At 71.4% G+C, this 57,671-nt stretch carries 51 protein-coding genes and 2 pseudogenes (2 of these 53 cut by a window edge); 18 read left to right on the top strand and 35 right to left on the bottom strand.

Translation table 11 applies throughout. The annotated features are described in order from the left end of the window. Positions 1-840: the 3' portion of a PrsW family intramembrane metalloprotease gene (locus SA2016_RS10665; protein WP_066497919.1), read on the top strand. The gene continues 456 nt to the left of window position 1, outside the view; 840 of the gene's 1,296 nt are visible here — the last part of the coding sequence; the start codon falls outside the window, past its left edge; the stop codon is at positions 838-840. A 27-nt stretch (positions 841-867) separates the two neighbouring features. Here the strand turns inward: SA2016_RS10665 and nusB are convergent, their stop codons facing one another. The 14 genes and pseudogenes from nusB to SA2016_RS10735 form a co-directional block, all read right to left on the bottom strand. Next, a complete protein-coding gene (nusB, locus tag SA2016_RS10670; protein WP_066497921.1) occupies positions 868-1,278 on the bottom strand; it encodes a transcription antitermination factor NusB in 411 nt (136 codons plus the stop codon). Further along, positions 1,278-1,841, bottom strand: a complete 564-nt coding sequence (gene efp / locus SA2016_RS10675) for an elongation factor P (RefSeq protein WP_066497923.1) — start codon at positions 1,839-1,841, stop codon at positions 1,278-1,280. Before efp ends, nusB begins: the two co-directional genes overlap by 1 nt. 71 nt (positions 1,842-1,912) lie before the next feature. After that, entirely contained in the window at positions 1,913-2,422 is a 510-nt protein-coding gene (locus SA2016_RS10680; protein ID WP_066497924.1) for a tetratricopeptide repeat protein, read from the bottom strand. Beyond that, positions 2,419-3,522 carry a 3-dehydroquinate synthase gene (gene aroB / locus SA2016_RS10685; protein ID WP_066497925.1) on the bottom strand — a complete coding sequence of 368 codons (1,104 nt, stop codon included), beginning with the start codon at positions 3,520-3,522 and terminating at the stop codon, positions 2,419-2,421. The genes SA2016_RS10680 and aroB overlap by 4 nt, the downstream gene beginning before the upstream one ends. Then, positions 3,519-4,081 (bottom strand): annotated as a pseudogene (locus tag SA2016_RS22640) (shikimate kinase). The gene aroB and the pseudogene SA2016_RS22640 overlap by 4 nt, the downstream one beginning before the upstream one ends. After that, positions 4,078-5,277 (bottom strand): chorismate synthase, encoded by a 1,200-nt coding sequence (gene aroC, locus SA2016_RS10695; protein ID WP_066497928.1) that lies wholly within the window; start codon positions 5,275-5,277, stop codon positions 4,078-4,080. The pseudogene SA2016_RS22640 and the gene aroC overlap by 4 nt, the downstream one beginning before the upstream one ends. A 26-nt stretch (positions 5,278-5,303) precedes the next feature. After that, the gene (locus SA2016_RS10700) at positions 5,304-6,179 is read right to left on the bottom strand and encodes a shikimate dehydrogenase (RefSeq protein ID WP_229710866.1); all 876 of its coding nucleotides are present in this window, start codon (positions 6,177-6,179) and stop codon (positions 5,304-5,306) included. After that, a complete protein-coding gene (gene mltG, locus SA2016_RS20895; protein ID WP_229710867.1) occupies positions 6,170-8,212 on the bottom strand; it encodes an endolytic transglycosylase MltG in 2,043 nt (680 codons plus the stop codon). The genes SA2016_RS10700 and mltG overlap by 10 nt, the downstream gene beginning before the upstream one ends. A gap of 5 nt (positions 8,213-8,217) precedes the next feature. Further along, a complete protein-coding gene (gene ruvX / locus SA2016_RS10710; RefSeq protein WP_066497932.1) occupies positions 8,218-8,769 on the bottom strand; it encodes a Holliday junction resolvase RuvX in 552 nt (183 codons plus the stop codon). A 12-nt stretch (positions 8,770-8,781) separates the two neighbouring features. Next, entirely contained in the window at positions 8,782-11,460 is a 2,679-nt protein-coding gene (alaS, locus tag SA2016_RS10715) for an alanine--tRNA ligase (protein WP_066497938.1), read from the bottom strand. 114 nt (positions 11,461-11,574) lie between these two features. Then, positions 11,575-11,787, bottom strand: coding sequence for a hypothetical protein (locus SA2016_RS10720; protein ID WP_066497939.1), 213 nt, complete (start codon positions 11,785-11,787; stop codon positions 11,575-11,577). 38 nt (positions 11,788-11,825) lie between these two features. Further along, on the bottom strand, positions 11,826-12,206 hold the full coding sequence (locus SA2016_RS10725; RefSeq protein WP_066497941.1) for a DUF948 domain-containing protein: 381 nt from the start codon (positions 12,204-12,206) through the stop codon (positions 11,826-11,828). A gap of 121 nt (positions 12,207-12,327) precedes the next feature. Then, entirely contained in the window at positions 12,328-12,951 is a 624-nt protein-coding gene (gene rpsD / locus SA2016_RS10730) for a 30S ribosomal protein S4 (RefSeq protein WP_066497943.1), read from the bottom strand. A gap of 160 nt (positions 12,952-13,111) precedes the next feature. Then, entirely contained in the window at positions 13,112-14,548 is a 1,437-nt protein-coding gene (locus tag SA2016_RS10735) for a replication-associated recombination protein A (protein WP_066497945.1), read from the bottom strand. 357 nt (positions 14,549-14,905) lie between these two features. Between SA2016_RS10735 and SA2016_RS10740 the strand changes: the two genes are divergently transcribed. Beyond that, positions 14,906-17,014 carry a hypothetical protein gene (locus SA2016_RS10740; RefSeq protein ID WP_066497947.1) on the top strand — a complete coding sequence of 703 codons (2,109 nt, stop codon included), beginning with the start codon at positions 14,906-14,908 and terminating at the stop codon, positions 17,012-17,014. Positions 17,015-17,087: 73 nt separating this feature from the next. Here SA2016_RS10740 and aspS read toward each other — a convergent pair whose 3' ends face one another. Together aspS and hisS are read right to left on the bottom strand one after the other, a co-directional pair. Then, the gene (gene aspS / locus SA2016_RS10745; protein WP_066497948.1) at positions 17,088-18,866 is read right to left on the bottom strand and encodes an aspartate--tRNA ligase; all 1,779 of its coding nucleotides are present in this window, start codon (positions 18,864-18,866) and stop codon (positions 17,088-17,090) included. 54 nt (positions 18,867-18,920) lie between these two features. Next, on the bottom strand, positions 18,921-20,267 hold the full coding sequence (hisS, locus tag SA2016_RS10750; RefSeq protein ID WP_066497949.1) for a histidine--tRNA ligase: 1,347 nt from the start codon (positions 20,265-20,267) through the stop codon (positions 18,921-18,923). A 68-nt stretch (positions 20,268-20,335) separates the two neighbouring features. Between hisS and SA2016_RS10755 the strand changes: the two genes are divergently transcribed. The 3 genes from SA2016_RS10755 (at position 20,336) to SA2016_RS10765 (ending at position 23,420) form a co-directional block, all read left to right on the top strand. Next, positions 20,336-21,151 (top strand): peptidylprolyl isomerase, encoded by an 816-nt coding sequence (locus tag SA2016_RS10755; protein ID WP_229710868.1) that lies wholly within the window; start codon positions 20,336-20,338, stop codon positions 21,149-21,151. A gap of 64 nt (positions 21,152-21,215) precedes the next feature. After that, a complete protein-coding gene (locus SA2016_RS10760; RefSeq protein WP_229710869.1) occupies positions 21,216-22,622 on the top strand; it encodes a DUF349 domain-containing protein in 1,407 nt (468 codons plus the stop codon). Positions 22,623-22,763: 141 nt separating this feature from the next. Then, the gene (locus SA2016_RS10765; protein WP_066497953.1) at positions 22,764-23,420 is read left to right on the top strand and encodes a hypothetical protein; all 657 of its coding nucleotides are present in this window, start codon (positions 22,764-22,766) and stop codon (positions 23,418-23,420) included. Here SA2016_RS10765 and SA2016_RS10770 read toward each other — a convergent pair. The 9 genes from SA2016_RS10770 to pdxT form a co-directional block, all read right to left on the bottom strand. Then, on the bottom strand, positions 23,417-25,849 hold the full coding sequence (locus SA2016_RS10770) for a RelA/SpoT family protein (protein ID WP_084249452.1): 2,433 nt from the start codon (positions 25,847-25,849) through the stop codon (positions 23,417-23,419). The two genes, SA2016_RS10765 and SA2016_RS10770, sit on opposite strands and share 4 nt — an antisense overlap. 41 nt (positions 25,850-25,890) lie before the next feature. Continuing rightward, the gene (gene secF / locus SA2016_RS10775; protein WP_066497956.1) at positions 25,891-26,886 is read right to left on the bottom strand and encodes a protein translocase subunit SecF; all 996 of its coding nucleotides are present in this window, start codon (positions 26,884-26,886) and stop codon (positions 25,891-25,893) included. Next, entirely contained in the window at positions 26,886-28,655 is a 1,770-nt protein-coding gene (secD, locus tag SA2016_RS10780) for a protein translocase subunit SecD (RefSeq protein WP_066497957.1), read from the bottom strand. The genes secF and secD overlap by 1 nt, the downstream gene beginning before the upstream one ends. A 72-nt stretch (positions 28,656-28,727) precedes the next feature. After that, on the bottom strand, positions 28,728-29,168 hold the full coding sequence (gene yajC / locus SA2016_RS10785; RefSeq protein WP_084249765.1) for a preprotein translocase subunit YajC: 441 nt from the start codon (positions 29,166-29,168) through the stop codon (positions 28,728-28,730). Positions 29,169-29,298: 130 nt separating this feature from the next. Beyond that, positions 29,299-30,369, bottom strand: a complete 1,071-nt coding sequence (ruvB, locus tag SA2016_RS10790) for a Holliday junction branch migration DNA helicase RuvB (protein ID WP_066497959.1) — start codon at positions 30,367-30,369, stop codon at positions 29,299-29,301. Further along, complete coding sequence (gene ruvA / locus SA2016_RS10795) at positions 30,362-31,003, bottom strand: Holliday junction branch migration protein RuvA (protein ID WP_066497960.1); 642 nt, start codon at positions 31,001-31,003, stop codon at positions 30,362-30,364. Before ruvA ends, ruvB begins: the two co-directional genes overlap by 8 nt. Before the next feature lie 147 nt (positions 31,004-31,150). Beyond that, the gene (gene ruvC, locus SA2016_RS10800) at positions 31,151-31,735 is read right to left on the bottom strand and encodes a crossover junction endodeoxyribonuclease RuvC (RefSeq protein ID WP_066502344.1); all 585 of its coding nucleotides are present in this window, start codon (positions 31,733-31,735) and stop codon (positions 31,151-31,153) included. 54 nt (positions 31,736-31,789) lie between these two features. Next, entirely contained in the window at positions 31,790-32,545 is a 756-nt protein-coding gene (locus SA2016_RS10805; protein ID WP_066497961.1) for a YebC/PmpR family DNA-binding transcriptional regulator, read from the bottom strand. Positions 32,546-32,547: 2 nt separating this feature from the next. Then, positions 32,548-33,186 (bottom strand): pyridoxal 5'-phosphate synthase glutaminase subunit PdxT, encoded by a 639-nt coding sequence (pdxT, locus tag SA2016_RS10810; RefSeq protein WP_066497963.1) that lies wholly within the window; start codon positions 33,184-33,186, stop codon positions 32,548-32,550. Positions 33,187-33,354: 168 nt separating this feature from the next. On the opposite strand from pdxT, the gene asnB reads away from it, so the two are divergent. The 3 genes from asnB (at position 33,355) to SA2016_RS10825 (ending at position 39,629) form a co-directional block, all read left to right on the top strand. Next, entirely contained in the window at positions 33,355-36,018 is a 2,664-nt protein-coding gene (gene asnB / locus SA2016_RS10815) for an asparagine synthase (glutamine-hydrolyzing) (protein WP_066497964.1), read from the top strand. A 135-nt stretch (positions 36,019-36,153) separates the two neighbouring features. Further along, complete coding sequence (locus tag SA2016_RS10820; protein WP_066497965.1) at positions 36,154-38,166, top strand: M3 family metallopeptidase; 2,013 nt, start codon at positions 36,154-36,156, stop codon at positions 38,164-38,166. 128 nt (positions 38,167-38,294) lie between these two features. Next, positions 38,295-39,629, top strand: coding sequence for a phosphoribosyltransferase family protein (locus SA2016_RS10825; protein WP_066502345.1), 1,335 nt, complete (start codon positions 38,295-38,297; stop codon positions 39,627-39,629). A gap of 51 nt (positions 39,630-39,680) precedes the next feature. On the opposite strand, the gene SA2016_RS10830 is transcribed toward SA2016_RS10825, so the two are convergent. From SA2016_RS10830 to SA2016_RS10855, 6 genes are all read right to left on the bottom strand, one after another. After that, positions 39,681-39,935 carry a phosphopantetheine-binding protein gene (locus SA2016_RS10830; RefSeq protein WP_066497966.1) on the bottom strand — a complete coding sequence of 85 codons (255 nt, stop codon included), beginning with the start codon at positions 39,933-39,935 and terminating at the stop codon, positions 39,681-39,683. Further along, positions 39,932-41,230, bottom strand: coding sequence for a dihydrolipoamide acetyltransferase family protein (locus SA2016_RS10835; protein WP_257125747.1), 1,299 nt, complete (start codon positions 41,228-41,230; stop codon positions 39,932-39,934). The genes SA2016_RS10830 and SA2016_RS10835 overlap by 4 nt, the downstream gene beginning before the upstream one ends. 7 nt (positions 41,231-41,237) lie before the next feature. Continuing rightward, a complete protein-coding gene (locus SA2016_RS10840; protein WP_066497970.1) occupies positions 41,238-42,218 on the bottom strand; it encodes an alpha-ketoacid dehydrogenase subunit beta in 981 nt (326 codons plus the stop codon). After that, the gene (gene pdhA / locus SA2016_RS10845) at positions 42,215-43,210 is read right to left on the bottom strand and encodes a pyruvate dehydrogenase (acetyl-transferring) E1 component subunit alpha (RefSeq protein ID WP_066497972.1); all 996 of its coding nucleotides are present in this window, start codon (positions 43,208-43,210) and stop codon (positions 42,215-42,217) included. The genes SA2016_RS10840 and pdhA overlap by 4 nt, the downstream gene beginning before the upstream one ends. Further along, positions 43,207-45,009, bottom strand: a complete 1,803-nt coding sequence (gene acsA / locus SA2016_RS10850; RefSeq protein ID WP_066497974.1) for an acetate--CoA ligase — start codon at positions 45,007-45,009, stop codon at positions 43,207-43,209. The genes pdhA and acsA overlap by 4 nt, the downstream gene beginning before the upstream one ends. Positions 45,010-45,331: 322 nt before the next feature. Then, positions 45,332-46,081: a FadR/GntR family transcriptional regulator gene (locus SA2016_RS10855; RefSeq protein WP_066497976.1), complete on the bottom strand. Its 750-nt coding sequence runs from the start codon at positions 46,079-46,081 to the stop codon at positions 45,332-45,334. A 156-nt stretch (positions 46,082-46,237) separates the two neighbouring features. On the opposite strand from SA2016_RS10855, the gene SA2016_RS10860 reads away from it, so the two are divergent. The 9 genes and pseudogenes from SA2016_RS10860 to SA2016_RS10895 all read left to right on the top strand — a co-directional run bounded on the left by SA2016_RS10860 (position 46,238) and on the right by SA2016_RS10895 (position 54,410). Continuing rightward, on the top strand, positions 46,238-46,546 hold the full coding sequence (locus SA2016_RS10860; protein WP_066497978.1) for a UxaA family hydrolase: 309 nt from the start codon (positions 46,238-46,240) through the stop codon (positions 46,544-46,546). Beyond that, the gene (locus SA2016_RS10865) at positions 46,525-47,688 is read left to right on the top strand and encodes a UxaA family hydrolase (RefSeq protein WP_066497980.1); all 1,164 of its coding nucleotides are present in this window, start codon (positions 46,525-46,527) and stop codon (positions 47,686-47,688) included. Before SA2016_RS10860 ends, SA2016_RS10865 begins: the two co-directional genes overlap by 22 nt. A 69-nt stretch (positions 47,689-47,757) precedes the next feature. Next, a complete protein-coding gene (locus SA2016_RS10870) occupies positions 47,758-49,182 on the top strand; it encodes an NAD-dependent succinate-semialdehyde dehydrogenase (protein WP_066497981.1) in 1,425 nt (474 codons plus the stop codon). A 64-nt stretch (positions 49,183-49,246) separates the two neighbouring features. Beyond that, positions 49,247-50,560 (top strand): annotated as a pseudogene (locus tag SA2016_RS22230) (MFS transporter); the annotation flags it as partial. A gap of 169 nt (positions 50,561-50,729) precedes the next feature. Beyond that, positions 50,730-51,602 carry an NAD(P)-dependent oxidoreductase gene (locus SA2016_RS10875; protein WP_218030634.1) on the top strand — a complete coding sequence of 291 codons (873 nt, stop codon included), beginning with the start codon at positions 50,730-50,732 and terminating at the stop codon, positions 51,600-51,602. After that, the gene (locus SA2016_RS10880) at positions 51,599-52,279 is read left to right on the top strand and encodes an NAD(P)-dependent oxidoreductase (RefSeq protein WP_066497983.1); all 681 of its coding nucleotides are present in this window, start codon (positions 51,599-51,601) and stop codon (positions 52,277-52,279) included. The genes SA2016_RS10875 and SA2016_RS10880 overlap by 4 nt, the downstream gene beginning before the upstream one ends. Beyond that, positions 52,189-52,572 carry an NAD(P)-dependent oxidoreductase gene (locus SA2016_RS21990; protein ID WP_066497984.1) on the top strand — a complete coding sequence of 128 codons (384 nt, stop codon included), beginning with the start codon at positions 52,189-52,191 and terminating at the stop codon, positions 52,570-52,572. Before SA2016_RS10880 ends, SA2016_RS21990 begins: the two co-directional genes overlap by 91 nt. Further along, a complete protein-coding gene (locus SA2016_RS10890) occupies positions 52,569-53,615 on the top strand; it encodes an Ldh family oxidoreductase (RefSeq protein WP_066497985.1) in 1,047 nt (348 codons plus the stop codon). Before SA2016_RS21990 ends, SA2016_RS10890 begins: the two co-directional genes overlap by 4 nt. Before the next feature lie 408 nt (positions 53,616-54,023). Further along, positions 54,024-54,410 (top strand): hypothetical protein, encoded by a 387-nt coding sequence (locus SA2016_RS10895; RefSeq protein WP_066497987.1) that lies wholly within the window; start codon positions 54,024-54,026, stop codon positions 54,408-54,410. Between the two features lie 132 nt (positions 54,411-54,542). Here the strand turns inward: SA2016_RS10895 and SA2016_RS10900 are convergent, their stop codons facing one another. Further along, entirely contained in the window at positions 54,543-55,301 is a 759-nt protein-coding gene (locus SA2016_RS10900; protein WP_169803069.1) for an MmyB family transcriptional regulator, read from the bottom strand. Between SA2016_RS10900 and SA2016_RS10905 the strand changes: the two genes are divergently transcribed. Continuing rightward, positions 55,212-55,772, top strand: a complete 561-nt coding sequence (locus SA2016_RS10905; RefSeq protein ID WP_229710779.1) for an SDR family oxidoreductase — start codon at positions 55,212-55,214, stop codon at positions 55,770-55,772. The two genes, SA2016_RS10900 and SA2016_RS10905, sit on opposite strands and share 90 nt — an antisense overlap. A 60-nt stretch (positions 55,773-55,832) precedes the next feature. Here the strand turns inward: SA2016_RS10905 and pdxS are convergent, their stop codons facing one another. The 3 genes in view from pdxS to SA2016_RS10920 are tightly spaced (at most 58 nt apart) and all read right to left on the bottom strand, a layout consistent with a single transcriptional unit that may run on beyond the window. Then, positions 55,833-56,741, bottom strand: a complete 909-nt coding sequence (pdxS, locus tag SA2016_RS10910) for a pyridoxal 5'-phosphate synthase lyase subunit PdxS (protein ID WP_066497992.1) — start codon at positions 56,739-56,741, stop codon at positions 55,833-55,835. A gap of 58 nt (positions 56,742-56,799) precedes the next feature. Next, positions 56,800-57,411 carry a phosphatidylinositol phosphate synthase gene (pgsA, locus tag SA2016_RS10915; RefSeq protein WP_066497994.1) on the bottom strand — a complete coding sequence of 204 codons (612 nt, stop codon included), beginning with the start codon at positions 57,409-57,411 and terminating at the stop codon, positions 56,800-56,802. Next, on the bottom strand, positions 57,401-57,671 hold the 3' portion of the coding sequence (locus tag SA2016_RS10920; protein WP_066502347.1) for an HIT family protein. Its footprint extends 281 nt past the window's final position; 271 of the gene's 552 nt are visible here — the last part of the coding sequence; the start codon falls outside the window, past its right edge — the gene reads right to left on this strand; it ends in the stop codon at positions 57,401-57,403. Before SA2016_RS10920 ends, pgsA begins: the two co-directional genes overlap by 11 nt.

A 57,671-nucleotide genomic window follows, 5' to 3' on the forward strand; every position in this document is an offset into this window, starting at 1 on the left:
CAGCCGCTGTTCCTCGACGCCTTCGGACCGCGCTCCGGCGCCGCCGCGACGCTGCGGTTCCTGGCCACGGTCGAGGCGCCCGTCGTCGAGGAGAGCGCCAAGGGGCTGGGTCTGCTCATCCTCATGCTCGCGGCGCATAAGTATGTCGACGGGCCGGTGGACGGGATCGTCTACGGCATGACGATCGCCGCGGGGTTCGCCTTCACGGAGAACATCCTCTACTTCGGCCGGTTCTTCAGCGAGACCTCCGGGTCCGCCGCGTCGCTGGCCGTCATCTTCACGATGCGCGGAGTGCTCTCCCCGTTCGCCCACGCGATGTTCACGGGGACGCTCGGGCTCATCATGGGGCTCGCCGCCCGGCGCTGGAGCCCGGGCCTGGTCGTGGGCGCGTTCCTCGTGGGCCTGGCCCCGGCCATGCTCCTGCACAACATCTGGAACAGCGGCGGGGAGGACTTCTTCCTCCTCTACGTCCTGGTCCAGATCCCGCTGTTCGGGGCGGCCGCGCTGGGGGTGTACTTCCTGCGGCGGGCCGAGGCGCGGCTCACGCACGCGCGCCTCGTGGAGTACGCCCAGGCCGGCTGGTTCTCGCCCCTCGAGGTCGAGATGCTCGCGACGCCGCGGGGCCGCAGCGCGGGCCTGAGGTGGGCAGGCGGCGTGGGCAGGCGCCCCGCGATGCGGTCATTCATCCGCACCGCGACGGACCTCGCGGCGGCGCGCCAGCGCGTGCTCAGCGGTCGCGACGTGCGCGGCTACGCCGCGGCCCAGCAGGAGCTCCTGGACCGCATAGGCCGCGAACGTGACGCGCTGCTCGGGGTGTCCGGCGGCCGCCCGCAGCTGTGAACCGGGCGGCCGCCGAACTGGGGCCGGTCAGGCCAGCAGCGTCGGCTTGAGCTCCTGGAGGCGCCCGAGGAGCCCGTTGACGAAGCTCGGGGACTCGTCGGTGGACATGGTCCGGGCCAGGGCCACGGCCTCGCTCACGGCGACTGCGTCCGGGACGTCGTCGTTGAAGAGCAGCTCCCACAGGCCGATGCGCAGGATGATGCGGTCGACCGAGGGCATGCGCTCGAGCGTCCATCCCTGCGCGTAGGTCCTCAAGATCTCATCGATCTGGGGCTGCCTGGCGGTCACGCCGTCCACGATCTCGACGGTGTAGGGGTTGATCACCTGCTCGGTCCGGTCCCGGCGGCCCTGGATGGCCACCGACGCCGGAACACCGCGCTGCTCGGCCTCGAAGAGGATGTCGAGGGCCCGCGCACGGGCCTTTCCACGGGCGCTCACTAGTCGTTGACACGTCCCAGGTAGCCGCCGTCACGGGTGTCGACCTTGACCCTGGTGCCGGTCTCGAGGAAGAGCGGAACCTGGATCTCGTAGCCGGTCTCGACGGTGGCGGGCTTGGTGCCGGCGGACGAGCGGTCGCCCTGCAGGCCCGGCTCGGTGTAGGTGATCTCGAGCGTCACGCTCGGCGGGAGCTCGACGTAGAGCGGGTTGCCCTCGTGCAGCGCGATGAGCACCGTCTGGTTCTCGAGCATGAAGTTGGCCGCGTTGCCGACGGTCTCGCCGGCGACCGTGATCTGGTCGTACGTGTCCGTGTCCATGAACACGAAGTCGGCGCCGTCCTTGTAGAGGTACTGGAAGTCACGGCGGTCCACCGTGGCGGTGTCGATCTTGGTGCCGGCGTTGAAGGTCTTGTCGACGACCTTGCCCGAGAGCACGTTGCGCAGCTTGGTGCGCACGAAGGCACCGCCCTTGCCCGGCTTCACGTGCTGGAACTCGATGACGTTCCACAGCTGGCCGTCCAGGTTCAGCACGGTGCCGTTCTTGATGTCGTTGGTGGTTGCCACGTGGCGCCTCTCGTTGCGTTCGTCTCGTCAAATCCGCAGACCATTCTAACCAGAGCGCGCCCCGTGGGCCGTCACTGCTCGCGGCTGCGCAGCTCCCGGGCCCGCCCGAGGGCCACCGTCGAGGAGTAGATGAGGCTCGCATCGGCCGAGGCGGCGACCCGGAGCTCGAGCGCCTGGGAGAAGGCCTTCTCCGCCGCGGCGTAGTTCCCGCGGGAGAACTGGATCTTGCCCAGGTACTGCAGGACCATCGCCTCGTTGGGCGTGCCCTTCGACTCGCTCAGGAGCTGCTGTGCCCGCTCCACGGCGCGGTCGTTGCGGTTTCCGGCGCGCAGCACGTCGAGTTCGAGCACCTTCAGACGGAAGGACTCCGGGTCGGTGTAGCGGGCCTCCACGAGGATCTCCGCGGCCGCGCTGACGTGCCCGCGGGCCAGCTCGACGAGCGCGTGGTCGCGGGGGTCGCTGCTCGCGGCGAGGGCGTCGGCACAGCGTTCCTCGTCGACGACCTCTGTGTCCAACGTCTCCGGGTTGACCGCGACGCCGGGGAACCCCGCGTCCGGCCACTCGCGGCGGTCGCTGATCATTCTGCGGCTCCCTGCGCGATCTCCTGGTAAGCGGCGAACAGCAGCGACGCATCGGGAACCTCGAGGATCCCGGGCTTGGCGACGTCGTCGAGCACCACGAAGCGCAGGAGGTCGCCGCGGGCCTTCTTGTCCCGCCGCATGCCGTCCAGGAGGGCCTGCCAGCGGTCGCCGCGGTACGTGGTCGGCAGCCCGAGCGAGGTCAGGATGGTGCGGTGGCGGTCCGCCGTGGCATCGTCGAGCCGTCCCACGCTGCGCGCCAGCTCGGCGGCGAACATCATGCCCACGCTCACCGCGGCGCCGTGCCGCCACGAGTAGCGCTCCGCCAGCTCGATCGCGTGGCCGAGGGTGTGGCCGTAGTTGAGCACCTCCCTCAGGCCGGACTCCTTGAGGTCCGCCGAGACGACCTTGGCCTTGACCGCGATGGAGCGCTCGATCAGCTCGCGCACCACGTCCGAGGCGGGGTCCGCGACGGCCTCGGGGTCCTTCTCGATGAGGTCGAGGATCGCGGGGTCCGCGATGAAGCCGCACTTGACCACCTCGGCCATGCCGGTGAGCAGTTCGTTGCGGGGCAGGGTGGCCAGCGCGTCGAGGTCCGCCAGGACGGCCGCCGGCGGGTGGAAGACCCCGACGAGGTTCTTGCCCTCGGCGGTGTTGATGCCCGTCTTGCCGCCCACTGCGGCGTCGACCATGCCGAGCAGGCTCGTGGGCAGGTGCACCACCCGGACGCCGCGCAGCCAGGTTGCCGCGACGAAGCCCGCCACGTCGGTGACCGCTCCCCCGCCCACCGAGACGATGGCGTCGGAGCGGGTGAAGTCGTTCTGGCCCAGCACCTGCCAGCAGAACGCCGCGACCTGGATGTGCTTCCCCTCTTCGGCGTCGGGGATCTCCGCCGTGAGGGCGGTGAACCCGTCGGCCTCGAGCGACTCGCGGACGGCGTCTCCGGTCGCCCTCAACGCCCTGGGGTGGATCACCAGCACGCGCCGCACCCGCTCGCCGAGGACCGGGGCGAGCCGGCCGAGCAGGCCGTGTCCGACCACGACGTCGTAGTTCTCGGCGGGCGTGCTGCCCGTGACCTTGATGACCCCAGCGTCGCTGCTCATGCGATGACTCCCTCGGTGGCACGGCGGCTCCCGGCCGCGAGCGTGCCCGCAATCTGGGCGGCCACTTCGGCCGCGGTGTTGTGCCCCGTGTCCACGCTCAGCGTCGCGAGCGCCTCGAAGACGGGGCGCCGGCGGTCCATGAGGGCCTTCCAGCTGTTCTCTGCGTCGCCGTGCAGCAGCGGTCGGTCGGCGCTGCCGACGAGCCGCGGGGCGACGTCGTCCCATGATGCCCGCAGGTACACGCGGTGCACGTCGGTGAGGAGTGCCCGGGTCTCGTGCCGCAGGACGGACCCTCCCCGAGGGCGAGCACGAGCCCCTCGGGATGCCTCTGGGCGAGGACCTGTGCGATGACGTCCGCCTCGGCCTGCCGGAACGCTTCCTCGCCGTGAGCGGCGAAGATCTCGGGGATGGGCCCGTGCTGGGCGACCACGAGGGCGTCGGTGTCGAGGAAGCGCGCGCCGAGGAGCTCTGCGAGGGCCGCCCCCACCGAGCTCTTGCCCGAGGCCATCGGGCCGAACAGCACGATGGGACGGTCCAGCCGGCCGCGGGCGGCGGTCATCCCGCCACCGAGTCGAGCGCTGCCGGGATGGCGGCGAGGAACGACTCGAGGTTGCGGCGGGTCTCCCCCACGGAGTCGCCGCCGAACTTCTCGAGGACGGCCTGCGCGAGGACGAGCGCGACCATGGCCTCGGCGACGACGCCCGCGGCGGGCACCGCGCAGACGTCCGAGCGCTGGTGGTGCGCCTTGGCGGCCTCGCCCGTGGCCACGTCCACCGTGCGCAGGGCGCGCGGGACGGTGGCGATGGGCTTCATCGCGGCACGGACGCGCAGGACGTCGCCGATGCTCATGCCGCCCTCGATCCCGCCGGCCCGGTTGGTGGAGCGGACGATCTTGCCGTTCGGCTCGCGCACGATCTCGTCGTGGGCCTCCGAGCCGCGCCGGGCCGCAGTGCGGAAGCCGTCGCCGACCTCGACTCCCTTGATCGCCTGGATGCCCATGAGGGCGCCGGCGAGGCGCGCGTCGAGCCGCCGGTCCCAGTGCACGTAGCTGCCGAGGCCCGGCGGGAGGCCGTAGGCGAGGACCTCGACGACGCCGCCGAGGGTCTCGCCCTCCTTGTGGGCGGCGTCCACTTCGGCCACCATCGCCCCGGAAGTCTCGGCGTGGAAGCAGCGCAGCGGGTCGGCGTCGAGCGCCTCGACGTCGCCGGGGAGCGGAAGCGGGGCGTCGTCGGGGACGGCGACGCCGGCGATCTGGGTCGTGTGGCTCACGAGTTCGATGCCGAGCTCGGCGAGGAACGCCGCCGCGGCGGTGCCGAGGGCCACGCGCGCCGCGGTCTCGCGGGCGGAGGCCCTCTCCAGGACCGGACGGGCCTCGTCGAAGCCGTACTTCTGCATGCCCGTGAAGTCCGCGTGGCCGGGGCGAGGCCGGGTGAGCGGCGCATTGCGCGCCTGGCCCTCGAGCTCGGCCGGATCGACCGGGTCGGAGGCCATGATCTGCTCCCACTTGGGCCATTCCGTGTTGCCGACCTGGATGGCCACGGGGCCGCCCTGGGTCTTGCCGTGCCGCACACCGCCGAGGATCGTGACCTCGTCGGCCTCGAACTTCATGCGCGCGCCGCGGCCGTAGCCCAGGCGGCGGCGCGCGAGGGCCTGGCGGATGTCCTCGCTTGTGAGGGCGACGCCGGCGGGGAGCCCCTCGAGGATGCCTACGAGTGCCGGGCCATGGGACTCACCGGCCGTCAACCAACGCAACATGACATCAATCCTGCCACGCGGCGGCGCTATGCCGTGTGCTGGGGTGCGCCCACTGAGGCGCACATCACATCTATGACGGCCTGCGACCGGGCGTCCTCCCGCCCGGTGAACAGCACGATCTGCTCGACGGCCTGGTAGACGAGCATCTCGAGCCCGTGCAGCACGAGGCCTCCCCGCGCCTGCCACGCGGCGGCCAGCCGGCTGGGCCACGGATCGTAGGCGACGTCGAGCAGGACGTGCGCGGCGCCGTCGTCCGTCGGCACGGCAGTCAGCTCCGCGGCGAGCCCGTCGGCGGCGCGCGGCGGCAGGGTGCTGACGACGGCATCTGCCGCGGCGAGCCGGGCGGCTCCCCCTTCGAGCGGCGAGACGGCCACCTGCAGGCCGAGCCTGGCAGCCAGCGCGGCGGCCTCCCCGGCCCGTGACGCATCACGCGCGAGGAACTCGACGCGGCGGGCGCCGAGCCTCGCCAGGGCGGCGACGGACGCCAGGGCCGTGTTCCCGGCACCGACGACCACGGGATCGCTCACGGCATCCAGTCCCGCGTGCCGGAACGACTCGGTGATGCCGAGGACGTCCGTGTTGTGCCCTACGAGGACTGGGCCGGCGGCCGAGTCCTCGACCACCACCGTGTTGAGCACGCCGAGCTCGGCCGCGAGGCCCTCGACGCGGTCCACGAGCGGCACGAACGCGGCCTTGAGCGGCATCGTGACCGACAGGCCCCGCCATCCGGGCTCCCGCCGCACGCGGGCGGCGAAGGCCGGGAGCTGGTCCTCGGTGAGGTCGAAGGCGCCGTACTCCATGTCGATGCCCAGCACCCGGTAGGCGGCGCGGTGCAGGGCCGGGGACTTCGAGTGCCCGATGGGGTGGCCGAGGACGGCGGCGCGGGCCACGGTCACTGGCACTTGCCCGGGTTGGCGGTGCACCACTGCTCGTACTGGGCCACGTAGCCCTGGTGCTCGGCGTAGGTCTTGGCGAACTTCGTCTCCCCCGTGTCGAGGTTGACCGTGACCCAGTACAGGTAGTCGTTCGGGGTCGGGTGCGCCGCCGCGGCCACGGCCTTGGACCCCGGCGAGCCGATCGGCCCAGGCGGGAGGCCCGGATGGACGTACGTGTTGTACGGGTTGGACGCGTCCTGCTTCTGCGCCTCGGTCAGCTGCACGGTCTTCGTGCCCAGCCCGTACGTCACCGTCGCATCCGACTGGATCAGCCCGTTGGTCTGGTCGTTGGGCTTGAGCCGGTTCTCGATCGCCCCGGCCACGTTCCCGTAGTCCGCCTGCCCGCCCTCGGCCTGCACGATGCTCGCCACCGTCAGGACCTGGTACTGCTGGTCCGGGTCGGTGATGCCGTCCTGCTTGAGCTCGTCCACCGTGGTCGAGACCAGCTTGGCCAGGATGTCCTTGGCCGAGGTCCCCACCGGGAACCGGTACTCCCCCGGCGCCAGGTAGCCCTCCAGGCTCTTCGCCTTCGCCGGCAGCCCGAAGTCCCCCGGCTTGGAGTTGAGCGCATCGAGGTCCTTGCGGTCCACCGAGGCAGCCTTCGCGATCGCATCGAGCGAGTCACCCACCCGCATCCCCGCGCTCAGGGCGAAGTAGATCACCTTCGCACTGTCCGAGCCGGCCAGGATCGCCGCCGCGTCCGAGGCCTTCATCTCCTTCTTGAACGTGTAGTCACCGGGGTGGAGATCGCCGCCCGCCGCCGCAAAGGCCTTGAGGAAGGTGCCCGCGTCGGCGATCACGTCCTGCTGCTGGAGGGTGCTGGCCACGGCGGCAGGCCCGGAGCCGGGCTGGACGGTCACCACGACCGAGCCCGAGCCCGGGCCGGGGAAGTCCTTGACCTGGTCGATGCCCAGGAGCGGCTTGAGGAACTGGACCCCGATCAGGGCCGCTCCGACGAAGAGGCCCAGGGCGAGGGTGAGCCCGATGACGACCCTGAAGCGGCGGGACCGCCGGGAGGGCTTGGGCGCGACCGGCTCGCCGAAGACTCCGTGGCCCGCGTCGAGCGGCAGGGCGATGTCGAGCGGGTGGTCGTCGACGGCCAGGCCGTGGTGCCCGTGCTCAGCCGCGTCGAGGAAGTCTGCGTCGTGGGCGTCGTCGTGCACGCCCAGGGAGTGTGCACCGTCCCAGGCAGGATGGCCGGCCGGCTCGGCGGGTGCGGGCTCCGGTTCGAGGACGGCGGGGGCCGCCGCGCCGCGGGTGAAGGCCTGAGCGGCGGCCGGGAAGACGTTGCGGCGGATCGGTGCGTCCTCGGACGGCGCCGAGACCCGGTCCACGAGCCTCGTGGCGGGCTGGGCCTCGGGCACGGCGGGGAGATACGACGTCGCCGCCGGGTCGCCCGTGCCGGAGGGCGCAGCTCCGCCTTCGGACGGGAGGTGGTGCAGGGAGGCATCCGCTGCGGGGCGTGCCGCCGGAACGGGTGCTGGCAGCACCGAGGGGGCGCCCGACTCGGCGGAGGGGATCGCAGAGGGCGGGGAGTAGGCGGGCGCGTGCGGGCCGGACGACGGCGGGTAGGCGCCCCAGCCCATCGTCGCGGAGGTGGGCGGGACGGCCGCGTCCGCCGTCTCGAAGGAGCGGGCGCGACGGCGCCCGTGGGGGGTCCCCGCGCGGGGACCGCCGCCGTCCGGAGAGGGGGCAGCGCGGTCCTCGGAGGTCGCGGCTGGCGTGGACGGTCGGCCGGACTGCGGCGGGCGGACCTGGGAGGGCACGGTCTCCCACGACGCGGCCGGGCCGCGCTGGGGTGCGGAATCCGCGGGCGGCGACGTCCCGTCGGAGGCGGCAGCGGTCCGGGGGAAGGCGGACGGAGGGGACGTCGAGGCGCGCCGCTGCGGGGCGAGCATGCGCTGCTGCTCCTCCTGACGGGCGCGCTCACGCTCACGGATCTCGCGGCGGGTCAAGGGCCGGTCAGGCACGGCCGGGGTCGTGTTGTCCTGGGGGTCCATTCTCGCTAGCCTCTCACATCCGAGTCGTCGCTGCGGATCTCCCCAGTCCGCACCTCCGGGACACCCACAGGGTCGCCGGCCTCACCGCGGCCACGGATCAGGTCCAGCGCGTGCTGGAGTATACCGACCGCCGCCATCTGGTCCACCACTCTACGTTGCTCGCGGGCGTCCATGCCGGCCGCCCGCAGGCTGCGCTCCGCCTCGACGGTGCTGAACCTCTCGTCCACGAGCCGCACGCCGCAGGCGGTCCCAGCCGCGTCGAGGGCGACGGCCAGTCGCTCGGCGAAGGACCTCGCGAGTGCCGCGGACTGGGTCTCCCGGCCCGCGAGCGTCCGCGGCAGGCCGACGAACACCTCGACCGCGCCGCGGGCGGCGGCCTCCTTGGCGAGGACGGCGATGTCGCTGTTGCGCTTGGGATCCCGGGACAGGGTCTTGAGCGGGGTGGGGAGGATGCCGTCGGGGTCGCACACGGCGACTCCGACACGCACGGTTCCCACGTCCGCGGCGAGCCGCACGCCGCGCGGGAAGGGTCGTTCCGGGTGATGGGGGGCAGTCATAGGCGGCCCCCGCTAGCGCTGGGCGACCGCGGTCGCGACCGCGCCCAGCGCCTCGACGATCTTCGACGGGTCGGTCCCGCCGCCCTGGGCCACGTCGTCCTTCCCGCCGCCGCCTCCTCCGAGGATCCCGGCGGCGGTGCGCACGAGGGCACCTGCCTTGACGCCGGCAGCACGTGCCTCCTCGTTGGTGGCGACGAGGACCGCGGGGCGGCCCTTCGCGACGCCGGCCACCGCGACGGCGGCCGGCCCGGAGCCGAGGCGGGCGCGGAGGTCGAGCGCGAGCGCCCGCAGCTCGTCCGCGGAGCCGAGCTCGCCGGCGTCGTGCGTGATGAGGCGGACCCCGGCGACGTCCTTCGCGCTGCCCACGAGGGCGGCCGCGGAGGCGGCGAGCTTCTCCTTGCGGAGCCGCTCGAGCTCCTTCTCGGCCGTCTTGAGCTTCTCGAGCGTCGCGGAGATGCGGTCGGTGAGCTGCGCCGAGGGCACCTTGAACATCTCGCTGAGCTCGGACACGAGCGCCCGCTCCGCCGCCTGGTGGCGGAACGCGTCGAGGCCCACGTAGGCCTCCACGCGGCGGTTGCCCGAGCCGACCGACTGCTCGCCGAGCAGCGTCAGGCTGCCGATGAGCGCGGTGGTGCCGACGTGGGTGCCGCCGCACAGCTCCATCGACCACGGACCGTTGATCTCGACCACGCGCACGCGGGAGCCGTAGTTCTCGCCGAACAGGGCCATGGCCCCCGCCGCCCTCGCCTCGGCGAGCGGCATCTCGGCGGTGTTGACGGAGAAGTTGTCGCGGATCGCGAGGTTGGCCACCTCTTCGATCTCGCTCCTGGCCGCGCCGGAGAGCTGCTCGCCCCAGGCGAAGTCGAAGCGGAGGTAGCCGGCCTTGTTGAACGAGCCGCGCTGGACCGCCTCCGGGCCGAGGATCTGGCGCAGGGCGGCGTGCACGAGGTGCGTTGCGGTGTGCGCCTGCTCGGCGCCGTGGCGCCGTTCGCGGTCGACGGCGGTGCGCACCAGGGCGTCGGCGCTCAGCTCGCCCTCCCGCACGATCGCCTTGTGGACCGACAGGCCCTTGATCGGGCGCTGGACGTCGAGCACCTCGACGAGGACGCCGTCGGCGCTGATGAGGCCACGGTCGGCCGCCTGGCCGCCCGCCTCGGCGTAGAACGGGGTCTCCTCGAGGACGATCTCCACTTCCTCGCCCGCCGACGCGCGGTCCACGCGGGAGCCGCCGGCGACGAGGCCGCGGATCCGGGACTCGCCGCCGAGTTCCGTGTAGCCGGTGAAGACGGTGTCCCCGGCGGCGTGCAGCTCCTGGAACAGCGTCAGGTCGGCGTGGCCGGACTTCTTCTCCTTGGCGTCCTTGCGGGCGCGCTGGCGCTGGTCTTCCATGAGCGCCCGGAAGGCGGTCTCGTCGACGGAGACCCCGGCCTCCTCGGCCATCTCGAGGGTCAGGTCGATGGGGAAGCCGTAGGTGTCATGGAGCGTGAAGGCCTCCTCGCCGGAGAGGGGCGAGCCAGCCGACTTCGAGGCCTTCACGGCCTCGTCGAGGCGCGCGGTGCCGGCGGCAATCGTGCGCAGGAACGCCTTCTCCTCGCCGTACGCGATCCGGCTGATGCGGTCGAAGTCCTTCTCGACCTGCGGGTAGACGCCCTTCATGGCATCGCGGGAGGCCGGCAGGAGCGCAGGGAGCACGGGCCTGTCGACGCCGAGGAGGCGCATCGCGCGGACAGCGCGCCGGATGAGGCGGCGCAGCACGTAGCCACGGCCCTCGTTCGAGGGCGTCACCCCGTCGGCGATGAGCATGAGCGCGCTGCGGACGTGGTCGGCGACGACGCGCATGCGGACGTCGTCGGCGTGGTGCGGATCGTCGGCGGCCTCGGCGGAGGTGTACTCCTTGCCCGAGAGCTCGGCCGCCTTGTCGATCACGGGGCGGACCTGGTCGGTCTCGTACATGTTCTCGACGCCCTGGAGGATCATCGCGAGGCGTTCCATGCCCAGGCCGGTGTCGATGTTCTTCTTGGGCAGCTCTCCGACGATGTCGAAGTCGACCTTCGAGCGCACGTTCTCGATCTGGTACTGCATGAACACGAGGTTCCAGATCTCGATGTACCGGTTGTCGTCCGCGGCGGGGCCGCCCTCGATGCCGTAGGCGGGGCCACGGTCGTAGTAGATCTCGGAGCAGGGCCCGGCGGGGCCGGGCTGGCCGGTGGACCAGTAGTTGTCGCTCTTGCCCATGCGCTGGATGCGCTCGGCGGGAATCGAGGTGTGCGCCAGCCAGAGGTTGGCCGCCTCGTCGTCGTCCTCGTAGACGGTGACCCACAGCTTCTCGGCGGGCAGGCCGTAGCCGCCGTCGTCGACGCCCTTCGTCAGGAGGTCGAACGCGAAGCGGATCGCGTCCTCCTTGAAGTAGTCACCGAAGGAGAAGTTGCCGCACATCTGGAAGAACGTGCCGTGGCGGGCGGTCTTGCCGACCTCCTCGATGTCCCCGGTGCGGATGCACTTCTGGACGCTGGTCGCGCGCGGGAAGGGCGGCTCCTCGCGGGCGGTGAGGTACGGGATGAAGGGGACCATGCCCGCCACCGTGAACAGCAGGGAGGGGTCGCTCGAGACGAGCGATGCCGAGGGCACCGCCGTGTGTCCCTTGCTGACGAAGTAGTCGATCCAGCGTCGGGTGATCTCGTGCGACTTCATGGGCGTGTTCTTCAACCTTCTCTACGAGTGGACGCGGCGCGCCGCGGCGCCGGACGGCCAGCAGATCCGGGCACTGGTGGGCCCGGATGCCTTCATCAATTCTAGGCGCGGCAGCTAGTCCTGCAGGCCGAGGCCCTGGCGCAGCTCGCCTTCGCGCTCGGCCATCCCTGCGCGCACCTGGTCCGCGAAGTGGGCCACGCTGTCCGCGAGCGAGGCGACGGCCCGGTTGATGCCCCCGGGTGAGGCGAGCGAACGGGCCGCGGCGATCTTCTGGTAGGCGACGGCGCCGAGCGCCACGCCCACCGACAGCCACACGATGCGCTTCACGACGGTTTCCCTTCCTTGGTTGCTGCCGGACGTGCCGGTCAGCGGCTGCGGCGGCCGGAGGCGCGGGGCGTCCTCTGCCGCTGGGCGAAGGCCGAGCGGACGCCGTAGGAGAAGGCGGCCACCTTCACGAGCGGCGAGCCGACCGTGGCCGCGACGAGCGAGGAGAGCGCCGAGACGTTCGCGGTGGTGTCGGAGACGTTGGAGGCGATCCCGTCGACCTTCTTGAGCTGCTCGTGCGTGGTGGAGACGGTCATCGTGACCTCGTCCATCAGGGGGGTGGCGCCGTCGGCGAGGGTGCGGATCGAGGCGCGGAGCTCGTCGAGCACGCGCCCGAGCTTCAGGATCGGCACGGCCAGCAGGGCCACGAGCACGGCGAAGACGCCTGCTGCGATGAGTCCTGCGATGTCCCCTCCGGACACGGTTCCTCCTCCCGGCGCGCGGCTGGCCCGCGCACCCTCTGGCTACCTTACACACGCGAGGAGCCCGCGGCGCGCGCCGCGGGCTCCTCGTCACTGCCCGTCCGCCCGGGGGCGGAACGGATCAGCGGGCGTAGTACTCGACGACGAGCTGCTCTTCGCAGGTCACCGGGATCTCGGTCCGCTTGGGGCGGCGCACCAGGCGGGCCTGGAGGGCCTCGAGCTTGACGTCGAGGTAGCCGGGGACGGCGGGCAGGACGTCGCGGTGGGCGCCGGCAGCGGCGACCTGGAACGGCGTCATCGTCTCGGAGCGCTGGTGGACGCCGATGAGCTGGCCCTCGGCGACGCGGAAGGACGGGCGGTCCACGCGAGCACCGTCGACGGTGATGTGGCGGTGCACGACCAGCTGGCGGGCCTGGGCGATCGTGCGGGCGAACCCGGCGCGGAGCACGAGGGCGTCGAGGCGCATCTCGAGGAGCTCGATGAGGTTCTCACCGGTGAGGCCCTTGGTGCGCTTGGCCTCCTCGAAGGCGCGCGTCATCTGCGCCTCGCGGATGCCGTACTGGGCGCGGAGGCGCTGCTTCTCGCGGAGGCGGACCGCGTAGTCCGAGTCCTGCTTCTTGCGGGCGCGGCCGTGCTCACCGGGGCCGTACGGGCGGCGCTCCATGTACTTGGCGGCCTTGGGGGTGAGGGCGAGGCCGAGAGAGCGCGAGAGGCGCGTCTGACGGCGGGCACGAGTGCTCGACACGTGTGTCCTTTCATTGTGCCGCGGCGTGTGGATTCCTGGCCTCCCGAGGTGGAGAGCATTGGCCCGCGACTGCCTTCTGCTACCGACGGGCGCACCCCACGCAGGGGGCAGCGGCCCGGACGTGCCAGACGGTCATCCAGCCTAGCACGGATGCGGGGCGTCAGCTGCCGCGGACGATTCCGCGCAGGCGCTCGACGCGGGCCTGCAGCTCGCGCTCGGCGCCGTTGGCCGTGGGCACGTAGTAGTCCTTGCCCACCAGGTCGTCCGGCGGGTACTGCTGGCGGGCCACCGAGTGCGGCGCATCGTGCGCGTACCGGTAGCCCTTGCCGTGGCCGAGCCGCTCGGCGCCGGCGTAGTGGGCGTCGCGCAGATGCGGCGGGATGCCGGTCCCGAGGCCGGCCCGCACGTCTGCGATGGCGGCGTTGATCCCCATGTAGGCGGCATTGGACTTCGGGGCCGTGGCGAGGTGCACCACGGCCTCCGCGAGCACGATCCGCCCCTCCGGCATGCCGATGAGCTGGACCGCCTGGGCCGCGGCGACCGCCGTCTGGAGCGCGGTGGGGTCCGCCATCCCGATGTCCTCGGCGGCGGAGATGACGATCCGGCGCGCGATGAAGCGCGGGTCCTCCCCCGCCTCCACCATCCGTGCCAGGTAGTGCAGCGCCGCATCCACGTCGGATCCGCGGATCGACTTGATGAACGCGCTCACCACGTCGTAGTGCATGTCTCCGGCGCGGTCGTACCGGACGGCGTGGGCATCGACCGCCTTCTCCGTGTGGGCCACCTCGACGGTGACCGGTTCGGCGGGGTCCTGCCCGTCGTCACGCGCCTGCCCGAGCGCGACGGCGGCCGCCGCCTCGAGCGCGGTCAGGGCGCGGCGGGCGTCGCCGCCGGCCAGGCGCACGAGGTGGTCCGCGGCGTCGTCCGCGAGCCGCACCGCGCCGCCGAGGCCGCGCGGGTCCGCCGCCGCCCGCTCCACGAGGCCGCGGATGTCCTGGTCCGTGAGGGGCCTGAGCGTGAGCAGGAGGGAGCGGGAGAGCAGCGGCGAGACCACCGAGAACGACGGATTCTCCGTGGTCGCCGCGACGAGGACGACCCAGCGGTTCTCGACGCCGGGGAGGAGCGCGTCCTGCTGCGCCTTCGTGAACCGGTGGATCTCGTCCAGGAACAGCACGGTCGTGGTGCGGTGCAGGTCGCGGGCGGTCAGCGCCTCGTCCATGACGCGGCGGACGTCCTTGACGCCGGCCGTGATCGCGGACAGCTCGACGAACTTGCGGCCCGGACCGCGGGCGATCACGTGGGCCAGCGTCGTCTTGCCGGTCCCGGGAGGGCCCCAGAGGATCACCGAGCTCGGTCCGGTCACGGAGCCGCCGGCGGCGGCGCCCTCGGCGAGCTGGCGCAGCGGGGACGCCTCCCCCAGCAGATGCTGCTGCCCGACGACCTCGTCGAGGGTGCGCGGACGCATGCGGACGGCGAGCGGGCTGCGCTGGGCGTCCCGGGCCGCCTTCGCGGCGCGCGCGTCAGAGGCGGCCGACGGCGCGCCCTCCTCGCCGCCGTCCGCGTAGCCGCCGTCGCTGGAACCGAACAGATCTTCCATCGCCACTACGCTACCCCGCGCCGCCGACACCGCGGGACCGGTTATCCACAGGGCCGGCGATCGACGGGCGCGGAGCAGTCCCCCGCTGCTACGTTCGCAGCGGGCGGCCGGAATGGGCCGCCTTCCGCACACCCATCCGGGGGGATCATGATTCGCTCGCGCCCTACGCCCGCCATGCTCAGCCGCTTCAGGAGATCGGTCGCCTCGGCGGCCTTGCTCGGACTCGCTCTGGGCGCGGCGGGATGCAGCCCTGAGCGGGCCCCTTCTGTCCCCGTCGACAGTGCCGCCGTCACCACCGACCTCTCCCGCGTTCCGCGGCACTTCACGGGGGCACGGTCTCCGGCAGCCCGTGGGGCCATGGTCGGCGTCGTGGTCTCGTCCGGCGTCGGTGTCGGCGGCCCAGGGCGGATCTCGCTCTCCGATGACGGCGGTGCCACGTGGAAGGATGCCACCATCGACGGCCAGCCGGCCACCGAGGCCTCGCTCGAGCGCCTGGTCGCCGGGCCGGCAGGCTGGCTCGCCCTGGGCCGAACGGCTACGGCGCAGAGGGACCGCCTCGCGGTCTTCACGAGCGCCGACGGCCGCGCATACGCCCAGTCCGGCGAAGGGATCGCGATTCCCGAGGGGGGGACGGTGCTCGCCGCGGGCACCACGTCCGGATGGACCGTCATGTTCCGCAAGGACGAAGCGCCATGGCAGGTCGCCACCAGCGCCGACGGGATCGTCTGGGACGTCGGCACGGCATCCTCGCGGGGACTCGCCTTCCCAGGCGAGCTGTTTCTGAACGACCTCGCCTCGTCCGGTCGCGAGCTCATGGTCGTGGGCCAGAACGAAATCCCATCGTCCTCCGGGGGCACGGCCATCTCGTCGGTGATCGCACGTTCCACCGACGCCGGCCTGACGTGGAAAACCGAGCGGCCCGCCAGGACGGAGTACGGGTCCGGATACAACGATGGCTTGCGCGCGGCGACATGGTCTCCGCAGGGATTCGCCGCCGTCGGCTGGGCCTGGGTTGATCCGGGAACCACGGCGCCGCAGGCGGCCTTCCTGCGGCCCCGAGGCTCCTCCGGGCTGGTCGCGACCCTCGAAACGGCGCTGCGCGACGGAACCCAGCGCAATCAGGGCGCCGACACCCTCGAAGAATCGGAGGGCGCGTACCTCGCGGCCGGCAACGACGGTGAGCCGACGGCGGTGACCCAGAGTCTGCGAGTCGGCACCCCCGGCTCATGGAAGACCGTGTCCCTGCCCGGGCTGCCAGAGCACACCCACCGGTTTGCTGCAGGCAACGTCGCCGTGCCAGGCGGCTTCCTGTCCTTCCACGACGTCAGCAATTCCCTGACCGCCGACACCGAGGTCTACTACGTGGAGCCGTCGGGGAAGGCCACACTCCGCTCCTCGATCCCCGCGCCCTCGGCACCCACGACGGAACTCACATCGATCGCCCCTGTGGGCACGGGCATCGAGGCGCTCGGACACGCGGGCGCGCAAGCCGCGGTCTTCCGGCGCTCCGAGGGCGGATCCTTCGGCTCGCCGACCCTTCTGCCATCGGATCCACCCGTGCGCTTCGGGGGCCTGCGCGCCGCAGAGGGTGCCCGGCTACTGTTCGGCCAGAGGCAGCTTTCCACCAGCACCCATGGTGTTGCCTGGACGAGCACGGACGGCTCCCAGTGGAACACCGGGTCCGAGGCCGTCCTCAGCCCCGGCCCGCAGGACAAGACGGTGATCCGGGACGGGCTCGTCGCCCAGGGGACGTTCTTCGTCGCGGGCGAGGTCGACGACCGCCAGGGCACCGTCAGCGGCGCGATTGCGGTCCGGGGGCACGATGACATGCAGTGGACTCGGCCGAGCACGGGCGCCTTCGCCGGAACGAAGGGCACTTCTGTCACGGTGCGCAGGCTCGCCGAGGCCCCGGACGGGTCCATCATCGCGATCGGGACGGCGACCACGGCGGGCACCGCGCGGCTGAAGGCCTGGCGGAGCACCGGCGGATCGGCGTTCGCCGAGGTGCCCGTGCCTGCGGCCCCGGAAGGGACAGACCGGACCGTGGGAGGCCTCGTCCGCGTCGGCACGAGGCTCGCCCTATCCGTCACCGACGAACTCGCCGACCGCACGCGGCGCGTCGCGGTCTACGAGAGCAGCGACAGCGGCGCGACCTGGTCCGCCGCGCCCCACGATGCGCTCGAGGGGAACGAACCGATCGCCACGGATCTGGCCTCGGACGGCGAGGATGCCGTCCTGGTCGCCACGGTGGGGACCAGGACGCGGTCGCATGCCGCAGCGCTGCGCCGCGGGGCCGACGGCGCGTGGCGGGCCCTCGGGCTCGACAGCCGCGCGCTCGCGTCCGGCAGCACCACCGTCCTCGACAGCGCACTGTCCGGGGGCCACCTCGTGATCTCTGCCGAGACGGGCCCGGCGGCTGAGCGCAGGGGCGCGGTCGTGGACATCCCGCTGCCGGACCGGCCCTGAGCAGGCACGGCGAAGGCGCGGCCCCAGCGGGAGCCGCGCCTTCGCCGTCGTGCGCGTCGAGCGAGTGCGGGGACTACGCCTCGGCGCCCTTCTTCGGCTCGGGCTTCGCGTCGACCCCGGCCTCCTTGCGCTGCTCCGGGGTGATCGGGGACGGCGCGGCCGTGAGCGGATCGAAGCCGCCGCCCGTCTTCGGGAAGGCGATGACCTCGCGGATGGAGTCGACGCCCGCGAGGAGCGCGACGACCCGGTCCCAGCCGAACGCGATGCCGCCGTGCGGCGGCGCACCGTACTTGAAGCCCTCGAGGAGGAACCCGAACTTCTCCTGGGCCTCCTCGGCCCCGATGCCCATGACCTTGAAGACGCGCTCCTGGATGTCGCGCCGATGGATACGGATCGAGCCGCCGCCGATCTCGTTGCCGTTGCACACGATGTCGTAGGCGTAGGCGAGGGCCTCGCCCGGATCGGTGTCGAAGGTGTCGAGGAACTCGGGCTTGGGCGAGGTGAAGGCGTGGTGTACCGCCGTCCACGCGGAGTAGCCGAGGGCCACGTCGCCCGATGCCTTCGCATCGGCAGACGCCTCGAACAGCGGGGCGTCCACGACCCAGACGAAGGCCCAGTCATCCGGGTCGATGAGGCCCGTGCGGTGGCCGATCTCCACGCGCGCGGCGCCGAGGAGCGCCCGCGAGGGGCCCTGCTCGCCCGCGGCGAAGAAGATGCAGTCCCCGGGGTTCGCCCCGACGGCCGCTGCGAGCCCCTCGCGCTCGGCGTCGGTGAGGTTCTTGGCGACCGGTCCGGCGAGCTCGCCGTCCTCCTTGTACAGGACGTAGGCCAGTCCCTTCGCGCCGCGCTGCTTGGCCCACTCCTGCCAGGCGTCCAGCGTGCGGCGGGGCTGCGAGGCGCCGCCGGGCATGACGACCGCACCGACGTACGGGGCCTTGAAGACGCCGAACGTCGTGTCCTTGAAGTACTCCGTGAGATCGGTCAGCTCGAGCCCGAATCGCAGGTCCGGTTTGTCCGAGCCGTACTTCGCCATGGCCTCCGCGTAGGTCATTCGGCGGATCGGGGTCGGGACCTCGACGTCGATGAGCTTCCAGAGGGCCGCGACGATCCGCTCGCCGAGGGCGATGATGTCGTCCTGCTCGACGAAGCTCGCCTCGATGTCCAGCTGGGTGAACTCGGGCTGCCGGTCCGCGCGGAAGTCCTCGTCGCGGTAGCAGCGGGCGATCTGGAAGTACTTCTCGATCCCGCCGACCTGGAGGAGCTGCTTGAACAGCTGGGGGGACTGCGGGAGGGCGTACCACGAGCCGGGCGCGAGGCGGGCGGGCACGAGGAAGTCACGGGCGCCCTCGGGGGTGGAGCGCGTCAGCGTCGGCGTCTCGACCTCGAGGAAGTCCTCGGCGTGCAGCAGCTCCCGGGCCACCCGGTTGGCCTCGGAGCGCAACCGCATGGCCCGGGCGGGGCCGGGGCGCCGCAGGTCGAGGTAGCGGTGGCGCAGGCGCGCCTCCTCGCCGACCTCGACGTGCTCGTCGACCTGGAAGGGCAGCGGATCGGCCGTGTTGAGGACGATCACCTTCGCGGCCATGACCTCGATCTCGCCCGTGGCGAGGTGCGGGTTCTCGTTGCCGGCCGGCCGGCGCTCCACGGTGCCGACCACCTGGAGGACGAACTCGTTGCGCAGTCCGTGGAAGACCTCTTCCTCGCGGACGACGACCTGGGCGACCCCCGTCGAGTCGCGCAGGTCCACGAAGGCCACCCCGCCGTGGTCTCGGCGGCGGGCCACCCAGCCCGCGAGGGTGACGGTCTGTCCGATGTGCTCGGGACGCAGTGTTCCGAGGCCGTGTGTGCGCAGCACAGCTCTTCTTTCAGTAGGGACGAGTTGGTTCGGATCGAGTTTACCCGCAGGGCCTCAGGCCGACGGCGCCGCGGCGATCTGCGGCACGAGGTCCTCCGCGGGCGGCATCCACGAGTCGGGGTCGGCGGCGACCTGCTCGCCGGAGCGGATGTCCTTGACCTCGTGGGTGCCATCGGCGTGGGTGAACCACACGAAGGGGATGCCCCGGCGGTCCGCGTACTTGATCTGCTTGCCGAACTTCTCCGCCTTGGCGGCGACCTCGACCGCGATCCCCCGGCTGCGCAGCCTGGCGGCGATGCCCTGCGCGGCCGCCCACGCGCCGTCGTCGACGAGCGTCACGAGCACCGCCGTCGGCACCGACCGGCTCGCCGTCGCCAAACCCTGGCTGAGGATCCGGGAGACGAGCCGGGTGACGCCGATCGACAGTCCCACGCCGGGGAACTTCCGCGTACCCTTCGTGGCCAGGGCGTCGTAGCGGCCGCCGGAGCAGATCGAGCCGAGCTGCTCGTGGCCCACGAGCACGGTCTCGTAGACGGTGCCCGTGTAGTAGTCCAGGCCGCGGGCGATGCTCAGGTCGGCGACCACCTTGCCGGGGGCGACGGCCGAGGCCGCCGCGATGACCTCCTCGAGCTCGGCGAGCCCTTCGGCGAGCAGCTCGTCCTCCACCCCGAGGGCGCGCACCTGCTCGACGAAGGACGTGTCCTCGGTGCGGATGGAGGCCAGTTCGAGCGCGGCCTTCGCCTGCTCCGCGGTGGCTCCGAGCTCCTCCTGTAGGAGCTCCGCGACCCGTTCCGGGCCGATCTTCTCGAGCTTGTCGATGCTGCGCAGCACGCCCGCCGTGTCGGTCAGGCCGATGCCGCGGTAGAAGCCCTCGGCCAGCTTGCGGTTGTTGATCCGCAGCCGGAACGGCGGGATCGGGAGCGCGGAGAGCGCCTCCGCGATGACCAGCGCCAGCTCCACGTCGTAGCGGAAGGGGAGATCGCCGTCGCCCACCACGTCGATGTCCGCCTGGGTGAACTCGCGGGCCCGGCCCTCCTGGGGACGCTCGCCGCGCCAGACCTTCTGGATCTGGTACCGGCGGAACGGGAACGCGAGGTAGCCGGCGTTCTCGACGACATAGCGCGCGAAGGGGACGGTGAGGTCGAAGTGGAGGGCCAGCGCATTCGCGTCGTCCCGGCTCGCCGAGTCCTCGTCGTCCTGGAGCCGCGAGAGGCCGTAGACCTCCTTGTCGATCTCGCCCTTGCGCAGGAGCTGGCCGACGGTCTCCACCGCCCGGGTCTCGATCGACGCGAACCCGTGCAGCTCGAAGGTGCGCCGGAGGGTGTCGAGCACGTGGAGCTCCACGAGCCTCTCCTGCGGAAGCCACTCGGGGAATCCGGACAGCGAGGCGGTACGTGCCATGGGTGACAAACTCCTTGTGCGTAGACTGACTGCTGCACAAGTTTATGCGCCTGTTCAGGCACCCTGAGATGAGCGTGCGGATGGAGGACTGCCCGGTGGCCAAGCGGAACGTGCGTGAGGACCGCCGTCGCATCCAGCTCATGGACGCGAAGGCCGAGCTGCGCAGGGGCAAAGAGAGACGGCGCCGTCGCGACAACACGATCGCCGCCACAGCCACCGCGGCCGCGGTCGTCCTCGCGGCCGTGCTGCAGGGAACGGTCTTCGCCTCCAACCCGACCGCGTCGGAGTACGCCGCCGCCCAGGCCGGGCTCGAGGCGCCCACGCCGTCGGCCACGCCGAGCGCCGCCCCGAGCAACGGCCCCCAGATCCCCAAGCCCGCAGCGGCCGCTGGGAAGACGTTCACCGGCAGCCTCGTCCTCAACGGCAAGCCCGTCGGGTTCGAGCTCGACGGCACGAAGGCGCCCCAGGCCGCCGCCGTCTTCTCGTCCCTCGGGCAGGCAGGCACGCTGAACGGCCGGCAGTGCGGCCGGCTCACGACCGGCGCGTCCTTCGCCCTCCTGCAGTGCGGCCAGAAGGCGGACGGGTCCGCCGACCCCTCCTACACCTGGGGGCCGCTGGAGAACACGCCGGCGGACGGCAAGTACCCCGCGGGCACGATCGCGGTCGCGCGGACCGCGGGCAACGCCTACGGGAACGGCCAGGAGTTCTTCATCGTGTACAAGGACACCACCATTCCCTCGGACAGCGCCGGCGGCTACACGGTCGTGGGCCACGTGACCTCAGGCCTCGACGTCGTCCAGGCGATTGCCGCCCAAGGCGTCAAGACCGGCAATGACGGGGCTCCCGTGACGCCAGTCACGATAGACTCGTTCACGGTGAAGTGACGCGGGCTGCCGGTACCCCGGCAGCCCCTCCGAAGGACAAACCACAATCGAAAGAGTTCTAGCGGTGACCGAAAGTCAGAAATCCGACGACACCACGGCCGCAACGGCCGCGTCCGTACCGTCCCCCGCCGCCTTCGCGGCCAAGCTCAAGCCAGCCGCGCCGGTGGCGCCGTCCCCGGCCCCCGCCGTCGTCGCCGCCCCCGTTGCGGCGCCCGTCTCGCTTGCCGAGGCCTCGAAGTGGGGAAGAGTCGAGGGCGATGGGCACGTCTTCCTCACCATCGACGGCGAGGAGCACCCGGTCGGGCAGTACCCGGGGGTCTCCGCCGACGAGGCGCTGGCCTACTTCGCGCGCAAGTTCGAGGACGTCCTCGCCCAGATCGGGCTCCTCGAGCAGCGGGTCGCCTCCCACGCCGCCGTCGCCGACGTCCGCAAGGCCGCCTCCCATCTGCGGGCCCAGCTCGCTGAGCGGGCGATGGTCGGGGACCTCCGCGCGGCCGAGGGCCGCCTCGACGCCCTCGAGCAGTCCCTCGTCCAGGCGGAGGCCGCCGAGAAGGCCCAGCATGAGGCTGCGCGGGCCGAGGAGCTCGCGCGGCGCGAGGCCATCGTCTCCGAGGCCGAGCAGATCAGCGGCCAGGACCCCGAGCGGACCCAGTGGAAGTCGAGCGGGGCCCGGATGAACGAGCTCTTCGAGGAGTGGAAGTCGTCCCAGAAGTCGGGGCTGCGCCTCGGGCGCGCCGCCGAGGACGCCCTGTGGAAGCGCTTCCGCGCCGCCCGGACCCAGTTCGACCGGCACCGCCGCGCGTACTTCTCCCAGCTGGACAGCATCAACGCCCAGGCGAAGACCGTGAAGGAGCGCCTCATCGCCGAGGCCGAGTCGCTCCAGACCTCCACGGACTGGGGCTGGGCCGCCGGTGAGTACCGCCGCCTCATGGATGAATGGAAGGCCGCTCCGCGCGCCAGCCGCAAGGAGGACGACGCCCTCTGGGTCCGCTTCCGGGCCGCGCAGAACGTGTTCTTCGAGGCACGCCAGGCCGCCAACGACGCGGTGGACCGGGAGTACTCGTCGAACCTGAAGGCCAAGGAGGCCCTCCTCGCCGAGGCCCAGCAGATCCTGCCGGTGCAGGACCTGAACGCGGCCAAGAAGGCGCTCCAGTCCATCCGGGAGCGGTGGGAGGAGGCGGGCCGCGTCCCGCGTGCCGACATGGGGCGCATGGAGTCGGGACTCCGCCGCATCGAGGACGCGGTCGCGCAGGCCGAGCACGAGAACTGGCGCCGCACGGATCCGGAGACGAAGGCCCGTACCGACTCGGCCCTGAGCCAGCTTGAGGCCTCGATCACGAGCCTCGAGGAGGAGCTCGCCGCGGCCCAGTCGAAGGGTGACGCCCGGGCGACCGCCAAGGCCCAGGAGGCCCTGGATGCGCGGCGCCTGTGGCTCTCGACGCTGCAGAAGTCGGCGGACGAGCTCGGCTGATCCGGCTCCGCCCATCCTCCTGAGGGCCCGGCACAGCCATCGTGCGGTGCCGGGCCCTCAGTGCGTCCGCTCCGCGGGGCGTTGTCCACAGGCATCGGCCCGGGCGCGCGCACAGCCCGCAGGCCGGGGCATGATGACCGTATGCCAGATTCCCTCTTCCCCCGCGGCGCGGGCCTCGGCGGGCCGCCCGTGCTCACGGCCGGGTGCCCGTTCAGCGCCGTCGAACTGCAGGCGATGGAGTCCGACGGGGTGGTCCGGCGGATTCTCGCCCAGGTGTATGTGCCCGCGGCGGCGCGTGCCACGGCCCAGCTGAGGGCGCGGGCGCTGGCGCAGACGCTCACTCCGCGGGTGCGCGAGCGGACCGTGGCGGGGCGGATGACCGCAGCCTGGGTCCTGGGCTGCGCGCCGGCGCCGGAGCGGCCGGTCATGCTCGTCGAGAGCACCCGGCGGCTCGCGCGGCTCGGCACCGGAGACAGGCTTCTGGTCCACGAGGTGCGCTTCGGGGACCTCGACGTCGTCGACATCGCGGGACTGAGGGTCACGAGCGGCCTCCGCACGGCGATCGACCTCGCGCTCCACTCCGAGGAGCGCACGGCGCTGCCCGTGCTGCGGCGACTGCTGGACCATCCCGGCCTGGGACTCACACCGGCCCTCGTGTCCGCGGGCCTCGAGGCGATGCCCAGGCAGCCCCACAAGGAGAGGGCGCGACGCGTGCTCGGCTGCCTCGGCTCTCCTGAGGGCGCCACACCGGAGGGCCGCCCGGCGGGCGGACCGCTCGAGCGGGGGCCTTCCTGCTAGGTGCGGCGCCGGTTGCCGGTGGTGCGGTAGACGTCGAACACGCCGTCGATGCGGCGCACCGCACCCAGCACATGGCTGAGGTACTTGGGGTCCCCCATCTCGAACGCGAAGCGAGAGACGGCCAGCCGGTCGGTGGACGTGTGCACGTGCGCGGAGAGGATGTTCACGTGGTTCTCGGAGAGCACGCGGGTCACGTCGGAGAGCAGGCTCTTGCGGTCGAGCGCCTCCACCTGGATCTCGACGAGGAACACGCTGGACTGGGTGGGCGCCCATTCGACGTCGACCATGCGGTCCGGCTCGGCACGGAGCGTGGCGATGTTCGTACAGTCCGTCCGGTGCACCGAGACCCCGGAGCCGCGCGTCACGAAGCCGATGATGGGATCCGGCGGCACGGGCGTGCAGCAGCGGGCCAGCTTGACCCACACGTCGCCGACGCCCTTCACGATCACGCCGGAGTTCGAGTACTTGGGCGGGGTGCTGCCCTTGGTGGGCGCGATCGTCTCGGCGATGTCCTCGGCCGCCCCGGCCGCCCCGCCGAGGCTGTCGACCAGCTTCTCGACCACCGACTGGGCCGACGCGTGGCCGTCGCCGATGCCGGCGTAGAGCCCCGCGATGTCCTGGTAGCGGAACTCCTGGGCCACGGCGAGCAGCGCGTCGTGGCTGAGCAGGCGCTGCAGCGGGAGGTTCTGCTTGCGCATCGCCCGGGTGAGCAGCTCCTTGCCCTTGTCGATCGCCTCCTCGCGGCGCTCCTTCGAGAACCACTGCCTGATCTTGTTGCGGGCCCGGGCGCTCTTGACGAAGTGCTGCCAGTCCTGGCTCGGGCCGGCGCCCTCGGCCTTCGAGGTGAAGATCTCGACCCAGTCGCCGTGGTTGAGCTCGCTGTTGAGCGGGACGAGCTTGCCGTTGACCCGGGCCCCGATGGTCCGGTGGCCCACCTCGGTGTGCACCGCGTAGGCGAAGTCCACCGGGGTGGATCCGGCCGGCAGCGCCATGACCTCGCCCTTGGGCGTGAACACGAAGACTTCCTTCGCGTTGATCTCGAACCGGAGCGAGTCGAGGAACTCCCCCGGGTCCGAGGTCTCCTGCTGCCAGTCCACGAGCGAGCGGAGCCAGCCCATTTCGGAGGCCTTGCCGCTGGGCGTGTGGCTCTGGGTGCGCGGCTGGTCCTTGTACTTCCAGTGGGCCGCGACGCCGTACTCGGCCCGCCGGTGCATGTCGTGCGTGCGGATCTGGATCTCGACCGGCTTCCCGCTCGGCCCGATCACGGTCGTGTGCAGCGACTGGTACATGTTGAACTTGGGCATCGCGATGTAGTCCTTGAACCGGCCCGGAAGCGGGTTCCACCGCGCATGCAGGGTGCCCAGCACCGCGTAGCAGTCGCGCACCGTGTCGACCAGGACGCGGACGCCCATGAGGTCGTTGATGTCGTCGAATTCCTTCTGGCGGACGATCATCTTCTGGTAGATCGAGTAGTAGTGCTTGGGGCGGCCGGTGATCTCGGCCTTGATCTTCGCCGCGCGCAGGTCGTCAGCGATCTGGGCGCGGATCACCGAGAGCTGCTTCTCCCGTTCCGGGGTGCGCGCCCCCACCATGCGCACGATCTCCTCGTACACCTTGGGGTAGAGGGCCGCGAAGGAGAGGTCCTCGAGCTCCCACTTGATGGTGTTCATGCCGAGCCGGTGCGCGAGGGGCGCGAAGATCTCGAGCGTCTCGCGGGCCTTGCGGGCCGAGGATTCTGGTGAGACGAAGCGCCAGGTGCGCGCATTGTGCAGCCGGTCCGCGAGCTTGATGACGAGTACGCGGATGTCCTTGGCCATCGCCACGACCATCTTGCGCACGGTCTCCGACTGGGCCGCCTCGCCGAACTGGACCTTGTCGAGCTTCGTGACGCCGTCCACGAGCATCGCGACCTCGGGCCCGAAGTCCTTCTTCAGCTGCTCGAGCGTGTAGGAGGTGTCCTCGACGGTGTCGTGCAGGAGCGCCGCGGCAAGCGTCGTCCCGGTCATCCCGAGCTCGGCCAGGATGGTGGCCACCGCGACGGGATGGGTGATGTAGGGGTCGCCGCTCTTGCGCTTCTGCCCCTGGTGGCTGCGCTCCGCGACCTCGTAGGCCCGCTGGATGAGGTCGAAGTCCTCCCGCGGGTTGTTGGCGCGCACGGTGCGCAGCAGCGGCTCGAGGATCGGCGAGTGGGCGCTCGGCCCGCGGCCGGTCAGCCGTGCCAGCCTCGCGAAGGACCAGTCCCGGCGGCCGAGCGTAGGGCGCTCGAGCAGGCTGTTCCCGCCCGCGCCGGCAGGTGCCGGGGCGGCCTGCGGTGCGGGGGACGCCGTGCGCGCGGGCGACGACGGGCCCCCGGCGCCGCTCCCCGCGGCACCGGGCGCCCCTGCCGGGGCCTGGGACGTCGGACGCTCCACCACCGAGGGGACCTCCATTCGTTGACGGGATTCCCTCAGTGTATGCCCCGCGCGGCCGCTCAGACGGCCGCGTTCGCCGAGGAGCGACGCGCCTCGACGCGCTCCGCCTGCTTGCGGAGGCCGGGCTCCCGTTCGCGCAGCCACGCGTACATCGGCGCGGCGATGAAGATCGTCGCGGCGGTGCCGATCAGGATGCCGACGAACAGCGCGAGCGAGAGGTCCCGCAGCGTCCCTGCGCCGAGCAGGCCGGCACCGATGAAGAGGATCGCGGCGACGGGCAGCACGGCGACCATCATGGTGTTGATGGAGCGCACGAGGGTCTGGTTCACGGCGAGGTTGACCTCCTCGACGAAGGTCCTGCGCGTCGACGCCGTGATGTCCGCCGTGTTCTCGCGGATCTTGTCGAAGACCACCACGGTGTCATAGAGCGAATAGCTGAGGATGGTCAGGAAGCCGATGATGGCCGACGGGGTCACCTCGAACCCGCTGGCCGCGTACACCCCGGCGGTGATGATCATCGTGACGAACATGCCGGTGAGCGCGGACAGCGACATCTTCCAGGTGCGGAAGTACAGCGCCATGAGCACGGCCGCGAGGGCCACGAAGATGACGAAGCCCAGCAGGGCCTGCTTGGACACGTCCGCTCCCCACGTCGGCCCGACGAAGGATGACGTCACATGGTCGGCGGCGACCCCATAGGCGGTCGCGAGCTTGCCCTTCACCTCGAGGGTCTGGGTATCGCTGAGCCGTTCCGTCTGGACCCGCATCGTCCCGGGCGCGATGTTGCTCACCCGGGGCTGGTTGCCGGGCGCCACGGAGTCCACGGCCTGCTCGCCGCGGTGGACGTCGGTGGAGGCCGTGTCCGAGACCCGGAACTCGCTGCCGCCCCGGAACTCGATGCCGAGGTTGAACCCGCCGGTGAATACCGGGATGAGGATCGAGACGAGGACGAGCACCGCGGCCGCCCCGAGCCAGATCTTCTTGCGCTCCACGAAGGGGTAGGAGCGCTTGCCCGTGTAGAGCTCGTTGCCGAAGCGTGCGAAGAAGTTGGACATCAGTTCTCCTCCCCCGCGCCCTTGGACGCGCGGCCGCTCCGCCCGGAGGCAGCGGTCATCTCGGACTGCTTCTGGGCCTCGGCGGCGCGGCGCTCGGCGATGGTCATGCGCCGGCCGGCTTCGCGCGCGGCGGCGGCGTTCTTGGGCTTGAGGTTGGCCCTGGCGGCCTCGGAGGCCTCGCGGAGCCGGCCGGCGCCCCGATAGAGGGGCACGGCGCCGAGCCGTTCCGGGTCGAGGCCGGAGAAGCGGTGGCCCTCGCCGAAGAAGCGCGTGCGTGCGAGCACCTGCAGCATCGGGTGGGTGAACATGAAGACGACGATGAGGTCGGCGATCGCGGTGAGTCCGAGGGTGAACGCGAAGCCGCGGACGTTGCCGACCGCGACGAAGTAGAGCACCACGGCGGCGAGGAGGTTCACGGCCTTGGAGGCAAGCACGGTCCGCTTGGCGCGCTTCCACCCGTTCTCGACGGCGGAGACCAGGCCCCGGCCCTCGCGGAGCTCGTCGCGGATGCGCTCGAAGTAGACGATGAACGAGTCGGCCGTCTGGCCGATCGCGACGATGAGGCCCGCGACGCCCGCCAGGGACAGGCGGTAGTTCTCGGTCCAGCCGAGGATGGCGATCGCGAGGTAGGTCAGCGCGCCGGCGACCACGAGCGAGGCGATGGTGACGAACCCGAGCGCGCGGTACTGGAAGAGCGAGTACACCACCACGAGGAGCAGGCCGATCGCACCGGCGAGGAGGCCCATCTCGAGCTGCTGGGTGCCCAGCGTCGCCGAGATCTGGTCCTCGCTCTGGATGTCGAAGCTGATGGGCAGCGCGCCGTAGCGCAGCTGGTCCGAGAGCGCCTGGGCGCTCTGCTGGGTGAAGTTGCCGGTGATCTGCGGCCGCCCGTCAGTGATGACGGCCTGCGTCCGGGGCGCCGAGAGGACCTTGTCGTCCAGCACGATCGCGAACTGGGCCTTGGGGTCGTTCTGATTGGCCACGTAGTAGCCGTTGAGGCGTTCCGTCACGGCCTTGAACTTCTGCGTGCCCGCGTCGTTGAACTGGATGTTCACGGCCCACTCGTTGGTGACGGCACCCTGGCGGCCCTGCTGCAGCTGGAAGGAGGATCCGGCGATGTCCGTGCCGACGACCTCGACCGGGCCGAGGATGTACTTCACCGCGGGCTGGGTCCCGTTCGCGGCCTCGCAGGTCACGAGGGGCTTGCTGGGGTCGGACCGCTGGGTGCTCTCCGGCTGCGGCTTCGTGCAGTCGAGCGCCTCGTACTGCTTGTAGACGTCGGCCGTGATCCAGTTGGTGTCGCTGGCGTTCTTGGGCGCCGCCGTCGGCTTCGGGAGCTTGTCGGCCGTGAGCTGCTGGTCGGCCGGGACCGCCGCGGGATCGCCGGTCGTGAGCACGGGCCGGAAGTTCATGTCGGCGGAGGCCTGGATCAGCTGGCGCGTCTCCGCGGACGGTGTGCCCGGGAGGCTCACCACCACGTTGCGCCCCGACTGGGTGCTGATCTCGGCCTCGGACACACCGGAGCCGTCGACGCGCTGCCGGATGATCTCGACCGCCTGGTTGAGCTGGTCCTGGTTGATCTGAGACCCGCCCGAGACCTTCGGGGCGAGGATCATCTCCGTGCCGCCCTGGAGATCGAGGGCGAGCTTCGGCGCCCAGGATGCCTGGCCCGCCAGCTTTCCGCCGCCGAGGATGCCGACGAGGGCGAGCAGGATGACGCCGAGTGAGATGAGGGTCTTCAGTCCCGGCCGCGTGCGGGATCGTGCCATGGTGGTCCTTCGATGGGGGACGGCGCCCAGTGGGCGCGGAGCCGCCCGGCGGTGGCCGGGCGGCGCGTTCGGCTACTTGCTGGTGTTGCCTTCGTCGTTGAGGCGGCGCAGGGTCTCCTCCGGCGTCTCGTCGAGCCGGTCCTCAGGACGGGGGGCCGCCTCCTCGGACTTGCCGAGCGTGATCCCGGACGACGGCGCCGCGCCGGCCTCGGGGGCGGCCTCGCCCGCCAGCGGGGCAGCGGGCTCGCCGGCCGCGGGGGCGGCGGGCTCGATGACCTTGGTCACGGCCTGGCGGTGGACGGTCGCCTCGTTGCCGGGGCTCAGTTCGAGGACCACCTTGTTCTCGGCGTCGTTCACCGAGACGATCCGGCCGTAGAGGCCGAAGCTCGTCATCACCTCCACGCCGGGCGAGAACTTGGACTGCATCTCAGCCTGCTGCTGCTGCGTCTTCTTGTTCCGCCGGAACATGGTGAAGATGAAGAAGGCGAAGACCGCCAGCAGGAGGATGGTCATCAGGTCCATACAAGGTCCAATCTGTGTGGGGCTCGGGTAGCGTTCGGGCGGGTCCCGGGCGCGGCATAGGGGCCCTCGGCCACGCGAGGGTGTGATCCCAGTCTAAGGGCACGCTGCAGGGCGGCCCCGATCAGTCCAACGATCCATCGGCCTCGTCCGAGCCCGGACCGAACAGCGTTGCGCTCTCGGCGAACGGGGCGCTGGCCGGGACCGGGAGGCCGAGGTGCTCGTAGGCCAGCGGCGTGGCGATCCGCCCGCGGGGCGTCCGGCCCATGAGGCCCTCGCGGACCAGGTAGGGCTCGGCGACCGTCTCGACGGTCTCCGGTTCCTCCCCCACCGCGATCGCGAGGGTGGACAGCCCCACGGGGCCGCCCCCGAACTTCGTCACGAGTGCGGACAGGACCCCCCTGTCGAGCCGGTCAAGCCCCCGCGCGTCGACCTCGTACATGTCCAGCGCCGCGCCCGCCGCGCGCGCGTCGATCTGCTCGATGCCGTGGACGAGTGCCCAGTCCCGCACCCGGCGCAGGAGCCGGTTCGCGATGCGCGGGGTGCCCCGCGACCGCCCGGCCACCTCGGTGAACCCGGCGGAGGTCACCTTCAGGTCCAGAAGGCCCGCAGAACGGCGCAGCACGAGCTCGAGCTCCTCCACGGTGTAGAACTCGAGGTGGCCGGTGAACCCGAAGCGGTCCCGCAGCGGCCCGGGGAGGAGTCCCGCCCGGGTGGTCGCCCCGACGAGGGTGAAGGGGGGCAGGTCGAGCGGGATCGCCGTCGCGCCCGCGCCCTTGCCCACCACGATGTCGACCCGGAAGTCCTCCATCGCCATGTAGAGCATCTCCTCGGCGGGACGCGACATGCGGTGGATCTCGTCCAGGAAGAGCACCTCGCCCTCGGAGAGCGAGGACAGGATCGCGGCGAGGTCGCCGGCGTGCTGGATCGCCGGGCCGGAGGAGATCCGCAGGGGAGCATTCATCTCGCCGGCGATGATCATGGCGAGCGTGGTCTTGCCGAGGCCCGGCGGTCCGGACAGCAGCACGTGGTCCGCGGTGCGGCCGCGCATCCGGCTCGCCTCGAGCACCAGCGAGAGCTGGCGGCGGACCCGCCCCTGGCCCACGAACTCGTCGAGGAACTTGGGCCGCAGCGCCGCCTCGAGGGCCCGTTCCTCGGGCTCCTCCTGGCTGGCGACCAGCGACGGCTCAGCCACGGGCGCCGGCCTTCAGCGCCCGGGCGCCCTGGCCGAGCCAGCGCAGCGTGGCCCGCAGGATCTCGGGGACGCTTCCCGAGGCGGCGACCTCGGGAGCGTCGGCCATCGCCTTCTCGATGCTCGCGGCGGCGTCCTTCTCGCTCCACCCGAGGGAGGCCATCGCCTCGATGACCTGGGCCTTCCACGGCGCCTCGGCCCCCGCGGCGGCGACCGCGGGCTCCTGGGCGGTCCCGAGGGGCACGAGCTTGCCCTTGAGTTCCAGGACGAGCCGGGCGCCCACCTTCGGACCGATCCCCGGCACCTTGGTGAAGGCCTTCGCGTCCTCGGAGTGCGCCGCGACGCGGACCGCCTCCGGGCTGTGGACGGCCAGGACGGCCAGCGCGAGCCGCGGGCCCACCCCGGAGACGCCCAGAAGCACCTCGAAGACCTCCCGCTCCTCGGCGTCGGCGAACCCGAACAGCGTCAGGGAGTCCTCGCGCACCACGAGCGAGGTGTGGACCGTTGCCTCCTCGCCGAGCCTGAGCCCGGCGAGGGTCTGGGGCGTCGCCCAGAACGCCATGCCCGCGCCGTTGACGTCGATGACGCCCGAGGACAGCCCCACGTGGGCGACCGGACCGCGGAGGAAGCTGATCACCGATACCCCTTGCCTTGCCCGTTGCCGTGGCCGTTGGATCCGAACATATCTACGAGAACTCTAGCGGCCGACGGCGCGGACCCGCCTCAAGGGGCGCGGCGCGCCTTCGCCTCGGCTCGCCCTTCCGCCACCCGGCGCGTGCGCGGCTCATCGGCCGCGGCGCGCCTTCGCCTCCGCTTCCTGCCACAGCCTCTGCGCGGCCGTGAGCGCCGTGGCCTGCATCGCCGTCGTGCGTCCCGCCGCGGAGGGCGAGCCAGGAGCGCTGCCGCGCCACGCGTGGGCGAGGGCCAGCGCGAGCGCGTCGGCGGCGTCCGCCGGGCGCGGGGCCGTCTCGAGCCGGAGGATCTTGGTGACCATGCGCGTGACGGCGTCCTTGTCCGCGCGGCCGCTGCCGGTCACGGCGGCCTTGACCTCGCTGGGAGTGTGCAGCGCGACCGGGATGCCGCGGCGCGCCGCCGCGGCGATCACCACGCCCGAGGCCTGGGCGACGCCCATGACGGTGCTCACGTTCAGCTGGGAGAAGACGCGCTCCACGGCGACGACCTCCGGCTCGTGGCGGTCGAGCCATTCGTCGATCGCCTGGGCGATGGCCAGCAGGCGCGCGTCCAGAGGCTCGTCGGCCTTCGTCCCCACCACCCCGACGGCGACGAGGGTCGCCCGGCGGTCGGCGGCGACGTCCACGACGCCGATGCCGCAGCGGGTCAGGCCCGGGTCGACGCCCAGCACCCGCAGGCCGGCGCCCGGCCTCGCAGTCCGCGCGCCGGGCGCCTCGGGGGTACTCACGCCTCAGTCGTTCTCGAGCTCCGCCATGACGTCGTCGCTCATGCCCGCGTTCGTGTACACGTTCTGCACGTCGTCGAGGTCTTCGAGGGCATCGACGAGGCGCACGAACTTGCGCGCGCCGTCGGCGTCGAGGTCGACCTCCATCGAGGGCACGAACTCGGCCTCGTCGGTGTCGTACTCGATGCCGGCCGCGGTCAGGGCGTCGCGGATGGCCTGGAGGTCGGCGGGTTCGGAGTAGACGATCCAGTTCTCGCCGCCGTCCTTGACCTCCTCGGCACCGGCGTCGAGCACCGCCATGAGCAGGTCGTCCTCGGAGAGGCCGTTCTTTGGCAGGACCACGACGCCCTTGCGGGCGAACAGGTAGTTGACCGAGCCCTGGTCGGCCATGGAGCCGCCGTTGCGGGTGACCGCCAGGCGCACATCCGCCGCGGCGCGGTTGCGGTTCTCGGTGAGGCACTCGATGAGGAGCGCCGAGCCCTGCGGCCCGCGGGCCTCGTACATGATCTCGGTGTACTCGATCGCCTCGCCGGTCAGGCCGGCGCCGCGCTTGATGGCGCGGTCGATGTTGTCGTTGGGGACCGAGTTCTTCTTCGCCTTGCTGACGGCGAGGTCGAGCGCGGGGTTGCCGGAGAGGTCGGGGCCGCCCATGCGCGCGGCGACCTCGATGGTCTTGATGTACTTGGCGAACGCCTTGGCACGCTTGGCGTCGACGACGGCCTTCTTGTGCTTGGTGGTCGCCCATTTGGAGTGGCCGGACATGCCTACGCTTCTCCTCTGATCATGCGGATGAAAAGTTCATGGATCCGTGTCTCGCCCGTCACCTCGGGGTGGAACGATGTGGCGAGCAGCCGTCCAGAACGCACTGCGACAATTCTAGACCTGCCCCCGAGCGTCGCCGTGTGCGACGCGTGCGCTGGATCGACCTCGGCGAGGACCTCGACGTCGGGGCCGACGCGCTCGACCCACGGCCCGCGGATGAACACGGCGTGGACGGGCCCGCGGCTCTGGTCCACTTCCTTGAAGTCCAGATCCGTCTCGAACGACTCCCGCTGGCGGCCGAACGCATTGCGCCGCACCGTGATGTCGAGGCCGCCGAACGACTCCTGCGGCCTGCCTGCAAGATCAGGAGTGGGGTCCGCGATCTCGTCGGCGAGCAGGATCATCCCGGCGCACGAGCCGTACACGGGGAAGCCTGCGCGGATCTTGGCCCGCAGCGGCTCGGCGATGCCGAAGGCACGGGCCAGCTTGTCAATGGTGGTGGACTCCCCGCCGGGGACCACGAGGCCGTCGACCTCGTCGAGTTCCTCGGGACGGCGCACCTTGACCGCCCGCGCGCCGGCCTGCTCGAGGGCTGCGAGGTGCTCGCGCACATCGCCCTGCAGGGCGAGCACACCGACCACGGGCGCGCCCTGGTCCTGGGCTGGGCGGGGATCCGGTGCTGACTGCGGCGGGGTCGGGGCGTTCGATGTCACCGTGACAGTCTAGTCGGGACCCTCCGCGGCGGTTCCCCGGGGCCCCGCCGGTAGCATGGAGCGCAGACCCGCAGGACAACAGATGAGGACAGCACTATGTGCGGAATCGCCGGCTATTTCGGCGCTGGGCTCGATGAATCGCTGCTGGCGGCGATGAACACCTGCATCGTGCACCGGGGGCCCGACGGCGAGGGCTACTTCACCGACGGCAGCGTGGGGCTCGCGCACCGGCGGCTCGCGATCGTCGACGTCGCCCACGGCCAGGAGCCGATGATCAGTGCCGACGGCCAGACGGTCCTCGTCTACAACGGGGAGGTCTACAACTACCGGGAACTGCGGGCCGAGCTCGAAGCGGCCGGCCGCAGCTTCCGCACCGCCTCCGACACCGAAGTGGTGCTGCAGGCGTACGAGGAGTGGGGCGCCGAGGCGTTCGACCGGTTCAACGGCATGTTCGGCCTGGCCATCTTCGACCGGCACCGGGGCCAGCTGGTCCTGGCCCGTGACCACTTCGGCATCAAGCCGCTCTACTGGGCCAATGCCGGCACCGAGCAGGATCCCCGGCTGCTGTTCGCCTCGGAGATCAAGCCGATCCTCGCCACAGGGCTCGTCGAGGCCCGGCCCAACGAGCGGATCCTGTACCGGTACCTCCAGTACCGCATCCACGACGACACCGAGGAGACCTTCTTCGACGGCGTCCGCAAGCTGCTCCCGGGCGAGATGATGACGGTGGACCTCGCCACGAGCCGCTTCCGCATCTCCTCCTTCACGCGCCTGCGGGAAGAGCTCGCCGAGCTGGCCGAGGTCAACACGCCCTACACGCCCGAGGTCATCGACGAGTACCGGCGCCGCTTCACCGAGGCCATCCGGATCCGCCTGAACTCCGAGGTCCCCGTGGGCAGCGCGCTCTCGGGCGGGCTGGACTCGTCCGCCGTCGTCGTCACCATCAACCGGCTCATGCAGGAGAAGGCGGAGGGCCTCGAGGCCGTCGGCGCGAAGCAGAACACATTCAGCGCGGTCTTCCCCAACGCGATCAACGACGAGGAGGCGTACGCCGACGCCGCCATCGCCGCGTGCAGCGGCACCATCGAGGCGCACAAGATCAAGCCCACCCCGGAGGGCTTCGACGCGGACCTGGCCGACTTCGTGCGGACCATGGAGGAGCCCATCATCTCCTCGGGCCCCTACGCGCAGTACTGCGTCATGAAGGAGGCCTCCAAGCACGTCACGGTGCTCCTGGACGGCCAGGGCGCCGACGAGATGATGGCGGGCTACATCCCCTACTACTTCGCCTACCTCCGCCAGCTCAAGGCTGCCGGCGACTACGCGACGCTGGCCAAGGAGTCGGGCTCGAGCCTGGACATCTTCTACCGGCTCGGCCGCTTCCGGCTCAAGGGCATGGCGAGCGGCAAGAAGACCGTCTCGATGGGCACCCTGCTGAAGAAGTCGTGGACCGGCAAGTTCTCGGGCGAGTCCTTCGGCAACATCCCGGCGAACCTCAAGGCCCGGCTCATCGACGACCTGTTCGCCAAGTCCCTGCCCTCGCTGCTGCGCTACGAGGACAAGAACACGATGCGCTTCTCCCTCGAGGGCCGCGTGCCGTTCCTCGACAAGGAAGTGGTCAAGTACCTGTTCAGCCTCTCCGACGAGGCGATCATCAAGGAGGGCTGGAACAAGCGCGTGCTCCGCGACGCCACGCGCGGCCTCCTGCCCGAGATGATCAGCAACCGGCGCAACAAGATCGGCTTCACCACGCCCGAGGCCGAGTGGTTCACGCTCATGAAGGAGCGCATCTACAAGGTCTTCATGTCCAACTCGTTCTACTCGCGCCCGTACTGGGACCGCGAGCAGGTCCTCACCGCCTTCGAGGAGTACCTCAACGGCAAGAACGACGCCGACACGATGATCTTCTGGCGCCTGCTGAACGTCGAGCTGTGGCTGCGCGAGTTCATCGACAAGGACGAGGCGCCCGCCGACGTCAAGGCGGACAAGAGCGACTACGAGGCCAACCCCGGCAAGGAGCTCGACATCGCCTCGGGCTCGGGGGTGTACCGCCGCTACCCCCTGCAGACGGACGTCTTCGCGAAGGACACCGAGCTCGCTCCGGCCGTCACGTCCTACGTGGAGCGGTTCTTCGACGGGCTGCCCGGCGCCCCCGAGGAGGCGCGCGCCGCCGTCGACGGCAAGGCGTGGTACCTGCTGGTGAGCGAGAAGATCGTCGCGATCACGCAGGGCCGGTCCTTCCCGGTCTGGGAGATCGAGGTCTCCCCCGCCGCCCGGGTCCTGTCGAAGTTCGTCACCCGCACCCCCGCGGGGATCGGGCTCGGGAGCCCCTGGTCGATGCAGATCGCGATCAACGAGGTGGGCCTGCCGCTCATCGCCAAGGCCGCCGCGGCCTCCGTGGTGGGCAAGCTGCAGGGCAAGAGCGGCGTCTTCTACGACGTGGTCGGGAACAACATCAACGCGATCGACGGCGCCACGCCGTACAGCCTCGGCGCCGCGAGCAACTCGGTCAAGCTCGCCCCGAAGGACCCCGAGGGCGTGGCCCGCGCCCTCAGCGCGGCCGTCCGCGCGGCGCTGCCGGCCCGCGCCGCGGAGCTGTTCGGCGGCACCGCCATCATGGACGCCAACGACCTCGGCGTCGTCGTCATGGGCCACGACACGGACCTGCCGACCGAGACGATCGCCGGCATGTTCAAGGACAACCCCCAGGGCCAGGGGGCCCAGGCCACCCCGATGTCGCTCGTGTTCACGCAGGGCTGACACGCCCGCCCGGCGGATACCGGGTACGACGGCGGCCGCGCACCTCGCGCGGCCGCCGTCGCCCGTTCTGGGGGCCGGCGGCGCACCGGCGCGGCCCCCTTGTCCGCGTGCCGCGGCACATGAAAGCCTCACTTCATGACGAACCCGCTCCTCGCCCCCAGCCCGCTGCCCTACGGGCTCCCGCCCTTCGCCGACCTCAACGATGCCGACTACGCGGAGGCCGTCCGGGCCGGCCTGGCCGAGCACCTCGCCGAGATCGACGCGATCGCCGGCAGCAGCGCCGCGCCGGACTTCGAGAACACCGCGGTGGCGATGGAGCGCTCGGGCGCCCTGCTGAACCGTGCCGTCTCGGCGTTCATGACGCTCGTGTCCTCGCACGGCACCGACGGCATCCGGGCCCTCGAGAGCGAGCTCATGCCCGAGCTCTCGGCCCACGAGGACGCCGTCTACCTCAACCGCACGCTCTACGAGCGCTTCGCCGCCATCCCCGTGGAGGGCCTCGACCCGGAGTCCGAGCGCCTGGTCTCCGAATGGCTCGCCGCCTTCCGGCGCGCCGGGATCGCCCTCGACGAGGCCGGCCAGGAGCGCCTGCGCGAGGTCAACGCCGAGCTCACCCGCCTCGGGACGGAGTACGGCCAGCGGGTCGCGAAGGGCATCAACGAGGCCGCGGTCCTCGTCACCGACCCCGCCGAGCTCGCGGGCATGCCGGAGGACGACAGGGCCTCCGCCGCCGAGGCGGCCCGCGCCGCCGGGCACGAGTCCGGCTGGCTGCTCACGTTCATCCAGCCCACGGCCCAGCCCCACCTTGCCGTGCTCGAGGACCGCGGCCTGCGCCGCCGCATCTTCGAGGCTTCGGTCTCCCGCGGCAGCTCCGGCGGGGGGACCGACGTCCTCGACCTCGTCACCGCGATGGCCCGGCTGCGCGCCGAGAAGGCCGAGCTGCTCGGCTTCGCCGACTTCGCCGAGCTGGCCGTCGACGACCAGACCGCGCCGTCGATCTCGGCTGTGGAGGACATGCTGGGACGGCTGGCTCCGGCGGCCGTGCGCAATGCCGCGGGCGAGGCGGAGGCACTCGCCGAGGCCGCGGGCCACGAGCTCGAGCCGTGGGACTGGGCCTTCTACTCCGCCAAGGTCCGCCGGGAGCGGTACTCCGTGGACGAGCAGGCCCTGCGGCCCTACTTCGAGCTGGACAGGGTGCTCGAGGACGGCGTCTTCTACGCCGCCGGGAGGCTCTTCGGCCTCACGTTCCGGGAGCGGCCCGACCTCTCGGGCTACCACGAGGACGTGCGCGTCTGGGAGGTGCTCGACGCCGACGGCTCGGGCCTCGGGCTCTTCCTCGGCGACTACTTCGCCCGGCCCACGAAGCGGGGCGGGGCGTGGATGAACTCGCTCGTGGAGCAGTCGCGGCTGCTGGGCCACGCCCCCGTGGTCATCAACAACCTCAACGTCCCCAAGCCCCCGGCCGGCGAGCCCGCGCTCCTGACGCTGGACGAGCTCCGGACGGTCTTCCATGAGTTCGGCCACGCCCTCCACGGCATGCTCTCCGACGTGCAGTACCCGCGCTTCTCCGGGACCAACGTGCCCCGGGACTTCGTCGAGTACCCGTCCCAGGTGAACGAGATGTGGATCTTCGATCCCGACGTCGTGGCGAACTACGCGCGCCACCACGCCACGGGCGAGCCGCTCCCCGCGGAGACCCTCGCCCGGCTCGACGCCGCCCGGCTGTGGGGCGAGGGCTTCGCCACGACCGAGTACCTCGGCGGCTCCCTGCTCGACCTGGCCTGGCACCGGCTCCGCCGGGGCGAGGAGGCCCAGGACGCCCTCGCATTCGAGGCGAAGGCGCTCGCCGATGCCGGGGTGTCCGTGCCCCTCGTGCCGCCGCGCTACCGCACCGGCTACTTCCAGCACATCTTCGCCGGCGGCTGGTACGCCGCCGGCTACTGGTCCTACATCTGGAGCGAGGTCCTCGACGCGGACACCGTCGAGTGGTTCAAGGAGAACGGCGGGCTCACCCGCGCCAACGGAGAGACCTTCCGCCGCGAGCTCCTCTCCCGCGGGAACTCCCGGGACCCGCTGGCCTCATTCCGGGCGTTCCGTGGCCGGGACGCGGACGTTGCGCCGCTCCTGGCGCGCCGCGGCCTCGACTGAGCCGGGCAGGCCTTCTTCCGCGGGCGCGGTCCTCGGGGCACCGTGCCCGCGCGCTGCGCTCTATGGACGTTGTGCCCTGCCGCCGCACGCGCGGCGGGAGGACAGTGGAGGAACGCGAGGAGGTCGCCATGCACGTCTTCAAGGACAGGTCCCAGGCCGGCCGGGAGCTCGCCAGGGCCCTCACCCGGTACCGCCACCAGGACGCGGTGGTCCTCGGACTCCCCCGCGGCGGGGTCCCGGTCGCCTTCGAGGTGGCGGTGGCCCTCGATGTGCCGCTCGACGTGATCATCGTGCGCAAGCTCGGCGTGCCCTTCCAGCCCGAGCTAGCGATGGGCGCCATCGGCGAGGGGGGCGTGCGCGTGCTGGACGAGCACGTCATCGCCGTGTCGGGTGCCACCGAACGCGAGCTCGCCCTGGTCGAGGCCCGCGAGCGCGAGGTGCTGCGGGAGCGCACCACGCGCATCCGCGCGGTGCGGCCGCAGGAGGACCTGCGGGGGAAGACGGCGATCGTGGTGGACGACGGGATCGCCACGGGCTCGACGGCGCGCGCCGCGTGCCGGGTGGCACACGCCCTCGGCGCAGCCCGGGTGGTCCTCGCCGTTCCGGTGGGCCCGGCGGACACCGTGGGCGAGATCGCGGAGGCGGACGAGGTGATCTGCCTGACCACCCCTTCCCCCTTCCGGGCGGTCGGACGGTTCTACCGCGACTTCTCGGCGACGACGGACGACGACGTGCTGCAGCTCCTCGACGCCGCGGGCCGCCGTGCGGTGCATCCCGGGCCGGTGGACTCCCCCGCCTCGATCGACGAGGACGTCGCCATCCCGGTGGACGACACGACCGTCCGGGGCTCGCTGCACCTGCCCGCCACCGGAGCCATCGTCGTCTTCGCGCACGGCAGCGGCAGCAGCCGGCACAGCCCGCGGAACCGCGCCGTGGCCAGGGTGCTGCGGGATGCGGGCTTCGGAACGCTCCTCATGGACCTCCTCTCCCCGGAGGAGGAGCTGCTGCGGCACGCCGTGTTCGACGTCGAGCTCCTCGCCGCCCGCCTGACGGCCGTGACCGACTGGCTGCGCGCGGTGAGCGCGGGGCCCCCGCGCCCCGTCGGCTACTTCGGAGCGAGCACGGGCGCCGCGGCCGCGCTCTGGGCCGCCGCCGAGCCCGGGGCGGACATCGGTGCGGTGGTCTCGCGCGGCGGACGCCCGGACCTCGCAGGTCCCCGGCTCTCGGCGGTGCGCGCGCCGACCCTGCTGATCGTCGGCGGCGCGGACCGCCAGGTCCTCGAGCTCAACCGGGAGGCCGCGGCGCAGCTCACCTGCCGCCACCGCCTCGAGATCGTTCCCGGGGCTACGCACCTGTTCGAGGAGACGGGGGCGCTCGACGCCGTCGCGCGGCTCGCGCGGGACTGGTTCGCCGAGCACCTCGTGGGCGAATCCGAGCCGCGGGCGAGGGCGGGCACTCCCTGAGCCGGGCACGCCCGGAGCCGCAGCCGCTCCCCCGGCGTCCCGTCAGGGCCGTCAGGGCCTGGGCTGCTGGTGCGCGGCCAGGTAGGCGACGAGGCCGCCGACGGTGGCCACCGCCGGATAGTCGTGTTCGGGGATGTCGATCGCGGTCGCCGCTGCCAGCTGCTCGATGAGCCGCAGGAAGTCGAGGGAATCGAGGTCGAGGTCCTGTCGGAGCCGGTCCGAGTCGTCCAGCGTCTGCGGGTCGATCTCGGGGGCGATCTGGCGCAGCGCCGCGGCGACGGCCTCGCGGGGGTCCACGGGTGTCATAGGTCCTCCGGGGTGAGCAGGAGCTCCTGGAGCCGGGTGAGGTAGCGGCTGCCGCCGAGGCCGTCGCTCACCCGGTGGTCGGCGGAGAGGGTTGCCGTGGCGGCCATCCGGACGCCGAGCATGCCGTTCTCCGCCCAGGGCCGCTCGGCCACCCTCCCGAGCCCCACCATGGCCACCTGCGGGGGCACGATCACGCCGAACACGGCGTCGACCCCGAGGTCGCCGAGGCTCGTGGCCGTGATCGTGGCGCTGGCCATCTCCGTCCGTGCGAGGCGTCCCGCCCGCGCGCGGGCCACGAGGTCGCGCAGCTTCTGCATGAGCTCGTCCACGCTGAGGGTGTCGGCGTCGAGCAGCGCTGGGGCCACCAGGCCGCCCCCGCGCAGGGCGACGGCGACGCCGAGGTGCACGCGGTCGCTCGGGTCGAAGCCGTGGTCGGTCCAGTAGCCGTTCATGCCCGGGACCTCCTTGGCCGCGACGGCCGCGGCCTTGAGCAGGAAGGCCGCGGGGACGAGGCGGTCGGAGACGGGCCGGGCCAGGTTGCGCTCCTGCAGGACGGCGCCCATCCGGGCGAGGTCGAGGGTCGTGCTCAGGTAGTAGTGCGGGATCGTGGCCTTGGACTTGGCCATGAGGGCGCCGAGGGAGGCGCGCAGGCTGGCCGTGCGCCCCTCTGCGGGGGCCACGGCGGCGGGGGCCTCCGCGGCGCGGGCGGGGGTCGGCTCCTGCGGTGGCGTGGGCGGCGGAGCGGCGTGCTCCGGGAGGCCGGCGGGGGGCGCGCCGGGAGCGGGGAGGCCAGGGGCGGCGGCCGCGGCCCTGCGGACGTCCGCCTCGGAGATGCTCCCCTGCTGGCCCGTGCCGGCCACGGTGGCGAGGTCGATGCCGAGCTGGGCCGCGAGCCGCCGCGCGAGGGGCGAGGACCGCACGCGCCGGCCGGCCGGCGTCGGCCGCGGGACCGCAGGCGGCGCGGCGGCCGCCTCTGCCTCCGCCGGCGGCGCGGCCGGCTCGGGAGGCGGTGCGGCGGGGACGGGCCCGCCCTCGTCCGCGGGTCGCCGCTCGTCCCGGGGGCCGGCCTCTTCCCCCGGCTCAGCGAGGCTCAGGATGGGCGTCCCGACCGGGACGGTCTCGGCGAGGTCCACGAGGTAGCCGCCCACGACGCCGTCCTCGAAGGACTCGACGTCCATGAGGGTCTTGTCCGTGTCGACGACCGCGATGAGGTCTCCTTGGTGGATCGCGTCGCCCGGATGCACGAGCCATTCGACCACCTTGCCGTGCTCCATGTCCGCCCCGAGCGAGGGCATGCGCAGCTCATGCACCGGCGCCCACCGCCTCGAGCGCCGCGGCGACCACCCGGGCGGCGGAGGGCAGGGCGGCCTCCTCGAGGTGCTTGGGGTAGGGCATGGGCACCTCCGCTCCGCAGACGCGGGCCACGGGGGCGTCGAGCTCGTAGAAGGCCTTCTCCGCGATCCTGGCGGCGATCTCGGCCGAGAGGCTGCCGCTGCGCCACGCCTCGTCGACGATGACCGCCCGGTGGGTGCGTGCCACGCTGGCGAGGATCGTCTCCTCGTCGAGCGGGCGCAGCGTGCGCAGGTCGATGACCTCCGCGGCCACGCCCCGCTCGGCGAGCTGCGCGGCGGCGTCGAGCGTGAGCGGGAGGGTGCCCCCGTATGTGATGAGCGTGACGTCGGTGCCCGGCCGCCGGATCTCGGCGCGGTCGATCCCGACCGGGCCGGCGTCGTCGGCCAGCTCGCCCTCGGCCGCATACAGCGAGCCGTGCTCGAAGATGAGGACCGGGTCCGGATCCGCCAGGGCCGTCCAGAGCATCCCGCGGGCGTCCTCGAGGGTCGCGGGGGCGAGCAGACGCAGGCCAGGGATGTGGGCGTACCAGCCCTCCAGGCTGTGGGAGTGCTGTGCGCCGAGCTGCCGCCCCGCGCCCGTGGTCATGCGGATCACGAGGGGGACGTTGAACTGGCCCCCGGACATGTGCAGCAGGGACGCGGCGCTGTTGACGATCTGGTCCAGGGCCAGGAGGCTGAAGTTCACGGTCATGATCTCGACGATGGGCCGCATGCCGTTCAGTGCCGCCCCGATGCCGGCGCCGACGAAGCCGGACTCCGACAGGGGGGTGTCGCGGACGCGCTCGGGCCCGAACTCCTCGAGCAGGCCCAGGCTCACCGCGTAGCAGCCGCCGTAGGCGCCCACGTCCTCGCCCATGAGGAACACCCGGTCGTCGCGCTGCAGGGCCTCACGGAGGGCCGCGCGCATGGCCTCCCGGTAGGTCGTCTTCACGGTGCGCGCCCCTCGCTGTACACAAAGCGCTCCAGGGTCTCGATGGGCTCGAGGGTGCCCGCCTCGGCGAACGCGATGGCGTCCTGGACCTCGTCCTCGGCTTCGCGCTCGAGCGCGGCCCACCCGGCGTCGTCCAGGTCGCCGGCGGAGGTCAGCGACGAGCGGAGGAGCGGGATGGGGTCGCGCTCCATCCAGGCGGCGACCTCGGCCCGCTCGCGGTATCGCTCGGGATCGAACATCGAGTGGGCGCGGAAGCGGTAGGTGCGCAGCTCGAGGAAGTACGGGCCGCCCCCGGCCCGGACCGAGTCCACGGCCTTCCTCGCGGCGTCGGCCACGGCGAGGGCGTCCATCCCGTCCACTTCCCACGAGGGGACGCCGTAGGAGGAGGCCTTGAGCGCGAGGTCGGTCTGCGACTCGGAGCGGGCGAGGGCGGTCCCCATGGCGTAGAGGTTGTTCTCGCAGCAGAAGAGCACGGGCAGGCGCCACAGGGCCGCGAGGTTGATGCTCTCGTGGAACTCCCCCTCGGCCATCGCGCCCTCGCCGAAGAAGCACACCGTCACGCGGTCGCGGCCCTGCATCGCGTCGGCGAGGGCCAGCCCGACGGCGAGGGGCAGCCCGCCGGCCACAATCGCGTTGCCGCCGAAGAAGCGCGCGTCAGCGTCGAACAGGTGCATGGACCCGCCGCGGCCGTGGCTGCACCCCTCGGCGCGGCCGTACATCTCGGCCATGAGCTTCCTTGCCGGGATGCCGGCCAAGAGGGCGTGCCCGTGCTCCCGGTAGGTGGCCACGATCGCGTCCCCCGGCTCGAGGGCACTCGTGACGCCCGCGACGACGGCCTCCTCGCCGATGGACACGTGGAGGAACCCGCGGATCTTCTGCTCGGTGTAGAGCCGCACGCACGCCTCCTCGAGGCGCCGCACCCGCAGCATCGCCCTCAGGAGCGCGCGGGGGCTGCCGGGGCCCGCCGCCGCGGCGTCCGCGGGCGCCGTCATGGCCGGGCCTCGAGGGTGGAGACATCGCCTTCCGGCAGGCCCAGCTCGCGGGCGCGCAGGAGGCGGCGGAGCACCTTGCCGCTGCGGGTGTGCGGCAGGGCCGCTACGAAGTCGATCTCGCGCGGGGCCACCGCGGCGCCCAGGCGGCGGCGCGCGAAGCCGAGGATGTCGAGGCGGAGGGCCTCGCCGCCCTCGTACCCCGGGCGCAGTTCCAGGAAGGCCTTGACCAGTTCCCCGGCCACGGGGTCTGGCACGCCGATGACCCCGGCTTCCGCCACGGCGGGGTGTTCCATGAGGGCGCTCTCGACCTCGAAGGGGCCGATGAGGTGGCCGGAGGACTTGATGACGTCGTCGCCGCGGCCCACGAACCAGTAGTACCCGTCAGCGTCCCGGGTCGCGAGGTCGCCGGTGAGGTACCAGCCGCCGACGAAGCACTTGCGGTAGCGCTCGTCCTCGTTGAGGTAGCCGCGGAACATGGAGGGCCAGCCGGGCCGCAGCGCGAGCTCGCCCACCTCCCCGGGGTGCTCCACGGGCAGCGCCTCGCCGTGCTCGAGCACCGGGCGCCCGTCCCGGTCCCGCTGCAGCACGGTCGCCTCCACCCCGGGCAGCGGCCTGCCCATCGATCCCGGGCGGATGTCCATCGCGGCGTAGTTGGAGATCATGATGCCGCCGGTCTCGGTCTGCCACCAGTTGTCGTGCACGGGCAGTCCCAGCGCCTCCTGCCCCCACAGCACGACCTCGGGGTTGAGCGGCTCGCCGACGCTCGCGACGAAGCGCAGCGCCGACAGGTCGTGGCCGGAGGCCCGCTCGGCGCCGGCCTTCATCAGCATCCGCAGCGCAGTCGGGGCCGTGTACCAGACGCCCACCCGTTCCGCGGCGAGGATGCGGTACCAGCGGTCGACGTCGAGCTCCTCCTCGTCGACGACCGCGGTGACCCCGTGCACGAGGGGGGCGATGATCCCGTACGACGTGCCGGTGACCCAGCCCGGGTCCGCGGTGCACCAGTAGACGTCCCCCTGGTGGAGATCGAGCGCGTAGCGCCCCGTGGCCCAGTGGGCCACCACCGCCTCGTGGACGTGCAGGGCGCCCTTGGGCGTTCCGGTGGTCCCGCTCGTGAAGTGCAGGAGGGCGTAGTCCCCCGGCCGGGTCGGCACCGTCTCGGCGAGGGGCTCGGCCGTCTGCAAGAGCGCGGCCAGATCGAGCGTGTCCGGCTCGGGGTCGCCGTCCGCGTCGACGAGGAGCACGTGGCGCAGGTCCGGGCAGTCGGGCCGGAGGGCCGCGACCTTCTTCCGGTACAGCGACCGCGTGGTGACGAGCACCTGGGCGCCGCCGAGGCGCAGCCGCTGCCGGACGGGGTCGGGTCCGAACGCGGAGAACAGGGGGCAGAACACGCCGCCTGCCTTGAGCGTCCCCAGGACGGCTGTGTACAGCTCGGGGCGCCTGCCCAGGAGCGAGAAGACGCGGGCGCCCTCCTTAAGGCCGAGGGCCCTGAGGAGGCCGGCGAACCGGGCCGTCCGCTCGGCGAGGACCGCGTAGGTGAGCGACTCGACCGCACCGTCCGCGCGCACGAAGCGCAGCGCCTCGTGCTGGGCCCGTGGCCCGACGGCGTGCCGGTCGACGGCCTCGTGGGCGATGTTGAGGGCGCCCCCAGGCAGCCCGTCGAGGTGCTGGCGGGCTCCCTGCCAGGTGAAGGACGAGCATTCGCGCGCGTAGTCCGCCAGGTGCGGGGGGACTGCGAGCGCGGACGGATCCTTGTGGATCGTGGGCCACACGGTGCCCGTCGGTGTCTCGGCGCTCACCTCACCATGACACGCCCGGCGATCCGGGCCGGCCCAGTGCCTAAAGTCCCCGCGGCGGGGCCCGGCGCGGTGGTTGGGCTCGAAGATGTCGTCGACGTTGATGCCGGTGTCCACAGTGGGCGTCCGCAACGCGGCAGCCGCACTCGGATCTCGGACGGCACATGGCAGATCTTCGAGCGGAGCGCCCTGGCGAGATCGAGGCGGCGAAGCCACTGTTCGCCTTATGGTTCCTTCGTTCCGACGAGATGTCCTGACAGGACGTCCTGCCCTTGAGCTCCCTCAGTAGGCGGCGCATCGGGGCCTGGGGCTCACCGCACCCCCCCTAGCTGGCCTGCCCGGACTCGTTGCCGTCTGTGGGCTCCTCGTGGAGCCGCTGGAGCGCGGCCTTGCGCGCGCCGCGGATGTGCGCCCTGACGGCCCGTTTGGCCGCGGCGGGGTCTCCGGCGAGTATCGCGTCCAAGATCCGCCGATGCTCTACCCGCGACTTCTCAAGGCGCCCGGGCATCCGCAGGGTGGTCTCGATGCCCCGGGAGAGGATTTCCTGCAGCACGCCCTGGGTCTGGGCGAGGAAGCGGTTGCCTGCGGCTTCGACGATGCGCAGGTGGAAGGCTGCATCGAGCTCCTGAAGGCGACGCCAGTCCACCTCAGCCTCGGAGCTTGCGGCTGCGAGGCTCTCGTGGGCAGCGCTGACGGCCTCGAGTCTTGCCGGGTCGCGGTAGCTGGCCGCCCAGGCCGCTGCCGGCACCTCCAGCACTTCCCGCATGTCGTAGAGCTCCTCGATGGCGATGTCCTCGCCGTAGAGGGCTGCGCGCAGCTTGCGGGTGGGCTCCGGGTCGGCGACGAAGACCCCGCTCCCGTGCCGGACGTCCACCCGCCCCTGGGCCTTCAGCGCACCGAGCGCCTCCCGCAGCGACGGCCGCCCGACGCCCAGCTTCGCTGCGAGTTCACGTTCGGGAGGGAGCCTGTCGCCAGGATGCAGGTGCTCGCTCGCGATGACGTCGAGGATCCGCCGCATGACCAGCTCGGACACGCTGCCCTGCCGGACCGGCGCCCACGCCTCCTGAGCCTGCATCGTTCCCCTCCTGTCACTCGAGCACACACCGTCTCGAAGGTAAGACCACCTTACCTGTTTTCTCCGAAATATCTTCCAGAGGGGGTTGTGCCCCTCGTCACAGCGTGGCAGACTTTCGGATCAAGAGGTAAGACCTCTTTCCACTAAGGAGGACACATGACAGACGCATCAGGGGAGCCCGGCTTCCTGGCGCACTACGACGGTGACGTCGTGGCAGTGGCAGTGCGGGACCTGGAGCCCGGCCTCGTCGAGGGCGGGTACCTGCGCGGCCCGGCCTCGGTGACCGTCGAGCTCCACGACCCCGTCCCGCTGGGGCACAAGCTTGCACTGGCCGACATGAAGGCCGGCGACGACGTCATCGAGTACGGGCTACGGATCGGTATCGCCACGGAGGACATCAGCCGCGGCTCGTACGTCCACATCCACAATGTAAGGAGCGCCCGGTGGCAGAACAGCGTGGCCTGAGCGGATACCGTCGCGAGGACGGATCGGTCGGCATCCGGAACTACACAGTCATCCTGCCCGTGGATGACCTCTCCAATGCAGCGGCGGAGGCGGTGGCCAAGGTGGTCCCGGGCACGCTGGCGTTGCCCCATGCCTATGGACGCCTCCAGTTCGGACCGGACCTGGACCTGACCTTCCGCACACTGATCGGAACCGGCTCGAACGCCAACGTTGCCTCCGTGGTCGTGATCGGCATCGAGCCGAACTGGACCCAGCTCATCGTGGAGGGGATCGCCAAGACCGGGAAGAAGGTCCAGGGCTTCTCCATCGAACGCAACGGGGACCTCAAGACGATCGAGAAGGCTTCCCGGGCGGCAGCGGCGTTCCTGCAGGAGGACTCTGAGAAGTACCGTGAGCCGGTTGAGCGCCGCGAGATCATGATGTCGATCAAGTGCGGCGAGTCCGACACGACCAGCGGCTTGGGGTCGTGCCCCACGACGGCCGAGGCCGTCGACCGATGGGTCGATGCCGGCGGGACCGTGCTCTTCGGGGAGACGACCGAGCTGACCGGCGGAGAGCATCTGATCGCGGAGCGGTGCGTGAACGACGCCGTACGCCAGCGGTTCCAGGCCATCTACGACAATTACATCGACGTCGTCGAGCGCACGGGGGCGAACCTGCTCGGCTCCCAGCCGACTCAGGGCAACATCCGGGGCGGCCTGTCCACGATCGAGGAGAAGGCGATGGGCAACATCGCCAAGACCGGAACCAAGCCCGTCGTCGGCGTGCTCGACTCGGCCGAGGCCCCGGGGGCCGGCCCCGGCCTGTACTTCATGGACACCTCGTCTGCGGCCGCCGAGTGCATCACGCTCATGGCCGCTGCCGGGGCCGTCGTGCACCTGTTCCCCACAGGGCAGGGCAACGTGATCGGCAACCCGATCGAACCGGTGGTCAAGATCACGGCAAACCCGCTCACGGCCGAGACCATGAGCGAGCACATGGACGTGGACTGCTCAGGACTGCTGCGGCGCGAGTACGACCTCAGCTCGGCCGGGGACCAGCTGATGGAGGTCATCGACCGCACCGTGAACGGGCGTCTGACGTGCAACGAGGTGCTCGGCCACCGGGAGTTCGTCATGACCAGGCTGTACCCGAGCGCCTGATCCCCGCGCCGGGGAGGGGCGGCCGCCCTTCCCCGGCGCACCCTGCAGAACACCCAGGAACGGAAAGACATGTCGCAAGAACTGACCAATCTGATCGATGGCGTCTGGCAGGACACCACTGAGCACGTCGACGTGCTCAACCCGGTGGACGGCTCCGTCGTCGGCCGGATCGGGTATGGCGGCCTCGAGCATGCCCAGGCCGCGGCCGACGCCGCCGCTGCCGCACTGCCTGCGTGGGGCGGCACCCCCGCCAGGGTCCGCGCCGACCTGCTCCACCGGGCCGCGGAGCTGATCTCGGCCAGGGCCGAGGAGATCGGCCTGCTGCTGGCCAGAGAGGCAGGGAAGCGGCTGCCCGAGGCGGTCGGGGAGGTCCGCTTCTCCGCCGAGTACTTCCGCTGGTTCGCGGAGGAAGTGCGACGCCCGCACGGCGCGGTGCACCCCCAGGAGGCACAGGAGCGCCGTCACCTCACCTTCCGCCGGCCCGCCGGAGTGGTCGCCAGCCTCACGCCCTGGAACTTCCCCTGCTCGATCCCGGCGCGCAAACTGGCCCCCGCCCTGGCCGCCGGCTGCACCGTCGTCGCCCGCGTCTCCGAGCAGGCGCCGCTCGCGGCAACAGAGCTTGTCCGATGCCTCACCGATGCGGGCATGCCGCCGGGGACGGTCAACCTGGTGCACGGCGCGCCCGCAGAGATCACCGGCGCGTTCCTGGACCACCCCGCGGTCCGGGTCGTGTCGTTCACCGGCTCCACCCCGGTCGGGCGGAAGATCATGTCCCAGGCAAGCAGTCGAGTCGTCCGGCCGCTCCTGGAGCTCGGGGGGAACGCGGCGTTCATCGTGTTCGACGACGCCGACCTCGACGCCGCGGTGACCGGCGCGATGCTGGCCAAGTTCCGCAACACCGGCCAGTCCTGCATCGGCGCCAACCGGTTCTTCGTCCACGCCTCCGTCCACGACGACTTCGTCGCCAGGTTCTCGGCCGCCGTGGACGCCATGAGCATCGGGGACGGGCTGGCCTCGCCGGTGCCCGACCTGGCCGCATGCATCGACCATCGGAGGGTCCGGGCGGTCAACGGGCTGGTCGAAGAGGCCCTCGACGCCGGCGCGAAGAAGGTCACCCGCGACTTCAGCCTGCCCGAGGGCGCGTTCTGCGCGCCCTCGATCCTGGTCGACGTCCCGGACCGTGTCGGCCTGGCCACAGAGGAAGTCTTCGGCCCGGCGGCGGGGATCTTCCGATTCGAGGACGAAGAGGAAGTCCTGCAGCGGGCCAACGCCACCGAGATGGGCCTCGCCGGCTACTTCTACACCCGCGACCAGGCAAGGATCTGGCGCGTCGGCGAGCAGCTCGACGTCGGGATCACCGGCATCAACAACGCCCTGCCCACTGTGGCGTTCGCCCCCATGGGCGGGACCAAGCAGTCGGGCCTGGGACGTGAGGGAGGGAGCCTGGGCCTCGAGGAATTCGAAGAGACCCGCTACCTCTCCATCGGGATCTGACTCCCCCACCCCGTGCCCCGCGCGGGACCCACAACCATCCTCACCCGCAAAGGAGCGGAGAGTCATGGCAGGACAAGCATTGATCATCAGGAGCGCGCGCGACGTCGTCGACGCGGTCAACTCGGGCGCTGTGCGCGGAGGCAACGAGGTGGCGATCGTCATCATCGCCCTCGGCGGCATCTTCATCGACGCCTACGACTTCACCTCGGTGGCCTTCGGGCTCAAGGACATCACCGCGACCTTCCACATCGACGCCTGGACCGAAGGCATCGTCGCATCCTCGATCATGATCGGCGCCCTTCTGGGAGCCGTCTCCGGCGGCTACCTGGTAGACCGGATCGGCCGCTACAAGATGTTCATGGCCGACATGCTCTTCTTCGTCGGCGCCGCCATAGGCTGCGCCCTGGCCTGGAACGCGGTGTCCCTGATCGTCTTCAGGTTCGCCATGGGCCTGGGAATCGGGCTCGACTTCCCCGTGGCGCTGGCCTTCGTCGCCGAATACACCGCCCGCAAGGGCAAGGGCGGCCGGGTCACGCTGTGGCAGCCCATGTGGTACGTCGCGACCGGCACGAGCTTCGCCGTCCTCCTGCCGCTCTACTTCCTGATCCCGCAGTCCGTCCAGAGCGAGCTCCTGTGGCGCTGCGCCGTGGGCTTCGGCGCCGTGCCAGCGCTGATCGTTCTTCTGGTCCGGCGGCGCTACATGGAGGAATCCGCCTCCTGGGCAGCGAACCAGGGTGATCTGGCAGGGGCGGTCGAGATCCTGAAAAAGTCCTACCGCGCCGACGTCCAGCTCGCCCCCGAATCAGAGCTGCAGTACCCGCCGAAGCTCGCCAAGTCGCCCCTGGCTGGCATCAAGGCCCTCTGGAGCCCCCGGTACCGGCGGCGGACCATCCTGGTCGGCATCGTCGGGGCCTGCCAGTCGATGCAGTACTACGCCGTCGGCTTCTTCCTGCCGTTCATCATCGGCACCTTCATGTCCATGAACCTCCTGGCGACGATCACGATGCCTCTGCTGTTCAACTTCCTCTTCGGGGTCACCGGCGGCTTCGCCGGGGTCATCCTCATCCGCAGATTCGGCTCCTGGATGCTGACCTTCATCGGGTTCCTCGTCTGCTTCGGCGTGCTGGTAGCACTCGGCCTGCTCGGACGCCCCACATCCTTCGGAGCAGGGATCATCATCGGCCTGCTCCTCGGCGTCTTCGTCTACTTCCACTCCGCCGGACCCGGCGCCCAAGGAATGACCATGGCCACCCTGAGCTACCCCACATCCCTGCGCGGTACCGGCGCCGGCTTCGGACAGGCCGTCCTGCGGGTGGGCTCGACCATCTCGCTGCTGTTCTTCCCCGTCCTGGTGCACCAGCTGGGAACCCGCGTCTTCCTGGTCGTCGCCCTCGCCCCCTCATCGGCCTCATCGCCCTGCTCAGCATCCGCTGGGAACCCACCCGGGCCGACGTCGACGCAGAGGACTACGAGACGGTGCCCCCGCAGAAGACCCGCCCAGCCACTGGAAACACGAAAACCACCGGAACAACGAAAGAGGCCACGCTGTGAAGATCAGCTGCATCGGCGCCGGAAACATGGGCGGCGCCGTCGCCCGCCGCATCGCGGCCAACTCCGACTTCGCCGTCACCGTCTACGACCCGTCCCCCGCAGCGGTCGAGAAGTGCGTGGAGGCCGGCGCCACCGGCTCCGACTCGCTCGAGGCAGCGGTGACGGGCGCCGACGTCGTCCTCACCAGCCTGCCGACCGTCCCGCTGGTCCTCGACACCATCCGCCAGATCCTGCCCAGGACCGACGAGGACACCGTCATCGTTGACATCTCCACGATCGACCCACAGTCGGCCCGCACTGTCCTGGACCTGTGCACCGAGTTCCGGAGACCCTTCGTGGCCTGCCCCCTGGGGAAGACGCCGGCCCACGCCGAGAACGGCCAGATCCCGCTCTTCGTCGGAGGCGCCCCCGACGCGGTGGCCACGATCGAACCGCTGCTGGACTGGATGGGCGAGAAGACCTACAACTTCGGCACCGTCGAGGCCGCGACCGCCTTCAAGCTCATCTCCAACTTCATCGGCATGGCCAACGTCGCGATCCTCGCCGAGGGGCTCGCCGTCGCGCTCAAGGCCGGAATCTCCCCGGATGCCTTCGCCGAGGCCCTGGCCGACACCGGGGCCCGCTCCTTCCAGTCCGACCTGCGGCTGCCATGGATGCTCGAGCAGGACTGGACCTCCCGGTTCGGGGTCGACCTCGCCGTCAAGGACGTCGGCCTCGCCGTGGCCTCCGCCCTGTCCTGGCGCATCCCCGTCCCGGTGGGCTCCGCCGCCCTCGCACAGCTGATCTCCGCCTCGACCCGCGGCTACGGACGCGAGGACGTGGTCTCCATGCTCAAGCTCATCCAGCCCGACGCCGAAGAGCAACGATGAGCACCGTCGTCGTCACCGAAGACGTCACCGGCCCCGCCTACGACAAGCTCGCCGCAGCCCGGAGCCTCCGCCGCGACGCGGAGGCGTGGAGCTCTCCCGAGCGGCTCCGAGAACTCCTCGCCCACGCCGAAGCCGTCATCGTCCGGAACCGCACCCAGGTCGACCAGGCGTTCCTGGAGGCCGCACCGTCCCTGAAGGTCGTGGCTCGGGCCGGGGTGGGCCTGGACAACATCGACCTGGACGCCGCCGACCGGGCAGGAGTAGTCGTCGTCGCCCCGCTCGGGGCGAACGCATCCAGCGTCGCAGAACACGCCCTCGCCATGGCCCTGGCACTGTCCAAGTCCCTCATCCCCTCCAGCACCTCCACCAAAGCCGGAGGCTGGGACCGTACCCCCACCCAGGAGCTCAAGGGCCGCACCTGGGGCCTGCTCTCAGCCGGAGCCACCGCCCGTGCGACAGCACGACTGGCCCGGTCACTCGGGATGGACGTCGTTGCCTACGACCCCTACATCGGCCCCGACCACCCCGAGGTCCTCGAGATCGGGCTCGAGCTCGCCCCCTCGACGATGTCCTCTCCCGGGCCGACGTGCTCAGCGTCCACCTGCCCCACACCCCGGCGACCGACCGGCTCCTGGACGCTCACCGGCTCGCCCTCCTCCCCCGCGGCGCCCTCCTGATCAGCGTGGGGCGAGGCGAAGTCGTCGACGAGTCCGCGCTGCTCGAAGCCCTCACCACCGGCCGGCTGGGGGGAGCCGGACTCGACGTGCGGGCGAAGGAGCCGCCCATCACAGGGGCCCTCGAAACGCTGCCGAACGTGATCCTGACCCCCCACGTGGCCGGGATCAGTGTGCAGGCACAGCAGCGGATCGGTGAGATCCTCTGCGACCAGATCAGCACCGTGCTCGACGGCGGACAGGCGACCTGCGCAGTGGGACGCCACGTAGTCCCCGTCCGGGAGACCGTGGCATGAAGATCAGGTACGCAGACGCCGTCGGACTCGCCACAGACCTGCTGCTCGCCGTCGGCTACGACAGGCCCAAGGCAGCAGCAGTCGCCCGGGCGCTCGGACTCGCAGAAGCATGGGGGCTGAGCTCGCACGGCCTGCTCAGGCTCCCCCTCTACCTCGACCGCACCCTCGCCGGAGGCTACGATCCCGACGCCGAGCTGACCACGGTCACGGACCTCGGCGCGCTCCTGGTCCTGGACGGGGCGACCAGCCTGGGCCACTGGCAGATGAGCCGCGCCGTAGAGCTCGGGACGCCGCGCGCGAAGCAGTTCGGCATCGCCGCCATCGCCATCGGCAACTCGGGCCATTGCGGCGCCCTCGGCGTCTACGCGGCCGACGCAGCCGAAGCAGGCCTCGTCTGCCTTGCATTCTCCTGCGGCCCGGCAGTGCTCCCCCCGTGGGGAGGGAACCAGCGCCTGCTCTCCACCTCTCCGATCGCCGCGGGATTCCCACTTACCCCACAGCCGGCGATCGTCGACCTCGCCCTGAGCACAGTGGCCCGCGGCAAGATCGCCGCCTACGCCAACCGCAAAGAATCCCTGCCCGAAGGGTGGGCACTCGATGCCGCAGGGCGGCCGACCACCGACCCCGAAGAAGCACTCCTCGGGATGCTCTCCCCCTTGGGAGGCGCCAAGGGCTTCGCACTCGCCTTCCTCGTGGAAGCCCTCACCGCAGGCCTCGTCGGCCCCAGCCTCTCCAAGGACATGCCGGACTTCTTCGACCAGAACAGTCTCGGCCGCCCACAGGGGATATCCCACCTGCTCCTCCTGATAGATCCGGCCACGACTGACGCAGGAGGCGACCCCGAGGCCGCCCTCCAACGCTTCGCCGCCCTCGCCGCGGCCACAGACGCTGCAGGAGGACGTGTCCCCGGAGCCCGCAGACTCGCCCCCAGCCGAATAGGCCCCCATCTGGTTGTCGACGTCCAAGACGAACTACTCGAAGGCCTCCGGGAACGCCAAAGGGCCACCGCCCCCACAGCCGACGGCCCCACAGCCACACCCTGAGCCGCTTCAGGACGCTTCACGACGTCTCGACTGAAGGTGCTACCGGCCAGAAATACCGGAACGGCCAAAGCAGCGGCGGGGACTGTCTGATTGACGGTGTGAATGGCGTGGCCTGGCCGAAAGGAAGGGCCATAACCGACACCATCGAGATGATCGATCACGTGACGGGAGAGATCATCGATGAGAGACCGCCGGTGAGCCGCTCCCTGGCAGAGCGAGCGCCTCACCGATCTGGGCATCGGGCATGCCCCTCGTCTCCGGCAGCCCGCCGGGGCTGGCCTGCTGCGGGACGTGCACTGACGCTCCCGCACCACCACCACGGAAAAGCAGCAATGGTGATGCAACTTTAGGTAACGTTGCTCCCGGTGGCACCTCCGCCACCCCATCACCACCCGGTCGGGGGCACCATTGGACCTCAGAAGTCGCCGCGAGCTCGCGCTGCAGATCACCGGCGTCAGCAGGCTCGTCCCCGCGCGGCCGCCCGCGGCGAAGGCCGACCCGCCGCCGGCCCCAAGGACGCCCCCGGTCTCCCCATCGCTGCTCACGGGGAATGTCATCGCCCTGCCGCGCCCTGAGCCGGCCCAGCCGCTTCACGAGACCATGCTCGAGATGCTGTACGAGGCGCGGCGGCGCGGCATGTCGCACACGCGGGACCCGCTCCCGGCCTGCGAGCTCATGCTGGAGATCCACGCTCCAGCCGGGGAGCTGCTGGGAATGCCCTGCGCAGCCTGCCACGAGCCGTGGCCCTGCAAGACCGTGCTGGGCATCCTCGGCGGTCTGGAGCCCGCCGTCTAGGCTCGACCCACGTCCAGCGGTGCTGCTGACATGGCGGCCTGTCGCCCCAAGGACGGGGTAAGCACATCGTCATGGCGGAGCTGCTCTCGCGGCGATGAGCTCCTATGCGGGTACCGCAAGGCGGTACGGTCCTCAGGCATGCGAATCTGGAGGCGTCGCCTTCAGGCCCCGCGGCGTCGGCAGCGACGGCTTGGTGAGGGAGTCGAGGAGCTGGAGCTTTTCGGCGGCGGGGCCGTCGGGGCTGGCGTGGTAGATGACGAGCATCTGGCCCGAAGGGCCGCTGACGGCGAGCTTCTCGCGGTGGAGACGCAGTTCGCCGAGCTGTGGATGCTCCAGTCGCATCTCGGCGCCCTCGCGCTCGCGGACCTCGTGGCGCGCCCACAGGGCCCGGAAGTGAGGGCTGGCCAGTGAGAGTTCGCCGACGAGTCCGATGAAGCGCTGGTCATGAGTGTCGGTGCCGACGGACTGCCGGAAGCCGGCCACCAGTCGCTCGGTCGCGCTCTCCCAGTCCGGATAAAGGTCCTTCTCCGCGGGGTCGAGGAAGACGTCCCTGAGCCGGTTGCGGCCGACGGCCAGGCGGGGCGAGAGCGCGGTGGCCAGTGAGTTGGCGGCGAGGACGTCGAAGTAGCGGCCCTCGACGAAGGCCGGCAGGGGAAGCGTGGCCACCAGCATGGCGACGCCCGCAGGGACCGATTCTCGGCGGGGCGCACGCCTCCGGCGACGTGGCCGCGGTTCACCGAGGCTGAGGAGGTAGGCCGTCGCGTCGTCGTCGAGCTGGAGGACGCCGGCGATGCCCTCCCCGTGGCGGCCGACGTCTCCGATCCGCTCGCGGTCGCGGCACTGTTCGAGGCAGCGGACCGGGCCTTCGGCGGCGTCGACGTCGTGGTGCACGCAGCCGCACGCATGAGGCTCTCTCCACTGGCCGATTTCAATCTCGAGGACCTCGACCGGATGCTGCGCATCAACGTGCTCGGGACCTGTATCGTCAACCAGCAGGCCGCCCGGCGCGTCCGGCCCGGCGGCGCGATCGTGAACCTCTCGTCCTCCGTCATAGGCCGGGTCCTGCCGGGCTACACCGGCTACGCAGCCAGCAAGGCGGCCGTCGAGGCGATGACCTTCATCCTCGCCCACGAGCTCCGCGGACGCGACGTCACCGTGAACGCCATCGCGCCCGGGCCGACGGCCACCGAGATGTTCCTCGACGGCAAGAGCCCCGAGCAGATCGAGTTCTTCGCCAAGGCCGCGCCCCTGGAACGTCTCGGCACCCCCGAGGACATCGCGAAGGCGGTCGCCTTCCTGGCCGGCCCAGATGGGCACTGGATCAACGGGCAGACGCTCCGGGCGAACGGCGGAGTGAACTGAACGGGCCCACGCCGCCAGACCATGGCGGCGTGGGCCCGAAGTGACCTCGCGTGCTGAGGCTTACCAGCCGCGCTCGGCGAGGCGGTGGGGCGCCGGGATGTCGTCGACGTTGATGCCGACCATGGCCTCGCCCAGGCCGCGGGAGACCTTGGCGATCATGTCCGGGTCGTCGAAGAAGGTCGTGGCCTTCACGACGGCGGCGGCGCGCTCGGCCGGGTTGCCGGACTTGAAGATGCCGGAGCCGACGAACACGCCGTCAGCACCCAGCTGCATCATCATCGCCGCGTCGGCCGGGGTGGCGATGCCGCCGGCCGTGAACAGCACGACCGGGAGCTTGCCGGTCTCGGCGATCTCCTTGACGAGCTCGAACGGGGCCTGCAGCTCCTTGGCCGCGACGTAGAGCTCGTCCTCGGGAAGGGAGGTGAGGCGCTTGATCTCGGCGCGGATCTTGCGCATGTGCGTGGTCGCGTTGGAGACGTCGCCGGTGCCGGCTTCGCCCTTGGAGCGGATCATGGCCGCGCCCTCGTTGATGCGGCGCAGGGCCTCGCCGAGGTTGGTCGCACCGCACACGAACGGGACGGTGAACTTCCACTTGTCGATGTGGTTCTCGTAGTCGGCCGGGGTCAGGACCTCGGACTCGTCGATGTAGTCCACGCCGAGGGACTGCAGGACCTGCGCCTCGACGAAGTGGCCGATGCGGGCCTTGGCCATGACCGGGATGGAGACGGCCTCGATGATCGAGCCGATCATGTCCGGGTCCGACATGCGGGACACGCCGCCCTGGGCACGGATGTCAGCAGGGACGCGCTCGAGCGCCATGACGGCCACGGCGCCGGCATCCTCGGCGATCTTCGCCTGCTCGACGTTGACGACGTCCATGATGACGCCGCCCTTGAGCATCTCGGCCATGCCACGCTTGACACGGTTGCTGCCGGTCGTGGGAGCCGAGGCGTTTGCTTCAGTAGACACGTGCTCGTCTTTCTTGTCGCGCGGAAAGCTTGGAAAACGTCTGTGGGGACACCTCAGTCTAGCCCCGGCGCGCCGCCTGCCGGTGCACTGCGAGCACCCGCTGGACCACTGTGACGGCGCTGGCCGCCGCGAGGAGCGCCAGGGTCCATGTCAGGAACGGCACGGGCAGGCCGAGGCCCGTCAGGCCGGCCACGACGAGGGTCGAGACGAGCCGCTCGGCGCGCTCGGCGATGCCGACGTTCGCGGCATAGCCGAGCGACTCGGCCTTGGCGCGGGCGTAGGAGACGATGTTGCCCAGGGCAAGGCAGGCCACAGCGAGGGCCCCGGTCGCAAAGCTCTCGCCGCCGCCGAAGAACCAGCAGGCGAGGCCGCCGAAGACCGCCGCGTCCTGGACCCGGTCCAGGGTCGAGTCGAGGAACCCGCCCCAGGTGCCCGCGCGCTGCGACAGTCGTGCCATGAGGCCGTCGATGACGTCGGAGAAGACGAAGGCGGTGATGACCACGACGCCCCAGAACAGCTGGCCCAGGGGGAAGAGGATGACCGCGCCGAGGGTGACGCCGAGGGTTCCGGCGAGCGTGACGGCGTCCGGGGAGACGTGCAGGCGCAGCAGCAGCCGCGCGAGCGGGGTGAAGACGCGGCCGAAGGCGTCGCGCGCGTGCCTATTGAGCACCCGCGGCCGTCCCCTCGCCCGGCCAGGCCTCCGCGAGCAGCCGGCGTGTCTCGTCGAGGGTCTGGGTGATCTGCTTGGTCTGGGCGATGATCGGCAGGAAGTTCGCGTCCCCGCCCCAGCGTGGGACCACGTGCTGGTGGAGGTGGGCGGCGATCCCGGCCCCGCCCGCGTCCCCCTGGTTGATGCCCAGGTTGAAGCCGTGCGGGCGGGACACCTCCCGGATCACGCGCATCGCCGTCTGCGCGATCTGCGCCATCTCC

It is taken from the genome of Sinomonas atrocyanea (assembly GCF_001577305.1).
Taxonomy (GTDB): Bacteria; Actinomycetota; Actinomycetes; order Actinomycetales; family Micrococcaceae; genus Sinomonas; species Sinomonas atrocyanea.

Coding starts and splice junctions, on each gene's coding strand:
- ruvX (WP_066497932.1), bottom strand. CDS start 8,769: ATGACTGCCCCCCATCACCCGGAACGACCCTTCCCGCGCGGCGTGCGG.
- SA2016_RS10830 (WP_066497966.1), bottom strand. CDS start 39,935: ATGACACCCGTGGACCCCCGCGAGGCCGTCGCCGCGGCGCTGCGCCAG.
- SA2016_RS10855 (WP_066497976.1), bottom strand. CDS start 46,081: ATGCAGGCTCAGGAGGCGTGGGCGCCGGTCCGGCAGGGCAGCGTGTCC.
- SA2016_RS10770 (WP_084249452.1), bottom strand. CDS start 25,849: ATGGAGGTCCCCTCGGTGGTGGAGCGTCCGACGTCCCAGGCCCCGGCA.
- SA2016_RS10820 (WP_066497965.1), top strand. CDS start 36,154: ATGACGAACCCGCTCCTCGCCCCCAGCCCGCTGCCCTACGGGCTCCCG.
- SA2016_RS10860 (WP_066497978.1), top strand. CDS start 46,238: ATGACAGACGCATCAGGGGAGCCCGGCTTCCTGGCGCACTACGACGGT.
- SA2016_RS10880 (WP_066497983.1), top strand. CDS start 51,599: ATGAGCACCGTCGTCGTCACCGAAGACGTCACCGGCCCCGCCTACGAC.
- yajC (WP_084249765.1), bottom strand. CDS start 29,168: ATGACCATCCTCCTGCTGGCGGTCTTCGCCTTCTTCATCTTCACCATG.
- SA2016_RS10805 (WP_066497961.1), bottom strand. CDS start 32,545: ATGTCCGGCCACTCCAAATGGGCGACCACCAAGCACAAGAAGGCCGTC.
- aroC (WP_066497928.1), bottom strand. CDS start 5,277: ATGTTGCGTTGGTTGACGGCCGGTGAGTCCCATGGCCCGGCACTCGTA.
- SA2016_RS10870 (WP_066497981.1), top strand. CDS start 47,758: ATGTCGCAAGAACTGACCAATCTGATCGATGGCGTCTGGCAGGACACC.
- SA2016_RS10740 (WP_066497947.1), top strand. CDS start 14,906: ATGGTCGGCGTCGTGGTCTCGTCCGGCGTCGGTGTCGGCGGCCCAGGG.
- hisS (WP_066497949.1), bottom strand. CDS start 20,267: ATGGCACGTACCGCCTCGCTGTCCGGATTCCCCGAGTGGCTTCCGCAG.
- secD (WP_066497957.1), bottom strand. CDS start 28,655: ATGGCACGATCCCGCACGCGGCCGGGACTGAAGACCCTCATCTCACTC.
- SA2016_RS10835 (WP_257125747.1), bottom strand. CDS start 41,230: ATGCCCTCGCTCGGGGCGGACATGGAGCACGGCAAGGTGGTCGAATGG.
- SA2016_RS10765 (WP_066497953.1), top strand. CDS start 22,764: ATGCCAGATTCCCTCTTCCCCCGCGGCGCGGGCCTCGGCGGGCCGCCC.
- aroB (WP_066497925.1), bottom strand. CDS start 3,522: ATGAGCAGCGACGCTGGGGTCATCAAGGTCACGGGCAGCACGCCCGCC.
- mltG (WP_229710867.1), bottom strand. CDS start 8,212: ATGGACCCCCAGGACAACACGACCCCGGCCGTGCCTGACCGGCCCTTG.
- SA2016_RS10755 (WP_229710868.1), top strand. CDS start 20,336: ATGAGCGTGCGGATGGAGGACTGCCCGGTGGCCAAGCGGAACGTGCGT.
- SA2016_RS10890 (WP_066497985.1), top strand. CDS start 52,569: ATGAAGATCAGGTACGCAGACGCCGTCGGACTCGCCACAGACCTGCTG.
- asnB (WP_066497964.1), top strand. CDS start 33,355: ATGTGCGGAATCGCCGGCTATTTCGGCGCTGGGCTCGATGAATCGCTG.
- pdhA (WP_066497972.1), bottom strand. CDS start 43,210: ATGACGGCGCCCGCGGACGCCGCGGCGGCGGGCCCCGGCAGCCCCCGC.
- SA2016_RS10735 (WP_066497945.1), bottom strand. CDS start 14,548: ATGGAAGATCTGTTCGGTTCCAGCGACGGCGGCTACGCGGACGGCGGC.
- alaS (WP_066497938.1), bottom strand. CDS start 11,460: ATGAAGTCGCACGAGATCACCCGACGCTGGATCGACTACTTCGTCAGC.
- SA2016_RS10825 (WP_066502345.1), top strand. CDS start 38,295: ATGCACGTCTTCAAGGACAGGTCCCAGGCCGGCCGGGAGCTCGCCAGG.
- SA2016_RS10680 (WP_066497924.1), bottom strand. CDS start 2,422: ATGATCAGCGACCGCCGCGAGTGGCCGGACGCGGGGTTCCCCGGCGTC.
- secF (WP_066497956.1), bottom strand. CDS start 26,886: ATGTCCAACTTCTTCGCACGCTTCGGCAACGAGCTCTACACGGGCAAG.